The organism is Bradyrhizobium sp. Kon37 (assembly GCF_055807535.1).
On the sequence record NZ_JBVVOY010000003.1, the window covers coordinates 457413 to 514008 of the forward strand.

51 protein-coding genes and 1 tRNA gene (1 of these 52 running past the window's edge) are annotated in these 56596 nt (G+C 63.8%); 28 read left to right on the forward strand and 24 right to left on the reverse strand.

The features are described 5' to 3' along the window. The 4 genes in view from cyoD to AC0L3J_RS10030 are tightly spaced (each overlapping or abutting the next) and all read right to left on the reverse strand, a layout consistent with a single transcriptional unit that may run on beyond the window. A protein-coding gene (cyoD, locus tag AC0L3J_RS10015; protein ID WP_018457172.1) for a cytochrome o ubiquinol oxidase subunit IV crosses the window boundary here: on the reverse strand, nt 1-179 show its beginning. Its footprint begins 211 nt before the window's first position; the window shows 179 of its 390 coding nt (coding positions 1-179); its start codon is at nt 177-179; the stop codon falls past the left edge of the window. Continuing rightward, nucleotides 176-817, reverse strand: coding sequence for a cytochrome (ubi)quinol oxidase subunit III (locus AC0L3J_RS10020; RefSeq protein WP_456765434.1), 642 nt, complete (start codon nt 815-817; stop codon nt 176-178). The genes cyoD and AC0L3J_RS10020 overlap by 4 nt, the downstream gene beginning before the upstream one ends. Next, nucleotides 817-2817: a cytochrome o ubiquinol oxidase subunit I gene (gene cyoB, locus AC0L3J_RS10025; RefSeq protein WP_456769684.1), complete on the reverse strand. Its 2001-nt coding sequence runs from the start codon at nt 2815-2817 to the stop codon at nt 817-819. Before cyoB ends, AC0L3J_RS10020 begins: the two co-directional genes overlap by 1 nt. After that, nucleotides 2807-3640 (reverse strand): cytochrome ubiquinol oxidase subunit II family protein, encoded by an 834-nt coding sequence (locus tag AC0L3J_RS10030; protein ID WP_456765435.1) that lies wholly within the window; start codon nt 3638-3640, stop codon nt 2807-2809. The genes cyoB and AC0L3J_RS10030 overlap by 11 nt, the downstream gene beginning before the upstream one ends. Nucleotides 3641-3874: 234 nt before the next feature. On the opposite strand from AC0L3J_RS10030, the gene AC0L3J_RS10035 reads away from it, so the two are divergent. The 3 genes from AC0L3J_RS10035 to AC0L3J_RS10045 are packed head-to-tail and all read left to right on the forward strand — an operon-like array spanning nt 3875 to nt 6058. Then, a complete protein-coding gene (locus AC0L3J_RS10035) occupies nt 3875-4687 on the forward strand; it encodes an SDR family NAD(P)-dependent oxidoreductase (protein WP_456765436.1) in 813 nt (270 codons plus the stop codon). Nucleotides 4688-4701: 14 nt separating this feature from the next. Beyond that, nucleotides 4702-5256: a carboxymuconolactone decarboxylase family protein gene (locus AC0L3J_RS10040; protein WP_456765437.1), complete on the forward strand. Its 555-nt coding sequence runs from the start codon at nt 4702-4704 to the stop codon at nt 5254-5256. Nucleotide 5257: 1 nt separating this feature from the next. Then, a complete protein-coding gene (locus AC0L3J_RS10045) occupies nt 5258-6058 on the forward strand; it encodes an SDR family NAD(P)-dependent oxidoreductase (protein ID WP_456765438.1) in 801 nt (266 codons plus the stop codon). A 236-nt stretch (nt 6059-6294) separates the two neighbouring features. Here the strand turns inward: AC0L3J_RS10045 and AC0L3J_RS10050 are convergent, their stop codons facing one another. Continuing rightward, nucleotides 6295-7626 (reverse strand): PQQ-dependent sugar dehydrogenase, encoded by a 1332-nt coding sequence (locus AC0L3J_RS10050; RefSeq protein WP_456765439.1) that lies wholly within the window; start codon nt 7624-7626, stop codon nt 6295-6297. A 235-nt stretch (nt 7627-7861) separates the two neighbouring features. Between AC0L3J_RS10050 and AC0L3J_RS10055 the strand changes: the two genes are divergently transcribed. From AC0L3J_RS10055 to AC0L3J_RS10065, 3 genes are all read left to right on the forward strand, one after another. Then, nucleotides 7862-9052 carry a urate hydroxylase PuuD gene (locus AC0L3J_RS10055; RefSeq protein WP_456765440.1) on the forward strand — a complete coding sequence of 397 codons (1191 nt, stop codon included), beginning with the start codon at nt 7862-7864 and terminating at the stop codon, nt 9050-9052. Nucleotides 9053-9198: 146 nt separating this feature from the next. Beyond that, nucleotides 9199-10056 (forward strand): VOC family protein, encoded by an 858-nt coding sequence (locus AC0L3J_RS10060; RefSeq protein WP_456765441.1) that lies wholly within the window; start codon nt 9199-9201, stop codon nt 10054-10056. A gap of 79 nt (nt 10057-10135) precedes the next feature. Beyond that, nucleotides 10136-10411, forward strand: a complete 276-nt coding sequence (locus AC0L3J_RS10065; protein WP_027516602.1) for a hypothetical protein — start codon at nt 10136-10138, stop codon at nt 10409-10411. Here the strand turns inward: AC0L3J_RS10065 and AC0L3J_RS10070 are convergent. After that, the gene (locus tag AC0L3J_RS10070; protein WP_456765442.1) at nt 10408-11442 is read right to left on the reverse strand and encodes a L,D-transpeptidase family protein; all 1035 of its coding nucleotides are present in this window, start codon (nt 11440-11442) and stop codon (nt 10408-10410) included. The genes AC0L3J_RS10065 and AC0L3J_RS10070 overlap by 4 nt on opposite strands. A 182-nt stretch (nt 11443-11624) precedes the next feature. On the opposite strand from AC0L3J_RS10070, the gene AC0L3J_RS10075 reads away from it, so the two are divergent. Next, nucleotides 11625-12581, forward strand: a complete 957-nt coding sequence (locus AC0L3J_RS10075; protein ID WP_456765443.1) for a lytic transglycosylase domain-containing protein — start codon at nt 11625-11627, stop codon at nt 12579-12581. A 50-nt stretch (nt 12582-12631) separates the two neighbouring features. Here AC0L3J_RS10075 and AC0L3J_RS10080 read toward each other — a convergent pair whose 3' ends face one another. Beyond that, nucleotides 12632-13753 carry a DUF1236 domain-containing protein gene (locus AC0L3J_RS10080; RefSeq protein WP_456765444.1) on the reverse strand — a complete coding sequence of 374 codons (1122 nt, stop codon included), beginning with the start codon at nt 13751-13753 and terminating at the stop codon, nt 12632-12634. 101 nt (nt 13754-13854) lie between these two features. Between AC0L3J_RS10080 and AC0L3J_RS10085 the strand changes: the two genes are divergently transcribed. Continuing rightward, entirely contained in the window at nt 13855-14340 is a 486-nt protein-coding gene (locus tag AC0L3J_RS10085) for an NUDIX hydrolase (RefSeq protein WP_456765445.1), read from the forward strand. Here the strand turns inward: AC0L3J_RS10085 and AC0L3J_RS10090 are convergent. Continuing rightward, on the reverse strand, nt 14327-15301 hold the full coding sequence (locus AC0L3J_RS10090) for a Bug family tripartite tricarboxylate transporter substrate binding protein (RefSeq protein WP_456765446.1): 975 nt from the start codon (nt 15299-15301) through the stop codon (nt 14327-14329). The two genes, AC0L3J_RS10085 and AC0L3J_RS10090, sit on opposite strands and share 14 nt — an antisense overlap. A gap of 439 nt (nt 15302-15740) precedes the next feature. On the opposite strand from AC0L3J_RS10090, the gene AC0L3J_RS10095 reads away from it, so the two are divergent. The 3 genes from AC0L3J_RS10095 to AC0L3J_RS10105 all read left to right on the forward strand — a co-directional run bounded on the left by AC0L3J_RS10095 (nt 15741) and on the right by AC0L3J_RS10105 (nt 17445). Continuing rightward, a complete protein-coding gene (locus AC0L3J_RS10095; RefSeq protein ID WP_456765447.1) occupies nt 15741-16397 on the forward strand; it encodes a hypothetical protein in 657 nt (218 codons plus the stop codon). After that, entirely contained in the window at nt 16394-16675 is a 282-nt protein-coding gene (locus AC0L3J_RS10100) for an HGGxSTG domain-containing protein (protein ID WP_456765448.1), read from the forward strand. The genes AC0L3J_RS10095 and AC0L3J_RS10100 overlap by 4 nt, the downstream gene beginning before the upstream one ends. A gap of 419 nt (nt 16676-17094) precedes the next feature. Continuing rightward, the gene (locus AC0L3J_RS10105) at nt 17095-17445 is read left to right on the forward strand and encodes a hypothetical protein (RefSeq protein ID WP_456765449.1); all 351 of its coding nucleotides are present in this window, start codon (nt 17095-17097) and stop codon (nt 17443-17445) included. 252 nt (nt 17446-17697) lie between these two features. On the opposite strand, the gene AC0L3J_RS10110 is transcribed toward AC0L3J_RS10105, so the two are convergent. Continuing rightward, a complete protein-coding gene (locus AC0L3J_RS10110; RefSeq protein ID WP_473346837.1) occupies nt 17698-18921 on the reverse strand; it encodes a transglycosylase SLT domain-containing protein in 1224 nt (407 codons plus the stop codon). 252 nt (nt 18922-19173) lie between these two features. Between AC0L3J_RS10110 and AC0L3J_RS10115 the strand changes: the two genes are divergently transcribed. Both AC0L3J_RS10115 and AC0L3J_RS10120 read left to right on the forward strand, forming a co-directional pair. Beyond that, nucleotides 19174-20382 carry a L,D-transpeptidase gene (locus tag AC0L3J_RS10115; protein ID WP_473346838.1) on the forward strand — a complete coding sequence of 403 codons (1209 nt, stop codon included), beginning with the start codon at nt 19174-19176 and terminating at the stop codon, nt 20380-20382. A gap of 461 nt (nt 20383-20843) precedes the next feature. Continuing rightward, nucleotides 20844-21203 carry a DUF1330 domain-containing protein gene (locus AC0L3J_RS10120; protein ID WP_456765452.1) on the forward strand — a complete coding sequence of 120 codons (360 nt, stop codon included), beginning with the start codon at nt 20844-20846 and terminating at the stop codon, nt 21201-21203. Nucleotides 21204-21583: 380 nt separating this feature from the next. Here AC0L3J_RS10120 and AC0L3J_RS10125 read toward each other — a convergent pair whose 3' ends face one another. The 7 genes from AC0L3J_RS10125 to xylB all read right to left on the reverse strand — a co-directional run bounded on the left by AC0L3J_RS10125 (nt 21584) and on the right by xylB (nt 30692). Further along, complete coding sequence (locus AC0L3J_RS10125) at nt 21584-24427, reverse strand: ATP-binding protein (protein WP_456765453.1); 2844 nt, start codon at nt 24425-24427, stop codon at nt 21584-21586. Further along, nucleotides 24420-24677 carry a hypothetical protein gene (locus AC0L3J_RS10130; RefSeq protein WP_456769884.1) on the reverse strand — a complete coding sequence of 86 codons (258 nt, stop codon included), beginning with the start codon at nt 24675-24677 and terminating at the stop codon, nt 24420-24422. Before AC0L3J_RS10130 ends, AC0L3J_RS10125 begins: the two co-directional genes overlap by 8 nt. Continuing rightward, nucleotides 24595-25020, reverse strand: a complete 426-nt coding sequence (locus AC0L3J_RS10135) for an adenylate/guanylate cyclase domain-containing protein (protein ID WP_456769685.1) — start codon at nt 25018-25020, stop codon at nt 24595-24597. The genes AC0L3J_RS10130 and AC0L3J_RS10135 overlap by 83 nt, the downstream gene beginning before the upstream one ends. A 353-nt stretch (nt 25021-25373) precedes the next feature. Beyond that, a complete protein-coding gene (locus tag AC0L3J_RS10140) occupies nt 25374-26321 on the reverse strand; it encodes an ABC transporter substrate-binding protein (protein WP_456765454.1) in 948 nt (315 codons plus the stop codon). 152 nt (nt 26322-26473) lie between these two features. Next, complete coding sequence (locus tag AC0L3J_RS10145; protein WP_456765455.1) at nt 26474-27514, reverse strand: ABC transporter permease subunit; 1041 nt, start codon at nt 27512-27514, stop codon at nt 26474-26476. Continuing rightward, entirely contained in the window at nt 27507-29036 is a 1530-nt protein-coding gene (locus AC0L3J_RS10150; RefSeq protein WP_456765456.1) for a sugar ABC transporter ATP-binding protein, read from the reverse strand. Before AC0L3J_RS10150 ends, AC0L3J_RS10145 begins: the two co-directional genes overlap by 8 nt. A gap of 210 nt (nt 29037-29246) precedes the next feature. Further along, complete coding sequence (gene xylB / locus AC0L3J_RS10155; RefSeq protein ID WP_456765457.1) at nt 29247-30692, reverse strand: xylulokinase; 1446 nt, start codon at nt 30690-30692, stop codon at nt 29247-29249. A gap of 110 nt (nt 30693-30802) precedes the next feature. On the opposite strand from xylB, the gene AC0L3J_RS10160 reads away from it, so the two are divergent. From AC0L3J_RS10160 to AC0L3J_RS10190, 7 genes are all read left to right on the forward strand, one after another. Then, entirely contained in the window at nt 30803-32047 is a 1245-nt protein-coding gene (locus tag AC0L3J_RS10160) for an MFS transporter (RefSeq protein WP_456765458.1), read from the forward strand. A 94-nt stretch (nt 32048-32141) separates the two neighbouring features. Then, nucleotides 32142-32747 carry a nucleotidyltransferase domain-containing protein gene (locus tag AC0L3J_RS10165; protein WP_456650873.1) on the forward strand — a complete coding sequence of 202 codons (606 nt, stop codon included), beginning with the start codon at nt 32142-32144 and terminating at the stop codon, nt 32745-32747. Between the two features lie 75 nt (nt 32748-32822). Then, nucleotides 32823-33170: a hypothetical protein gene (locus tag AC0L3J_RS10170; RefSeq protein ID WP_456765459.1), complete on the forward strand. Its 348-nt coding sequence runs from the start codon at nt 32823-32825 to the stop codon at nt 33168-33170. Between the two features lie 37 nt (nt 33171-33207). Beyond that, nucleotides 33208-34413 (forward strand): M20/M25/M40 family metallo-hydrolase, encoded by a 1206-nt coding sequence (locus tag AC0L3J_RS10175; protein ID WP_456765460.1) that lies wholly within the window; start codon nt 33208-33210, stop codon nt 34411-34413. A 236-nt stretch (nt 34414-34649) separates the two neighbouring features. Then, nucleotides 34650-35657 carry an alpha/beta hydrolase gene (locus AC0L3J_RS10180; RefSeq protein WP_456769686.1) on the forward strand — a complete coding sequence of 336 codons (1008 nt, stop codon included), beginning with the start codon at nt 34650-34652 and terminating at the stop codon, nt 35655-35657. Nucleotides 35658-35759: 102 nt separating this feature from the next. Further along, nucleotides 35760-36848, forward strand: coding sequence for a mandelate racemase/muconate lactonizing enzyme family protein (locus AC0L3J_RS10185; protein WP_456765461.1), 1089 nt, complete (start codon nt 35760-35762; stop codon nt 36846-36848). A gap of 263 nt (nt 36849-37111) precedes the next feature. Further along, the gene (locus AC0L3J_RS10190; RefSeq protein ID WP_456765462.1) at nt 37112-38260 is read left to right on the forward strand and encodes an amidohydrolase; all 1149 of its coding nucleotides are present in this window, start codon (nt 37112-37114) and stop codon (nt 38258-38260) included. A gap of 7 nt (nt 38261-38267) precedes the next feature. Here the strand turns inward: AC0L3J_RS10190 and AC0L3J_RS10195 are convergent, their stop codons facing one another. Continuing rightward, nucleotides 38268-38483 (reverse strand): hypothetical protein, encoded by a 216-nt coding sequence (locus AC0L3J_RS10195; RefSeq protein WP_007607539.1) that lies wholly within the window; start codon nt 38481-38483, stop codon nt 38268-38270. Nucleotides 38484-38577: 94 nt separating this feature from the next. Between AC0L3J_RS10195 and AC0L3J_RS10200 the strand changes: the two genes are divergently transcribed. Next, complete coding sequence (locus tag AC0L3J_RS10200; RefSeq protein WP_456765463.1) at nt 38578-39300, forward strand: DUF72 domain-containing protein; 723 nt, start codon at nt 38578-38580, stop codon at nt 39298-39300. Between the two features lie 138 nt (nt 39301-39438). On the opposite strand, the gene AC0L3J_RS10205 is transcribed toward AC0L3J_RS10200, so the two are convergent. Continuing rightward, entirely contained in the window at nt 39439-40626 is a 1188-nt protein-coding gene (locus AC0L3J_RS10205) for a CaiB/BaiF CoA transferase family protein (protein WP_456765464.1), read from the reverse strand. A gap of 167 nt (nt 40627-40793) precedes the next feature. On the opposite strand from AC0L3J_RS10205, the gene AC0L3J_RS10210 reads away from it, so the two are divergent. Continuing rightward, nucleotides 40794-41681, forward strand: coding sequence for a VOC family protein (locus tag AC0L3J_RS10210; protein ID WP_456765465.1), 888 nt, complete (start codon nt 40794-40796; stop codon nt 41679-41681). A 150-nt stretch (nt 41682-41831) separates the two neighbouring features. Here AC0L3J_RS10210 and AC0L3J_RS10215 read toward each other — a convergent pair whose 3' ends face one another. From AC0L3J_RS10215 to AC0L3J_RS10230, 4 genes are all read right to left on the reverse strand, one after another. Further along, on the reverse strand, nt 41832-43181 hold the full coding sequence (locus AC0L3J_RS10215; protein ID WP_456765466.1) for a carbohydrate porin: 1350 nt from the start codon (nt 43179-43181) through the stop codon (nt 41832-41834). A gap of 136 nt (nt 43182-43317) precedes the next feature. Beyond that, on the reverse strand, nt 43318-44379 hold the full coding sequence (locus AC0L3J_RS10220) for an ABC transporter permease (protein ID WP_456765467.1): 1062 nt from the start codon (nt 44377-44379) through the stop codon (nt 43318-43320). Further along, entirely contained in the window at nt 44376-45902 is a 1527-nt protein-coding gene (locus tag AC0L3J_RS10225; RefSeq protein WP_456765468.1) for a sugar ABC transporter ATP-binding protein, read from the reverse strand. The genes AC0L3J_RS10220 and AC0L3J_RS10225 overlap by 4 nt, the downstream gene beginning before the upstream one ends. A 51-nt stretch (nt 45903-45953) precedes the next feature. After that, nucleotides 45954-46919 carry a sugar-binding protein gene (locus AC0L3J_RS10230; RefSeq protein ID WP_247430774.1) on the reverse strand — a complete coding sequence of 322 codons (966 nt, stop codon included), beginning with the start codon at nt 46917-46919 and terminating at the stop codon, nt 45954-45956. Between the two features lie 255 nt (nt 46920-47174). Here AC0L3J_RS10230 and AC0L3J_RS10235 point away from each other — a divergent pair, with 255 nt between their 5' ends. Continuing rightward, nucleotides 47175-48437, forward strand: coding sequence for an ROK family protein (locus AC0L3J_RS10235; protein ID WP_456765469.1), 1263 nt, complete (start codon nt 47175-47177; stop codon nt 48435-48437). Between the two features lie 18 nt (nt 48438-48455). On the opposite strand, the gene AC0L3J_RS10240 is transcribed toward AC0L3J_RS10235, so the two are convergent. Continuing rightward, nucleotides 48456-48530: transfer RNA gene (locus AC0L3J_RS10240), tRNA-Gln, on the reverse strand. A 254-nt stretch (nt 48531-48784) separates the two neighbouring features. On the opposite strand from AC0L3J_RS10240, the gene AC0L3J_RS10245 reads away from it, so the two are divergent. Then, nucleotides 48785-50563 (forward strand): acyl-CoA dehydrogenase, encoded by a 1779-nt coding sequence (locus AC0L3J_RS10245; protein ID WP_456765470.1) that lies wholly within the window; start codon nt 48785-48787, stop codon nt 50561-50563. A 91-nt stretch (nt 50564-50654) separates the two neighbouring features. Here AC0L3J_RS10245 and AC0L3J_RS10250 read toward each other — a convergent pair whose 3' ends face one another. Beyond that, nucleotides 50655-51896, reverse strand: a complete 1242-nt coding sequence (locus AC0L3J_RS10250) for an MFS transporter (RefSeq protein ID WP_456765471.1) — start codon at nt 51894-51896, stop codon at nt 50655-50657. A gap of 247 nt (nt 51897-52143) precedes the next feature. On the opposite strand from AC0L3J_RS10250, the gene AC0L3J_RS10255 reads away from it, so the two are divergent. The 4 genes from AC0L3J_RS10255 to AC0L3J_RS10270 all read left to right on the forward strand — a co-directional run bounded on the left by AC0L3J_RS10255 (nt 52144) and on the right by AC0L3J_RS10270 (nt 56032). Then, on the forward strand, nt 52144-52905 hold the full coding sequence (locus AC0L3J_RS10255; RefSeq protein WP_027516571.1) for an enoyl-CoA hydratase-related protein: 762 nt from the start codon (nt 52144-52146) through the stop codon (nt 52903-52905). A 79-nt stretch (nt 52906-52984) separates the two neighbouring features. After that, entirely contained in the window at nt 52985-54643 is a 1659-nt protein-coding gene (locus tag AC0L3J_RS10260) for a bifunctional metallophosphatase/5'-nucleotidase (RefSeq protein ID WP_456765472.1), read from the forward strand. 134 nt (nt 54644-54777) lie between these two features. After that, nucleotides 54778-55707 carry a histone deacetylase family protein gene (locus tag AC0L3J_RS10265; RefSeq protein WP_456765473.1) on the forward strand — a complete coding sequence of 310 codons (930 nt, stop codon included), beginning with the start codon at nt 54778-54780 and terminating at the stop codon, nt 55705-55707. Nucleotides 55708-55780: 73 nt separating this feature from the next. After that, a complete protein-coding gene (locus AC0L3J_RS10270; protein WP_027516568.1) occupies nt 55781-56032 on the forward strand; it encodes an exodeoxyribonuclease VII small subunit in 252 nt (83 codons plus the stop codon). Nucleotides 56033-56596 lie beyond the last annotated feature (564 nt).

Below are 56596 nucleotides of genomic sequence, written 5' to 3' on the forward strand. Positions count from 1 at the left end.
ACGGGAATCGAAGGCTGCCAGACCAGATCCGTGCCGGCGATAAAGAACGAGGTCGCTGTCAGCAGCAGCGCGAGGACAAGACCGACCACGTAGCCGAGGATGCGCGTCCCGACACTGTGTTGCTCCTCATCGCCCGGCGCAAGGTCATGACCGGCCGGCATATGCGTCTGATCGCTCATACGCCACTCCCAAGCAAATAGACGACCGAGAAGACTCCGACCCAGACGATGTCGAGCGCATGCCAGAACAACGCAAAGCACATCATCCGGCGCAGCACGTCGGCACGAAAACCCTTTGCGAAGACCTGGGCCATCATGGTGAGCAGCCACAATATGCCTGCCGAGACGTGGAGGCCGTGGCAGCCGACCAGCGAGAAGAACGAGGTCAGGAAAGCGCTGCGCGATGGGCCATAGCCGCGGGCAACGAGATCAGCGAATTCGCGAAACTCAATGACGAGAAAGATGAGGCCGAGCAAACACGTCACCGCCATCCCGAGATAGAACCAGAACCGGTTGCGCACATCGGCTGCGATGCTCGCCATGCCGCACGTGAAACTAGACAGCAGCAGGCAGACAGTCTCGATCGCGACGTTCCGCTGCTCGAATATCTCCGAACCCTTCGGGCCGCCGGCGGTCTGGTCGGCCAGCACCGCGTAGGCCGCAAAGAAGCAGGAGAACATCACGATGTCGGAGAGCAGGAAGATCCAGAAACCATAGGCGGTCACGATGCGCTTCGGCGCAGGGCCGGGATGCTCGATGACGAGCCCGATGTGGTGGGGATCGGCGTGCGCATGGCCGGCGGTCGCGGTCATTGACATCAGACTGTCCCCGCCATGCTGACAAGATCGCGCCGCTCCTCGAGATTAACGCGGTCGATCGCCGCGACCTCTGCGGCCGGAATGACGTATTCGTCATGGTCGCGCCAGGCGAACACGACGAACGTCGCGAACGCTCCGATACCACCCAAAATCACCATCCACCAGATGTGCCAGATCAGCGCAAAGCCCATGATGGTAGCGAAGAACGCGCAGACAAAGCCGGTCGGCGAATTCCTGGGCATCTCGATGTCCTGATATTCCGGTCGGCCGTGCTCGAGCGATTGCTGCTGGGCACGAGCCTTCACGTCCCAATAGGCATCTTCGCCGCGCACATCGGGATTGAAAGCGAAATTGAAAACCGGTGGCGGCGACGACGTCGCCCATTCCAGCGAGCGACCATCCCAGGGATCACCGGTACGGTCGCGCAGGGCCTCGCGGTTGCGGATGCTGACCACGAGCTGCACGATCTGACAGATCACGCCAATCGTCAGCACGGCCATGCCGACGGCTGCAACCAGCATCCAGGGCCGCCACGCCGCGACGTCGTAGTGCTGCATGCGCCGCGTCATGCCGAGCATGCCGGCGACGTAGAGCGGGATGAAGGTGACGTAGAAGCCGAGGAAAGTGAACCAGAACGCGAGCTTGCCCCAACGGTCGTCGAGGCGAAAGCCGAACGCCTTCGGGAACCAGTACTCAAAGCCGGCGAATGCGCCGAACAGCACGCCGCCGATGATGACGTTGTGGAAGTGCGCGACCAGAAACATGCTGTTGTGGAGGATGAAATCGGCCGGCGGCACCGCGACCAGCACGCCGGTCAATCCGCCGATGATGAAGGTGACCATGAAGCCTATCGACCACAGCATCGGCGTCTCGAAGCGGATGCGCCCGCCATACATCGTGAACAGCCAGTTGTAGATCTTCACCCCGGTCGGTATCGCGATGATCATGCTGGCGATGCCGAAGATGGCGTTGACGTCGGGGCCCGCCCCCATGGTGAAGAAGTGATGCAGCCAAACCATGAAGGAGATGACGCAGATCGCCATGGTCGCCAGCACCATCGAGCGATAGCCGAACAGTGCCTTGCCGGAGAAGGTCGACACCACCTCGGAGAAGATGCCGAAGGCCGGCAGCACCAGGATGTAGACCTCGGGATGCCCCCAGGCCCAGATCAGGTTCATGAACATCATGACATTGCCGCCGGCCTCATTGGTGAAGAAGTGGAAGCCGAGATAGCGGTCGAGCAGCAGCATCGCGAGGGTGGCGGTCAAAATCGGGAAAGCCGCGACGATCAGGAGATTCGAGGCCAGCGTGGTCCAGCAGAACATCGGCATGCGCAGATAGTTCATGCCCTTGGTGCGCAGCTTCAGCACCGTCGTTACGAGGTTGATGCCGGCCACCAGCGTGCCGACGCCGGAGATCTGCAGCGACCACGCGTAATAATCGACGCCGACGCCCGGCGAGTAGGACAGTTCCGACAGCGGCGGAAACGCGAGCCAGCCGGTCCGGGCGAACTCGCCGATGACAAGCGAGAGATTGACCAGCAGCGCACCGGTCGCGGTTAGCCAGAAGCCGACCGAATTGAGCGTCGGGAAAGCGACGTCTCGTACGCCAAGCTGGAGCGGCACGATGAGATTCATCAGTCCGATCACGAACGGCATCGCCACGAAGAAAATCATGATGGTGCCGTGCGCGGAGAATATCTGGTTGTAGTGCTCCGGCGGCAGATAGCCCTGCGACTGGTAGGCGACCGCCTGCTGAATCCGCATCATGATGGCGTCGCTGCCGCCGCGCAGCAGCATCACCGAGGCCAGCAGGATGTACATCACGCCGATCCGCTTGTGGTCAACACTGGTGATCCACTCGTGCCAGAGATAGGGCAGATGTCCCTTCACCACGACCCAGGCCAGCACGGCGAGAATCCCGACCAGCACCACGGCGCCCGCGATCAGCGGTATAGGCTGGTCGAACGGGATCGCCGACCAATCGAGCTTACCGAGCATCATGGCCTCCACTGTGCGACCGGCCTGCTTCGGATGCGAGCTCCGGCCCCGGTCCCGGCGGAATATGCTGGGTCGCGATCAGGTCGAACAGTCGGGGATCATCGAGCCTGTAGCTCGGCCTGCCCTTCTCGATGCCCTGCTGCATCAGCTTCTTGTAGCTGTCCTCATTGAGGACGGCATCGCTCTTCGCCGTGGTCGCCACCCAATCCGGAAAGGCGAGCGGCGAGACCACGTTGACGTCGAACATCATGTCCGGAAACCCGTCGCCGGAGAAATGTGCCGACAGTCCCTGCAGCTTGCCCTCGTTGTCGGCGCGCAGGTTCAGCTTCGTCACCATGCCGTTCATGGTGTAGATCATGCTGCCGAGCTGCGGGATGAAGAATACGTTCATCACGCTCGACGACGTCAGCTGGAAATTCAGTTCGGCGCCGGCCGGCACCGTCAGCGTGTTGATGGTGGCAATGCGCTGGTCCGGATAGATGAACAGCCATTTCCAGTCGAGCGAGACGGCCTGGATGCGGACCGGACTGCCGGTGCCGGGCACGGGCGCTGCGGGGTCGAGCTGATGCGAGCCGATCCAGGCGACACCCCCGAGCAGGATCACGGTGAGCGCGGGGATCGCCCACACCACCATCTCCACCCGACCGGAATAGACGAAGTCGGGTTGAAACTTTGCTTTCGGATTCGAGGCGCGAAACCAGAACGCAAACGCCAGGATGGCGATGATGGTCGGCACCACGATCGCGAGCATGATGAAGACGGAATCGACCAGGATGGTGCTGTTGGCCGCAGCCACAGGCCCTTGTGGATCGAGCAGATTCATCGGCAAGCCACTGGCGGTTGGGAAGCCCCGGGACAGAGCCTAACGCGGGAAAGGCTCCGGCAGCAAACGCGATCGCGCGAGGTCGGTTCCTAACGGCGCGGGTCGACCGTTCGCCCTTCTCGTGCGGCGGCATGCAATTCCATGCGATGTCAATGACATGAAAGCGGGAGCCCGGCCCTTCTCGCCGCTCCGCGCGATTGCTAGACTGCACGAAAATATTTGGGATGAAACGACATGCAGGGGCCCGAGGACGATCCCGGTCTCGCCGGCAAGGTGGCGCTGGTCAGCGGCGGCGGCGCTGCCGGCGACGGTATCGGCAACGGCCGCGCCGCCGCAATTCTACTGGCTCGCGCCGGCGCCAAAGTGCTGGTGGCAGATCGCGACCTCAAGCTCGCCGAACGCACCGTGGAGATGATCGCAGCCGAAGGCGGCACGGCCGCGGCTCATGGCGGTGACGTCACCAGCGATAGCGATTGCAGGACGCTGGTCGAAGCCGCGCTCGACCGCTGGGGCCGGATCGATTTCCTCGACAACAATGTCGGCATCGGCAGCCGCGGCAGCGTGGTCGATGAAGCCCCCGAGCAATATCGCCGCGTCATGCAGGTCAATGTCGAGAGCATGTTCCTGCTCTCCAAGCACGCGATCCCCGCAATGATCAAGACCGCCAAGGGCGGCGCGATCGTCAACATCTCCTCGATCTCGGCGCTGCGGCCGCGCGGCCTGACGACATATTCGACCTCGAAAGCCGCGATCATCGGCCTGACCCGCGCAATGGCGGTCGATCACGGCCGCGACAACATCCGCGTCAATTGCATCTGCCCCGGGCCGATGTACACGCCGATGGTCTATGGCCGCGGCATGAGCGAACAGGCGCGCGCCCAGCGGGCCAAGGCGTCTTTGCTGAAAATGGAAGGCACCGGCTGGGACGTTGGTCATGCCGTCAAATTCCTGCTCAGCAATTTTGCGCGCTACATCACCGGACAGGTGCTGGTGGTGGACGGCGGGGTGACGCTGCAAGCGCCCGAACGTGAATCACAAGAACACTGAAAGGAACATCAGGGATGGCCCGCCTGCCCTATCTCGAGGCCGACCAGGTCGCGCCCGAATATCGCGACATGCTCAAGCGCAACACCAATCTGCACAAGCTGCTGGTCAATTCGCCGGAGATGGCGCGCGCCTTCAACGGCATCGGCGGCTACATCCGCTTCAAGAGCAAGCTCGACCCGCGCCTGCGCGAGCTTGCGATCCTCCAGATCGGCTGGATGGAGAAATCGGAATACGAGTTCACTCATCACGTGAAGATCGGCAGGGAGTTCGGCGTCACCGATGATGACATCGCCGGCCTGATGGCTGAGACCGAGGGCAAGCCCTCGACGCTCGAGCCACAGGCCAAGGCGATCCTGAAAGGTGCCCGCGAGATGGTACGCGAACTCGCGATGTCGGATGCGACTTTTGCCGAGATCAAGCAGCATCTCTCGGACGAACACATGGTCGACCTCGTGCTGACCATCGCCTTCTATTGCGGCGTGGTGCGCGTGCTCGCCACCATGAAGATCGACAACGAGCCATATTACAAAGAGGTACTCCAGCAGTACCCGATCCCGGGAGTGAACTGACATGCGCTTGAAGGACAAGGTTGCGGTCGTCGTGGGCGCCGGGCAGAGCCCCGGCGAGGGCATGGGCAACGGCCGCGCCACTGCGCTGACCTTCGCGCGCGAGGGTGCCAGGGTGTTGTGCGTCGATCATCATCTGGAATCCGCGCAGGAAACCGCCGCCATGATCGCGGCGAAGCATGGCACCGCCGCGGCGTTCAGGGCCGACGTCACAAAGTCCGCCGACATCAAGGCGATGGTCGCGGAGGCGCAGGCGCGCTGGGGCCGGATCGACGTGCTGCACAACAATGTCGGGGTCAGCCTCTCCGGCGGCGACGCCGAGCTGCTGCAAATCACCGAGGAGGCGTTCGACCGCGTCGTCGCCATCAATCTGAAGAGCTGCATTTGGGCGGCGAAAGAGGTGATCCCGATCATGCGCGCGCAGAACAGCGGCGTGATCATCAACATCTCCTCGATGGCGGCGATCACCACCTACCCTTACGTCGCCTACAAGGCGACGAAGTCGGCGATGATCGCCTTCACCGAACAGCTCGCCTACCAGAACGCGGAATACGGCATCCGCGCCAACGTCATCCTGCCGGGCCTGATGAACACGCCGATGGCCGTCGACACCCGCGCCCGCGAATGGCACAAGACCCGCGCCGAAGTCGAAGCCGAGCGCGACAGCAAGGTGCCGCTGCGCAGGAAGATGGGCACGGGGTGGGACGTCGCGAATGCCGCGCTGTTCCTGGCGTCGGACGAGGCGAATTTCATCACGGGTGTGACGTTGCCGGTGGATGGCGGCGCGAGTGTGCGACGGGGGTGAGCGCCGCAAGCGCAGTGCGTCTTCCCTTCTCCCCTTGCGGGAGAAGGTGGCGTAGGCGGCCTTCGGCCGCCGTTCTTAAGAACGCCGAAGCAAAGCTTCGGCTATGGCGCCGGATGAGGGGTTTCTCTCCGCACACGCAGACGAGTTCGCCGATAGAACCCCTCACCCGTCTCGCCGCTATGCGGCGAGCCACCCTCTCCCACAAGGGGCGAGGGTGCACCTCCATCGTGGCGAGGCTAGCGGCTCACCCGCCAGATCGTGCCGTTGCCGTCCTCCGACACCAGCAGCGATCCATCTTTCGCCACGGCAACACCGACCGGCCGCCCCCATACCTCGGTATCGCTCACCACGAATCCCGTGACAAAATCCTCATACTCGCCGGTCGGCTTGCCATCCTTCATGCGGATTCGGATCACCTTGTAGCCGGTGCGCTTCGACCGGTTCCAGGAGCCGTGCTCGGCCGCGAAAGCATCGCCCTGGTATTCGGATGGAAACTGCGTGCCCTGATAAAAGGTCATGCCGAGCGAGGCCGAGTGCGGCTGCACCAGCACATCAGGCACCGTCACCTTGTCCTTGAGGTCCGGCCGCGCGCCGGCGTGGCGCGGGTCTTCGTTGCCGCCGATATAGAACCATGGCCAGCCATAGAACGCGCCATCCTTCACGCTGGTCACATAGTCAGGCACGAGATCGTCGCCGAGCCCGTCGCGCTCGTTGGTCGAGCACCAGGGCAGCCCGGTCTGCGGCTGAATCGCAAGACCGACGCAGTTGCGGATGCCGGTGGCGTAGATCTTCCGCTCCTTACCCTCGGGGGTAAAGGCGAGCACCGTGGCGCGCTCGGTCTCGCTCGCCCAGGCTGCGCCGAGCGGTTGCGCCTTCGACCAGGCTTCCACGCCACCCGGCGGCGTGCCCATGCCCTCGGCGACGTTGCTGAGCGAGCCGACCGACACCAGCATGCGCCTGTTGTCGGGCGTGAAGACGACGTCGCGGGTGGAATGACCGCCGTCATGCGGCAGGCTCGCGACAATCGTCTCCGCCTTGCCACGCGCCTTGAGATCGCCGGCCTGATAGGGAAAGCGGACGACGCTGTCGGTGTTGGCGACATAGACCCATTGCGGATTGTCGCCGTTCGGGAAGAAGGCGATGCCGAACGGCTGCCGCAGTCCGCTGGCGAACACCTCGTTGGTCGCGGCCTTGCCGCCGTCGCCGGCGCGCAACACGCGGATGGTGCCCGCGCGCGTCTCCGCGACGAAGACATCGCCGTTCGGCGCCACGCGCACGATGCGCGGGGCGCGCAGGCCCTCTGCGAACAGCTCGATCTTGAAGCCGGCCGGGACCTGAAGCGCCCCCTCCGGCGGGCGCGGCACCACGCGCGACGAACTCGCAACCGACCGGGTGGCGCCGGGCCTGACCAGATCCTGCGGCCGGATCAACCTGACTGTGCCGGGCTTGTCGGCTTGCCAATCGCCGTAGGCATCCTTGCCTTGCAGCACCGGCTCCGCCTGGGCGCAGCTCGCGACCGCGACCAGCCACCCCGCGGATATCGCCACGAACGAAATCCTGTTCCTCACGTCGTTTCCTCCCGGCCGTTACGTCTGGCGCATCAACGCCGATCGACGCGCAAACGTTCTGCTAAAGGTCAAATGCCTGCCGAATCCCACGTCAGCTCATGCCCGCACGATGTGCATCAGCCGCAGCCCATCGTACTGGAAAACGCGGCTGATCGGTGCGACACATTGTAAGGGCAGGACCGCCGGTCGCGGTCATCAAGGCTGCGGCATTGGGGCTGCATCTGTTGGGGTGATCATGTGGGGATCCATCATATCGGAATGGGCCAGCCTGCTGCTCCGCTGGCTGCACGTGGTCGCCGCGATCGCATGGATCGGCAGTTCCTTCTATTTCATCGCCCTCGACCTCAGCCTCAGGCCTGACAGCAAGCTGCCGGACGGCGTGCAGGGCGAGGCCTGGCAGGTCCATGGCGGCGGCTTCTACCGGATCATGAAATATCTGGTCGCGCCCGCCCAGATGCCGGACGAACTGACCTGGTTCAAATGGGAGGCCTACACCACCTGGTTGTCCGGCTTCGCGCTGATGGTGGTGGTGTATTATCTCGAGGCCGATCTGTTCCTGGTCGACAAGTCGATCCTCGACCTCACGCCATTCCAGGCCGGCCTGTTCAGCCTCTGCAGCCTCGCACTCGCCTGGCTGCTCTATGAAGCCGCCTGCCGCAGCGGGCTCGCGCAGCGCGAGCTGCCCTTCGCCATCGGCGGCTATCTTTTCCTGGTCGCCCTCACCTACGCTTTCACCCACGTGCTGAGCGGGCGCGGCGCCTTCAACCAGATCGGGGCGATCATCGGCACCATCATGGTCGCCAACGTCTTCACGCTGATCATCCCGAACCAGAAGAAGATCGCAGCCAGCCTGATCGCCGGACAGGCGCCCGATCCAAAGCTCGGCAAGGCCAGCAAGGAGCGCTCGGTCCACAACAACTATCTGACGCTGCCTGTCGTCGTGCTGATGATCAGCAACCATTATCCCCTGCTCTACGCCACGCGCTTCAACTGGATCATTGTCGCCATCATCCTGGCGCTCGGCCCCGTGATCCGGCACTTCTTCAACGAGGGTCATGCCGGACGCAAATCGCCGTGGTGGGTGTGGGGCGTCGCAGCGGTCGGCGTGATCGCAATCCTGTTCCTCTCGGCGGCCGGTCCGCGCGAGGTCAAGACAAGCGCGCTGTCGGCGCAGCCGACGCTTGCCAATGTCGAGGAGATCGTGATGTCCCGTTGCAGCATGTGCCATGCGGCCGAGCCGGTCTGGGCCGGCATCGTGACCGCGCCGAAGGGCATCTTGCTCGACGCGCCCGAGCACATCCATCGCAACATCCGCCTGATCGGCCGCGTCGCCGCCTGGTCCAATGCGATGCCGCCGGGCAACATCACCGAAATGACCAGCGAGGAGCGCGCCATCCTCGCCGCCTATATCGAGCAGGCACGCTGACGCCATCGCGGGTCGGTATTGCGTTTCGCGGAATGAATTTTCCGCATGTCCTGCCGATTTGAAAATGACTTGACCGCCTATCCGGCGTAGACAGGACTTGCGGCCGCCAGCGGCGGTCCAGTCAGTTTGCATGCGGGGAAAGAACAGTGGCACTCAAGAACGTTATCGGTATCGACCACGCCGTGGTCATGGTTCAGGACCTCGACAAAGCCGCCGATAATTACCGGCAGCTCGGCTTCACCATCTCGCCGCGCGGCACGCACAGCGCGCATATGGGCACCGGCAACTACACCATCATGTTCGACCCGGATTATATGGAGCTCCTCGGCGTGCTCGCCGCGACCGAGCACAACGCGCCGGCGCGTGCGTTCCTCGACAAGCGCGGCGAAGGCATCGAGCGCATCGCCTTCACCGCGGTCGATTCCACCGCCGGCGCGGAGGAAATCCGCGCACGCGGCCTGGAGCCGATCGGCCCGACCGATTTCGAAAGGCCCGTGACGCTGCCTGATGGCACGATCTCGGCGGCGAAATTCCGCACCTTCATGTGGCCGACCGCGGAAGCGCCCGGCGGCGTGCGCATTTTCGCCTGCCAGCACAAGACGCGCGACACCGTGTGGATTCCCGAGCTGATGAAGCATGCTAATGCGGCCAGGCGGATCAAGCAGACATTGATCGCGACGCCCGAGCCCGCGAAGGACGCCGCGCATCTGGGGCGGCTGATCGACCGCGAGCCGAAGAGTGAAACCGATGGCGCGGTGACCGTGGCCTCCGGTGGCGATCGTGCCGATTTCGTTTACTTGACGCTGGAGCAGCTTGGCAAACGCTATCCCGGCGTGCCGCTCGCGGGCCTGTCCGAACGCGGTGGCGCTGCCCTGGTGCTCGTGAGCGGCGATCTCGCGGCCACCGAGAAGGCGCTTGGTTCGGCAGCGGTGCGCAGCGGGCCTGCGATCTGCGTGCCGCCGGGCAAGGCCAACGGCACCCTGCTCGCCTTTGTTGCCGGCTGATTTGAGCTAATTCTTTAACAAGCGTTTTACCGGGCCGCCCTAGGCTTCTGGGCTACCCGCGCCTTCAGGGGCCAAGCGCATGTTCAAAGAGAAATCGCCGATCGCCTATGACGCGCCGGCCGAACTGAAAAAGTGGCCGTCGCTGAAAGGCGAGAGGCAGAAGGATCGCGGTCCGCCCTATCTCGTCTACAACGGCACGCTCGCCGACTGCGTCCGCGAGCTCATGGGCAAGCCGATCAAAGGCATCTCGCTTTACGATATCATGACGAGGCCGCAAGCAGCGTTCGACCAGACCGTGCTATCGCCCGGCGATGCCGCCGAGATCGCGATGCGCAAGGACTTTCCCAAAGATTAGTTCGAGGCGCGCCTGCCGCCGGACTTCACCTGCTGCGAGGACGAGGAGTCCGTCGGCGCATCCAGGAAGACCACCGGTGTGCCGCGCTTGACGTGCTCGCCGAGCGCGCGCACGTCCCAATTGGTCAGCCTGACGCAGCCATGCGACGCCGACTTGCTGACCCTGTCAGGCTCCGCCGTTCCGTGGATGCCGTAACCCTGGGCGGACAAGCCGATCCAGTATGCTCCGACCGGATTGTTCGGGCCCGGCTGAACATCGAACGGCTTTTTCGATTTGACGCTTCTGAACTTGTAGTCGGGGTTGTAGTGATAGACCGGATTCTCGCGGGTGCTGGTGACCTTGAGCGTACCGCTCGGGGTCGGACGATCCGGACTTCCGATTGACGCGGGATAGAATGCGATCAGGGTGCCGCCCCCGTCGAATGCTTTCAGCGTGCCGTTCTTCTTGTCGATCTCGAGCCGCGCAACGGCTGGCAGCTCGCTTCGTGCAGAGACATTCGCAACAATAATCGTCTCTCCAGCCTTGTCGAAGGACTTGCCGGGATTGAGCGTCCGAAGCAGGTCTCCGCTCATGTGGAACTTCTCGGCAAGCCCTTCGAGCGGACTGGTGTAGCTCAGCGCCTTCAGCTGCTTCATGTCATCAAGCTTGCCGGGCAGCTCCTTCAGAAACGGGCCCTTCACATCCGCGTCCGTGATCTTGTATTCGACGAGGACAGGGCCCTCGTTCGCTGCATTCAACTTATCCCAAAGCTCCGGTGCGATCGCTTTGTCGGATGCAACGCCGTTCTGCTCCGCGAATGCCTTCAGCGCCTTCTGCGCGTTCTCGCCGAGCTTGCCGTCGATCTCCCCGGGCGAGAACCGCGCACGCTCGAGCAAGATCTGAAGCTTCACGATCGATGCGTTGAGCTTATCGGCAGCAATTTTCTTTGCGGGACGCGCAGCGTCGTTTACCGCTGCTGCATCGAGATTGCCGGCAAGCGCCGGAGAGATCATCGACAGCGAAATCATCGCACCAAGCATCCACCGCATCATCTCGCTCGTCCCAATTCGCCATGCCCGCAAAATCGCGGAGAAGAGAGTTTCCCGGCGGGAACACCGTAGTAACACCGGCGGAACCGACGAGACCGCAGCTTTGCCGCAATCGTTCGGTTAATAACTCCTTATCGCCGGCGCACCGCTGGCCGTTCACCCACAGTTCGAGGTTGCTCCAGCAAATGCGATTTGTCGTCGCGGCTTGCGCCGCGTTCATGATTCTGATGTGCGACTTCGATCCGTCGGCGTCACGCCAAACATCAGCTTTCGATCACACCGTTCTTCAAAACACCCAGGCCTCACCACTTGTTCCGGTGGTGGAGCTGTTCCTTGCAAGCGTGCAGGCCCTCGAGCTTGCCAATGCGCGTGCGGCCTATGAGGGGACACCCGAGCCGCCGGATGCGGTCGAAGCCGTCGCGCAGGCGCCGGTTTCGCCGACGGAGCGCTTCTGCCACGCGCTTCGTGGCGCTGCCGAAGCCAGCGGCATTCCCGTGCCGTTCTTCGCGCGTTTGATCTGGCAGGAGAGCCGCTTCAAGTCCAACGAGGTCAGCCAGGCCGGCGCGCAAGGCGTCGCACAGTTCATGCCGGAAACGGCAGCCGAGGTCGGGCTGGATGATCCGTTCGATGCGATGAAGGCGCTGCCGGCATCGGCCAAATTCCTGCGCAAGCTGCGTGACGATTTCGGCAATCTCGGACTTGCTGCAGCCGCCTACAACGCAGGCCCCGGCCGGATCCAGAAATGGCTTGCCAAAGAGAGCGAGCTGCCGCGTGAGACACGCGACTATGTCCGCATCATCACCGGCACCAAGGCCGAGGACTGGACCGAACGTGCGGAAGCCCTCGCGATCCGGATAGACCTGCCGCGCGAGGCGCCATGCGAGGGCATCGGCAGCCTGTCCAAGACGAGAGATGTCGCCTGGGTTCCGGTGAACCTGACGCCCTCGGTCACGACCATCATTCGCAAGGCAGAACAACTGGCGGCGCGATTGACCGCCAGCCGCGCACGCAAGCGGCTCGCGTCCCTGATTCGGAACAGCACCCACGGCAAGGCACGCAGCATGATCGCCGCGCGCGCGGCGGGAAAGAGCGCGAAGGCCCGCGCCATCCGTTTTGCGGCGCGCGAACGATCTTCAGGCTGATGCGCAAATCCGGAAGCCGCTCGATGGAGCGGCTTCCGACGGTCCGTGGACTAGTCGATCTCCTCGATGATGCGGCGTTCGCGGGGCTCGACGACATAGGTCCGCGTATCGCGGTGAATGTAGCGGTACTCGCGCAGGTCGGGCGCGTCCCGGTAGACGGTGCTCGGGAATTCCTCCACCTCGACACTCTCGGGAACGCGGTCACCAACGTGAATCTCGGACCGCGCGGTGCTGCCGGTGGTCTGTCGTTCGCTCCGTCCCTCCGTGCGGGTCTTCGCATGCTTGCGGATCACTTCGCGATCGCGATCTGAAAACTTGCTGGCGCTGCGCTCACGCGTGGTCGTTGTCGCGGTGGATTGTCCCGAGTACGGCAGCACGGTTACGATCTTGTATGTCGCCGGATCGACCACGACGATCTCATCCTTCACCAGCGCAAAGCTGTAGCCGCGATATTGCGGCACGATCTCGACCACATCGGGGGGCAGCGTCGACAGCTGGACGTCGCGCGGCACCACCGTGCCGACGTTGAGCGAGAAATTGACGCTGGTCAGCGGCCGCACGTTGAGATGGGAGATGGACGCGCTGATCCTGGTCTCCTGCTGCTTGTTGAGGTTGACGTCCGTGCGGGCCGCGGCCTGTGAATTGGCGCCGGTCCGTTGGTCCTGCGCCTGATTGCTGCTCGGCGCGTTCGGCGATTGCTGGGCCTGGTTGGTGCCAGACGCACCAGGCGCCTGCTGCGCTTGATTGGTGTTGTTCGACGTAGGATTGGTGCGATCCTGCGCCTGGTTCGAGTTTGCCGCCGGCGGATTGGCGCTCTGCTGCGAGGCGGGCTGGTTGCCGGCCGTGTTGGAGTTGGCCGTACCGCTCGGCGGCCGGGAGGACGTGTCCGCGCTGTTGGTGGCGTTGGTCCCGGAGCCGGAATTGGCGGACCCGGAAGACGGGGTGGTCGTCTGGGTATTCTGTGTCGATGCTCCCGGCGTTGATGATTGCTGCGGCTGCGATGGCGACTGCTGCGTTTGTGCCGCGCCAGACGGCGACGTGTTGGACGGAGCTGTGGAATTCGACTGGGATTGCGGCGTCTGCTCGGACTTGGTGTTGGTGTTTGGCGATTGCGCAAAGGCGGCGTTCGCCAGCACCAGCCCCAAGGCGGTCGTTGCCAACAGGCGGATCATGGGTCACTCCCTTGTTCGGTTAAAGCGTTGGCTATTAACCTGCGCTAAAACCGTCTGTTCCACTTTTTCCCGAGCGAATGCGCCCCTGCACGGAACCTGCGATGCCATCGAAAAGCGCCGGGATCATTGCCTATCGGAGGCGCGGGGAGATCGAGGTCCTGCTCGTTCATCCCGGAGGGCCGTTCTGGCGCAACAAGGACCTCGGCGCCTGGTCGATCCCGAAGGGCGAGTACGCGGACGGAGAAGACGCAGACATCGCCGCGCGACGGGAGTTTGCCGAGGAGCTTGGATTTGAGCTGTCCGTGCCGCTGACTTCGCTTGGTCAGGTCAAGCAGCGCGGGGGCAAGGTCGTCACCGCCTTCGCGGCCGAGTTCGACCTCGACCTACGCAGCATTCGCAGCAACACTTTTGAGATGGAATGGCCGCCGCGCAGCGGCAAGCGCCAGACCTTCCCGGAGGTCGATCGTGCGGAATGGTTCACGCTCGCAGAAGCGCACGAGAAGATCAACGCGGGACAGCGCCCTCTGCTCGAGCGGCTGGCTCAGGTGGTCGGCAGCACGGCAAGCAGACGCCCTACTCCGCCTTGATGTTCGCGGCCGCCACGACTTCGGCGAGCTCCTTGGTCTCCTTGGCGATCTTTGCAGCATACTCGGCCGGACTGAGCACGCTGACGACGCCCTGCGTCTCCAGCCGCTCTTTCAACATCGGATCAGCCGCCGCCGCGATGATCTCCCGGTGCAGCATCTCGAGCGTCGGCGCGGGCGTTGCCTTCGGCATGAAGAAGCCGACCCAGAACGAGATGTCGAAGCCGGGATAGCCGGCTTCCGCGACGGTCGGCACATCAGGCAGCGCTGGCAGCCGCTCGGCCGAGGACACCGCGAGCGCGCGCAGCTTGCCGGCCTTCACGAGCGGCACGGCGGACAACGGATCGAACACCGCCAGCACCTCCTGCGCGAGGATGCCGACCTCGGACGCAGCACCACCGCGATAGGGCACGTGGATCATCTTGACGCCGGCCTTCTGGCTGAGCAGCTCCATGGCGAGATGGGCGAGGTTGCCGTTGCCGCCCGAGCCGTAGGCAAGCGCGCCGGGCGCAGCCTTTGCGGCGGCGACGAGATCGGCGACGGTGTTGATGTTCGCCGTCTTGGGATTCTCCGGGTTGACCACGAGCACGAGCGGCGCCGACACGACGGTGGTGAGCGGCGCGAAGTCTTTTTCCGGGTCGTAGCGGATATCTTTGAACAGCGTCTTGTTGAGCGTGATGGTGGAGGAGTTGCAGGCCAGCATCGTGTAGCCGTCGCCTTCCGCATGCGCGACGCCTTCGGCGGCGATCATGCCGTTGGCGCCGGCGCGGTTCTCGACCACGAAGGCTTGTCCGAGCTTGTTGCTCAGCCGATCGGCGACGATGCGCGCGACGACGTCGACCGGGCCGCCCGCGCTGAAGCCGACCATGATCTTGACCGGCCGCACCGGATATTTTTGCGCGAAGGCCTCCGTCGTCACGCACAATCCGGCGAGGATCGCCAGCAAGCGAAGCGTTCGTTGCATTCGTTTTCTCCCCAGACGAATCGCGCCGCTTTGTCATGACGCGGCCCATTCGCAGATCATGATGAGCGGGCGCGCCGGATTTCGCAATCGCGTTTGCGCGCCGGCATTCCGTCGCGCGGCAGGTCAGGGCCGCTCCGAAACAAAAATGCGAAAACAACCCCATGCACAGTAGCCGGCGCTTGCGAGATCAAGCACTTGCACGAACGCGGATTGGCACGAACGAGGATTGCGCGCTTCGTAATGCCGTTTGACTCGTCGGGCAAAACACTGGCAGAATGCCATCATCGCAACAATCGCCAGCGTCCACGCCACCCGACCACGGGGGGCTCGCGGTGATTGCGCGTAAGCCCTTCATCGACATCTCAAAAATCCCACAGGCGCGCGAGCCGAGCGATTGATTTCGCGCGCAATGAGCCCGCGCGGGCAAAGGACACAGCACATGACAACATCGGCCAAACGCCACAACACGCTGCCGGTTGCGGCAAACGATCGCAGCGGCCCCGCCGCGAGCCCGCGGATCAAGCTCTACAAGCGGGGGATTGCGATCCTCCATGCCGACCCGCAAGCCGGCGAACGGTTGCTGGCTGAGGCGCTCGGCGCCGCTGACCGCGACGCGCTGCATGGTCTTCTCAAGCAATTGGTGAAGGCCAGCATGACCGGACGCAAGCCCGATGAAGCCAATCTCGCCTTCATGATCTCGCTGGTGAAGAGCATCGCGCCGAAGGATTCGATCGAGGCCATGCTCGCGGTGCAGATGGTGTCCGTTCAAGCGGCGGCGATGCGCGCTGCCTGCCGCCTCGCCCTCACCGATGACATTCCGCAGCAGGAGAGCCTCACACGCGCGCTGACCCGGCTGGCCCGCACCTTCGCAAGCCAGATCGAGGCACTGAGCCGCCACCGCAACAACGGGGAGCGTGCGATCACGGTCCGGAATTTGTCGGTGCAGGATGGCGGCAGGGCAATCGTGGGCAACGTCACGCAACACGCAAGCTTGATCGTGTCGGAGCCGAACGTTGCGACAGCCGCTGGAACGGTCCCGCCGCGCGAGACCGGCGAATGCGAACAGGCCGAATCGAGGCAAGGCGCCAGCGCATGAGCGGCGATCACATCCGCAACACGCATGCGATGTGGACGACCCCGCGCTGTGGCGCCGAGACGCGAAGCGGCACGACCTGCCGCGCGCCGGCGCTGCACGGCAAGACGCGCTGCCGCATGCACGGCGGCGCACGGAGATCGGGCGCGCCGAAAGGAAATCAGAATGCGCGAACGCATGGCGCTTTCACGCGTGATGCGGTCGCTGAACGAACGCAGGACCAGGCCGTGCTGGATGATGCCTTGAAGCTCCTTGCGGAGCTGTCGCGAGTTGCCGAATAGACGTTGCGGCGACCAGCGTAGATCGCAATTGTTGTTGACGATACTGTTGCTGAGACCCGCAACAGATGCTCTGCAGACTTGCATCGCGGGTCATTTCCATAAGTCTGTGATGGCTTTGGTCGGCTGCGCCGCCTTGGTCGGACAAGCTCGGCGCCAGCCTGGAGGTCGGCCAAGGGGCAAGCTAGGCAAAGAAGCAGCTGCACTGACCTTTAGTTGAAGCGTTGTCGTGTTTGAACCTTCGCTCGAATTGCCGGACTCACGTCAGTGGGCGATGGGAATGAACTGCCCCATCACAGCATCGAGCGATTGTAGCTATCGTCACTCGTCAGCGGCAGTTGCAACGGACTCGGTTTCCGGGTTGCCAGCCTAAGCCGCACCAAGCCAGCGGATCGGCCGGCGAATATCGCGGAGGCAAACAGATGTTTCCAGCGAAACTTGCGGCATCGTTGCTGGGTTCAGCGTTGCTACTGACGCCGGTCCTTGCACGCGACGATGGCCGATACGACCACTCTCCGCTGAAGTCGTGGTTTGAAAGCTTGCAGAGCGAATTTGGAAAGTGCTGTACCGATGCCGACGGATACATCGTGTCCGATGCCGATTGGGAGTCCAGTCGGGGCCGTTACCGCGTCCTCATCGACGGCGAATGGGTGCTCGTACCTGACGCTGCGGTTGTCACAGAACCAAACCTCTTCGGCCGTACAATGGTCTGGAGGCATTACATAGACGGCCATCCGCGCGTCCGATGCTTCATGCCTGGCATCATGACTTGACTTCACTTTCAATGTGCTCGGCTTCGGATCATTCGCGTCGATTTGCCGCGTATTCTCGATGTCCGCTATGGCCCTAGCTGGCGGCGTGCCGGACACTTCGCCTTCAGGCCACAAGCAGACATCGGCACCTGATCGATCGCCTCGCTAGCAGCAGGAACGACCCGAGCGCGTCGTTGACGATGTAAAGTGCATCCGCGCGACCAGCGACGGAAACCCCGCTCGCCCGCGAGTGCGGCAACTCCTGCTAACCACTCAACGGACATTCACTGGTGCCGGCGCCCGCTCGGCGTCGGCGGTCGCGGTGCCCATGTATTTCGATTGGAAATGAGCAACCCGCTCGCGCCACATGCCGACGAACGCCTCCGACGTCAGCTTCTCCACGGATTTCCACGCCTCTTTGACGGCCGGAAGCGTATTGCCCCAGATCGCGCGCCTGCACCATTTTTCGCCCTTCTCCCTGCCTTCGCCGGTGGCGCACATCGATTTCCAGGCGATGCGATTGGGTTGGCTGAGGTGCTCCGCGGCGCCTTCCCAGCCCTGCTGATGGATCAGGTAAAGATCGTTCAAGTCCGGCTTCCTGCGCGTCACCCACTGGAATAGAATGCCTTCCGTGATGACCTTGTAGGCTGCCGCAACGGCATTATCGCGGGGATTAAGAATGTCTCCGGAGCCGAATTTTCTGAATTCGTATTTGCTCAGCTGGAACAGCCCGATATACGACCCGGTGCGCTGCTTGGGGTCGAAACCGGACTCGACCTTGGCCACGGCCTTCATGAAAGTGGAATCCAGACCGAAAGCGTCGGACGCGCGCTGGATCTCTTCCACCGGCGTTCCGACCGGGATGTCCTTGAACGAACGCAAGACGATCGCCGCCGGCTTCTCGGCAGGCGGCAGTTCGGACCAGACATAACAAATGAGGTACCGGAAATCCTGCGGCCCCGTGCTGGAGGCACCGCCGGATGCACCGCACGTGGTCGGCGCCGGCTGGGCGGCATCATGGTGGCCCAAGTCCACCGAGCCTTGCACAGGCGGTAAGTCCTGCACAGGCGGTAAATCGGCCGATAGCGTTTGCGACGGATCGGGCAACGCGGCCACGACGATCGATTCCGATTTATCCGAGGCCGCCGTCGTGTCGGTGGCTGTCACCGCCGCGGGCTCAGCGGCCGTCGCCACTTCGGCGCTAGCGACAGCGGCGTTCGCGGGTCCGGTGTTGCCCATTGCGATTGCCTGCGGTTCATCCGGGAGCCTCGCGGTGGCGGCGAGAGATGCTGCGCGGTCCTGGATGGTCACTGCGCGGGCGTTCTCGGTGCCGGCCGGACCCAAGCCGGCCAGCCAGCCAACAATCCACCCCGCGAGAACGACCGTTCCGCAAAACGTCGGGGCCACTATCGTAAGTCGCCGCGGGTTCATGATGCCGTCGCCCCCATAGGCTCCACCGGAGCCGTGTAGAAAAGCCAAGCATGCGAAGAGGCTCATTCTTGGAATCAATGTGGGCCGCGCAATGGCGCGAACGGCCGCTCGTCAATTTTTCTAAACGTGTTGCCCCATTGCAACGCGTCGATCACAAGCATCGCGCCCGTCTCCAGCGGCAACTCCCATGCTAATTGTCAGTACGGTCCAATTTTCGACCCACTGCGACCAGATTTGGAGGAGAGGCTTGGTGCGCTGTCAGGATGACGCATCAGGCTTCGGCTTCGCGCATCGTCTCGAAACGATGGAACCGCGCCTATGGGACCGGGCGATGTTCTTAAGGAATTGCCAGCAATGCAGCGCGCGATAACAACCGCTGTATTCGCCATTTTCATGCTCCCTGCGGGGATCGCACACGCTCAATTTCTGCTTGGACCCCAACACACGTTCTGGCGAAGCCAATATGCTCCGTACAAAGACAAGCACCACCACCGGCAGACAAGCTCTGAAAGGGCGAAGAGCGTTCGGCCCGAGCCCGTTCCGAAGGGCCCGCTCCAGATCATCATCTCGATAGCAGACCAACGGGTCTCGCTTTTTGACAACGGGGCCCTGATTGCACGCTCTTCGGTGTCCACAGGAATGGCGGGGCATCCGACGCCCCTCGGCGTGTTCAGCGTCATCAGCAAACAACGATGGCACCGTTCAAATATTTATAGCGCCGCCCCCATGCCCTACATGCAACGCATCACCTGGTCAGGGATCGCGTTGCACGCCGGTGTCGTGCCCGAGCATCCAGCGTCACACGGCTGCATCCGTTTAAAAAATGATTTTGCCGTTCGACTCTGGCATCTCACGAAGCGCGGCACGCGCGTGATCATTGCGCATGGTGATGTCCAGCCGGTCGAGATAACCAATCCGCATCTTTTTCAACCGAAAGCCGCGTCCGGTTCGTCCGAATTCCAGAGTGCCACCGTCGCAACCAAGAGCATCGGGGCAGCCGCGGCAACGCAGCGATCACTGGTGTCAAACGCCGAACCTCCAGAAGCCGCCAGTCTCCAGGAGCCGGGCTCGGCTCCCGCTGCAAGCGGGCCTAAAAAGATCATCCCGATCTCCATCTTCGTCAGTCGCAAGTTGAGCAAGCTGTTCGTGCGTCAGGGCTTCACGCCGTTGTTTGATGTCCCGGTCAAGATCGAAAATCCGGAGGAGCCGCTGGGAACGCACGTGTTTACCGCAATGGAATTCCAGAACGAGGGAACGGCTATTCGCTGGAGCGTCGTGTCGATTCCAGAGGAATTGCCCCGTATGTCCGAAGCTGCCACGAAACGGCGAGAAGCGCCCGCGAAGCAAACCGCGCCGGGACCGTTACCCGACAACGCCAACGCTGCGCTCGACCGTATCGAAATGCCCCAGGATACGGTTGAGAAGATCTCTGAACTCCTGACGCCGGCTTCTTCGTTGATTGTTTCCGACAACGGAATTAGCCAGGAGACGGGAAAAGACACGGATTTCATCGTGGTAACGCATTGACGCGGCGGCGCAACCCACCAACACACGATGCCGCTGCGCAATCCGGTGGAATTGTCCGACCGCAATTCTGGTGCAACTTGATGTCCGCACCTGAGCCAAAGCGGCGCGAGGTCCGCTAAGGGTCGCAAGCAGTCATGGATCGCTGCGCGGGGCAGGTCAGCTATGGGCCACGAGCGGACATTTAATTACAGTGTCCAAGTCCAGATCCTCAGCCCTTGATTGTTTTGATGCTCTGAGGCCCTTGTCGTCGCTTTTCAGCTCGGCATAGCACGGCGTGCGTTTAAGCAATACGAATGCAGACCGAGAAAGACTGGTTAACGAGCGACCATTACCCGTAAGACAATGCTTGATGATGATCCTCGACGATCTGGCGGCCGCCGATCGCAGCGGATGATCCGTGAAGATCGAGCTTTTGTAGGCTCTCACTTGCTCAGGACACCACTAGACAAAGGGCGTCATTCATGAAGACCTATCTGATCAATCATCTGCGCATTCCCGGCGATATCCCGAACGACGAAGGTCTGACATACTTGGAGCGGGTCGAGGCGACGGTCGCCCCCTACGGAGGGAAGTGGCTTGCACAAGGCCCCCCGGACAAGATCGTGGAAGGCGCTTGGCCGGGTTCCGTCGTGCTGATGGTGTTTCCCGACCGGGCAGCGGTGACTGCTTGGTACAACTCCGCCGAATATCAGGCAATCCGTCCGCTACGTACGATGAACGTGATATCGGATCTAATCCTGATCGACCATTTGCCTGAAGGCTTCACGGTGAAAGCCCTCGCGTTGAATATACGTGATGCGCAACGTAAAGCCAGACCTTGACCATCATCGAGCGGCGGGTAAGGCTCAATCAAGAGCAAGATTGCATTGATTACCGGTCGCAATAGTGCGGTTGGCTTGGCAGCGGCGACACCTTCGTCGCCGAGGGCGGCAAAGTCACGTTTCGCGGCAGCAACCTTTCCTTCGGGGGCTATCGGAGCCCCAAGTCGCTCAAGCCAATCCCGCAGGGCCGACGCGACTTACGCGCTTGGAAAAACTAATCTGAATCCTACACGCCGGACCCAGAGCGCCGCAATCACACGGTGTCTTCCTCTTAGGAAGAAACAGGAGACCTACGATTTTTGTCGACAATCACAAAAAACTGTAAATTACTTCATCCGACCGGCCGACATCATCTCGTGATCGGCGCGAACGCTAAATGGCTATCGCAGTTCTTCAAGCAGCGCGCGCGCTAGCTTGAGATCTGCGGTTTCGAATCCTTCCATGAAGCGGTCGTAGACGAGGGCCAGGGTATGCCTGGCCCGGTCGCGCTGTCCATCTTCGGAGAGCATGCGGGCTAAAACCATCGTCGACCTCAGCTCCCAAGCGAGCGCAGATTGCGCCCGTGCAACGGTGAGCGCTTCGGCGAGGCAGTCAAAAGCTGATTCACGGTCTTGTCGTGCCAGAAGAACCTGCGATTTGATCCGGAGCAGATCAGGTAGCATTCCGCTCACTCCACGATTCTTCGCGACAGCGATTGCTTCGTTGATCGTGGGAAGCGCCTCATCGAATTGCCCGACCTTGTGCAGGCCTTCGGCCAAAGCTCCCATGAAGTTCGGCAGCAGGATATTGTACTGCTGAGCGCGTAGAGTCTCCAGTGCGCTACGTAGGGAGTCGAGGCCGGCTTCGGAAGCGATGGCAAATTCGCCTTTCAGGGCGATCCCATGGGCGCGATACGGTGCAAGCGAGTATCGTTCGGCGTGTACGACCAGTTGCTCGATCAGTTCTCCGGCTCTTCCGGAGTCACCGGTTAACAGGAACAGCGTCGAGGCAAAAATCAGCGAGATACAGATCGGAACGGGGTGATCCCGACTTGCTGCTTCAATGATAGCTCTTTGGACCGTACTAAGCGCTTGATCGGGGAAGCCTCGCAGCCAAAAAGTGCGAGCAAGGGCGCCGAGCGCAGTAATTCGCTGGGCAAGACCACCGAAGGAGTTGACGCTGAGTGTATCAAGTTCGACAGCGAGTGCTAAGCCCCGCTCAAGATGGAGTTGTGCCGCGGCTAGGTTACCCAGAAAGTGGTGAGCGTTGCCCGCCGAACACTCCGCCCAGACGATACCAACCGAGTGTTTGGCAGCGAGCGCAATAACGCCGCCCTGTTCCGCGACCGCCAATGCGCTTGGGATGTCACCAAGTCGAAGGAGAAAGAGATGCAAACCGGCGAGAAGGCGTAATTGGCGTGCACTGTCCTCGAAAGTCTCGGCAAGCGAAAGTCCCCGATCCATTGCGATACGAACCTGATCGCTTTGTCCGCGGGTGTATAACGAGGACAGCGCTAAGGCTTCCTGAAGGATCATTTCCTGGCGCGTACCAGGGGCGGAGGCGGGCGCAGCCAGCGCCCGTTCACACCAATCCCTGCATTCCGCGAGTAACGACAGTCCGATGAACAGGGGCGCCGCCCAAGCAGCGAGGTCAATCCCGACCATGGCATCGCCACGACCCGACAGCGCCCATCGGAGCGCCACCCGCACGTTGCCAATATGCGGAGCGTATCCCGAAAGATCACGCTCGCCGGACAATGGGATGATCTCACCGTTTTCGAGGAATTTGGAATAATAGATCGCATGGCATCGGGCGATGCGCTCGGTTTCGTTACGCTCTGCAAGTTTAGCCGAGGCGTAGGCGCGCGTAGTGTCGAGCAAGCGGTAGTAGGTCGATTCGTTGATGACGGTCGTGAATATCAGGGATTTTGCAACGAGGCTCGCCACTGCGTCGATAACGTCTCCCTCCTTGTTTATCTCAATCGCTGACGCAACCGAGCCGGCGGCCTGAAGCGTGAAGTGTCCGACGAAGACAGCTAGCCGGCACAGGACCAATTTCTCGCGCTCCGAAAGCAGGCGGTAACTCCAATCGAGCATCGCGTTCAACGTTTCATGACGAGGCTGCGCGGCGCGACGGCCGTGCCGGAGCGAGCTGAAGCGATGGTCGAGCAATTCCGCAGTTCCTCGAATGCCATGCGTGCCGACGCGGCTGGCCGCGAGCACGATGGCAAGTGCGATTCCGTCGAGCCGATGGCACATCCAAGAAAGGATCGGCGCATCGATATCGCTCAGTTCCGCGTCAAGACCGCTCGCGGCCGCGCGATCCATGAAAAGCCGGGCGGCAGGATACCGGAGCGCTTCCACAGCGGTCAGAACGGCATCCTCTGGGGGACAATCAAGTGAGTACAACAAGTGGATATGCTCGCCTTCCACATTGAGCGCTTCGCGGCTGGTCGCTAGGACGTGCGCCTGCGGTGCCCGGCTGATAATGTGCTCGGCCAGCATTGCAGTCACGTCGACCACGTGCTCGCAATTGTCGAGCACGAGTAGTATCCTTCTGTCGCCAATAAATGCCAGCAGACTCGGAAGCGGGTCATTGGTCTCCACCGAGAGTCCGAACGCGGAGGCGACCGCTGTCGATACGAGTTGGGGATCGGTCAGCATGGCCAGGTCGATGAAGAAGACCCCGTCATCAAATTCATCAGTCAGCGTATGGGCAACAGAGATTGCCACAGTGGTTTTTCCCACCCCGCCAGGGCCGACGATGCTGACAAAACGCGATATCTGAAGTTGCCGCATCAACACTCGAACGGTGTCTTCGCGGCCGACCATTCCCATCAGTCGCGGCGGCAGCTTTTGACGGCGTCCCGTGTTGGCACTGCCGGCAACCGAAATCGGTGCCCCCATCGAGCGTGTGACCGGCACCACTAAACAATAGCCGCGGCCGGAGACATTGGATATGTAACGCGCGCCGTTTCGCCCGTCGCCGAGCGCCTTGCGAAGAGCAGAGACGTGAACGCGGAGATTGGCTGCCTCCACATTGATACCAGGCCAAACGCTCGCTAGTAGCTCCTGATGAGTAACCACTTGCCCAGCCCGCTCCACGAGTTGGATCAGGATGTCGAACGCTCGGCCGCCAAGCGGTATCGCTTTGCCAGCTTTCTCAATTCGTCTTTCGGACACAAACAGATTGAACGGGCCAAAAGAAGGAAAACCCTTAGATCGTAAGTTGTCGCGATCATTCATATTCTTTGTCCGTCCTAGGCCAGAAAATCACCCTCCACGCACTCATATTCTGGAACGGCAGCGCTGCCATCGAAGGCTTGTCTGGCAGGGTCAGCGCCTGCGTCCCGACCGCGGCCGGCCCCTCCTTGGCAGCATTTTGGCCTGCGAAACGCCAGACACGCATCAGCTCAGCAATATTTTTTAGCACCTGTAGCCCAAGGTCGTCGAAAGCAATGTCGACCTCGCCTCGGACCTGCCGATAAGCGTTCATCAGACATGCAAACTGCGCCGGGCTCGGCAAGACCCTCCAGTCTTGCAGCTAAGTTAACTCCGTCGCCGAAGATGCCGGCGCCATCCACTATGATGTCTCCGACGTGGATACCGATCCGAAATTCGATCCGGACGTCCGGCGCGACGTCAGCATTCAACGCTGCTGTGCCTTTCCGGATATCGAACGCGTTGCCGGCCGCGTCTACCGCGCTTGCAAACTCGACCAGCATGCCGTCGCCGGTGGCCTTAACGATGCGACCGCGGTGAGTGGCGATGGTAGGGTCAATGACGGTCTTCCTGACCGCCTTAAGGTTGGTCAGCGTTCTTTCCTCATCGAGACCCATGAGACGGCTGTACCCAGCGACGTCAGCCGCCAATACAGCCGCCAGCTTCCGTTCCACCCTCTCGCCTGTCAACGAACGACCCCTAACGTCATCGAACTGACCGCGAAGATCAAAGCATAGAGGGTTGCTTTAGGGCTAGGGAAATGTCCGCTTCGGGTCACAAGCTGAACTGGTGCATTGAAAGCCAGGGGCCCGCTTCATGTCGAAAAGCGGACGTCGGGTGGTCGAGTCTGCGGGTATGATTAGGGACAGGATTTGAACCTACGACCTCAAGATCATGAGCCTAACGAGAGCGCGGCCGACCTAGTGGCGGTCGACCGCTGCGTGCCCAGCTAACACCGCCACGCAAGCCGCTACTGCGAGCGGTCCGAGGTCCAGCCCTTGTAGTCTTTGACATTGTCGCGCGTCACGAGTTTCGACGGCAGCAACTCGACGGTGGACGCCGGCTTCTGGCCGTTGAGAATGTTGACGCCGACCTGCACGGCGCGGCGGGCCATGAAGAACGGGTCCTGCGAGGCGGAGGCCTGGATCTGCGCCGCCTGCGGATCCTTGAGGGCGGCTTCGATGTCGGGCGCGCCGTCGACCGCGGTAATGATAATGCCGGTGCGCTGCTGCTGGCGCGCCGCGAGGTCGGTGCCGATCGCCTGCGGATCGTTGATGGCGAAGATGGCGTCGATCTTGGCGAAGCGGGTCAGATAGCCTTGCGCCACCGTGAGGCCGCCTTCGCGCGAGCCCTTGCCGTCCTGGTCGTTGGACAGGACTTTGATGCCGGGGTTCTTGCCGAGCACGTTCTTGCAGCCGACGACGCGATCGATCACCGCGGAGACCTGCGGGCCATTCTCGATGATGACGTCGCCTTTGCCTCCCAGCTTGTCGACGATGTACTGGCAGGAGATCTCGCCGGCCTGGACGTTGTTGGTGGTCACCGTGGCGTCGGCGCCTTCGGCCGCGGTGTCGACGGCAACGACGACGATGCCGGCGGCCTGCGCCTTCTTGATCGCCGGGCCGACCGCCTTGGGATCGCCGGGATTGAGCAGGATCAGGTCGACGCCGGCCGCGATGAAATTGTCGATCTGGGTGACCTGCTTGCCCAGATCATATTCGAAGCCGACGGTGGTGATCTTGACGTTGGGGTTGGTCTTCTTGGCCTCGAACTCGGCGCCCTTCGACAACGCGACGAAGAACGGATTGCCGAGCGAGCCCAGCGAAACGCCGATCGACTTGAGCTCCTTGGCGCAGGACGGCGCGGAGCTCAGGACGAGCGCCATCGCGGCGCCGGCAAACGAGATCGACTTCAACATTGGCTTCCTCCCTGGTCTGTTTGAAGCTCCGGCACGGCGACCAGTTGCCGTGACGGAATGAACATGACGGCGCAGCACCCGCTGCATTTCTTGCTCCTTGTTTGAGCATGATCTTTTCGAAAAACCGCTTCGCACTTTTTCGGATCATGCTCTCAAGTCCGCGCCGAGCCCTGCAGCCGATAGCGGTCCAGCGCCACGGCGCCGATGATCACCAGACCCTTGATCACATATTGCCAGACGTCGGACACGCCGATCAGGATCAGGCCGTTCGACAACACGGCAATGATCAGCGCGCCGACCAGCGTCCCCCAGATCGAGCCGATGCCGCCGACAAAGGAGGTGCCCCCCAGGATCACGGCGGTGATGGCGTCGAGCTCGTAAGACTGGCCAAGCTGCAGGCCATTGGCGGCATAGAGCCGCGCCGCCTGCATTGCGCCGCCGAGGCCCGCGAGCAGGCCGGACACGCCGTAGACGAAGATCAGCACGGCCCAGACCTTGATGCCGGCGAGCCGCGCCGCGCTTTCGTTGCCGCCGACCGCGTAGATGTGCACCCCGAGCACGGTGCGCTTGAGCACCAGCCACGACACCAGGATGACCAGCAACGCGATCACCCAGAGCCAGGGAATCGACAATACGCCGGGGATGAGGGTCAAGGCGCCGTTGCCGATGAAGGCATAGGGGATCGACGGATTGAACACCGTGGTGTCGGCGCCGAGCAGGCGCGCGGCGCCGCGCACGGCGGTCAACGATCCCAGCGTGACGATGAAGGGCGGCAGGCGCAAGAGCGCGATCAAGCCGCCATTGAGAATGCCGAAGACGGCGCCGGTGAGCACCGCGGCCGGCAACCACAGCACCCCGAGATCTGGGAATTTGGAGATGATCAGCCCGGCCATCGCCGACGCCGCCAGGATGGAGCCGACCGACAGGTCGATGCCGCCGGTGAGGATGACGAAGGTCATGCCCGCGGCCAGCACGGTATTGACTGCGGATTGCTGCACCACGATGCCGATGTTCTGGCCGGTGAAGAAGCGGCCGTCCGACAGCACGTGAAAGCCGATGCACAAGAGCAGCAGCACCGGCAGCATGCCAACCGCGCGAATGATCATCCGCGTCCGCTGCCGCTTGGTCTCCTGCGCGGCGGCAAGACCGGGCGCCACGGGGGCCGCTTTCGCGGGAGCGCCGTTCTCAGGCATCGAGCTGCTCCGTTCCGGTGGCGAGGGCCATGATCTCCTCCTGACTGAGCGGCGATGTCGCGTTGCGCCGGATCTGCCCGGCGATATGTCCCGCGCGCATCACGATGACCCGGTCGCAGATGCCGATGATCTCGGGCAGGTCGGACGAGATGACGAGAACCGCGGTGCCCGATTTCGCGAGATTGTCGATGATCGAATAAATCTCGGACTTGGCGCCGACGTCGACGCCGCGGGTCGGCTCGTCGAGGATCAGGATTTTGGGGCCGATCGCGAGCAGCCGCGACAGCAGTACTTTCTGCTGGTTGCCGCCGGAGAGCCCGCCGGCGGGAACACCGACATTCGCAGCGCGGATGCCGAGCCCCGCGAACGCGCGCTTGGCGCGGTCGCGGGCCTTGTCGCGGTCGAGGATGCCGCCGAATTTCGCATCGCGGCCGAGCACCGCGAGATTGATGTTGTCGAGGCAGGACATGTCGAGGAACAGGCCGAGCGCCTTCCTGTCCTCGGTGAGATAGGCAATGCCAGCATCCAGCGCCTCGCCCGGCGTGCGGATCGAGACCGCGCGCCCCTCGATCTCGACATGGCCGGAGACCATGGGCGCGGCGCCGATGATGAGGTGCGCAAGTTCGGTGCGGCCGGCGCCGACCAGGCCGGCAAGGCCGACGACCTCGCCCGCATGCACCGTCAGCGAACATCCCTTGACGCGCCTGCCGTCGGCGATGTCGACGGCCGCAAGCACGGGAGCGCCCGACCGCGCCTCATTCCTGGGATCATGCTCCTTCTTGTAGAAGGACGAGACGTCGCGTCCCACCATCATCCGGACGATGTTGTCGGCGCGGATGTCGCCCTTGTCGAGCGAACCTACCAGCGTGCCGTCGCGGAGCACCGTGACGCGATCGCCGAGCGCATAGACCTCGTCCATGCGATGCGAGATATAGATGATGGCGAGACCTTCGGCACGCAGCTGGCGGATCAGCGCGAACAGCCTTTCGCTCTCACCGGCCGACAGCGCGGTGGTCGGCTCGTCCATGATCAGGATTCTGGAGCGGGCGTGCAGCGCGCGCGCGATCTCGACCAATTGGCGCTGGCCCATCGAGAGATTGGCGACCTGCGTCTGCGGCGTGAAATCCGCGCCGAGCCGCGCCAGGATCGGACCGACGCCGGCCTGCATCGCCTCGCGCGCCAGCAAGCCGCCGCGGGAGACCTCGCGACCGAGATAAATGTTCTCCGCAACGCTCAGATTGGGGGCGAGCGAGAGTTCCTGATAGATGATCGCGATGCCGGCAGCACGGCCGCCGAGCGGGCCGCTGATCTGCACGGGCTGGCCGTCGATGCGGATTTCGCTGCCCGGATCCGGCCGGTAGGCGCCCGACAGGATCTTCATCAGGGTGGATTTGCCGGCGCCGTTCTCGCCCATCAAGGCGTGGATCTCGCCCGCGTAGACGGTGAGGTCGACGTCGCGCAGCGCCTTGATGCTGAAGAACGATTTAGAGACCCGGCGCATCTCGAGGATGGGCTCGCTCATCACACCTCCCCGATGCGCCGACGGCGGCATCGCAATCTCACCCGCGTCTCGTTGGTCCCTGGCGCGGGTGCAAGCATTAAACAAAAGGTTGTGGCGCAGGGCAATACCTCCGGCATGCCGACCAACGGTCCGGCGCTGCTTTTATCTTTTGCAGACGGAACCGATCTCGCGCGTGATGCCTTTTCTTCGCCACATCATCGCGTATCGCGATCAGCGCGGCGGCCGGTACAGGCGGCGCCATTGCGGAAGCCGCTCGGCATAGGCCTGCGCAAGCGCGCGCTCGGGCTCGAAGGTCTCGACGCGCCGTGGCGCGGTGCAGACGGCGTCGATCGCCTCACCCGTCACGGCGAGGCGGCCGAGCCGCGCCGCACCAAACGCCGCGCCGGTCTCGCCGTCGGCAAAGCGATGCACCGGCACGTTCAGGACATTGGCCAGCACCGCAAGCCAGAACCGCGACCGCGAACCGCCGCCGATGACATCGGCCTCCGCGATCGCCAGCCCGGTCTCGGCAAGCACGTCCCGGCAATCCGCAAGCGCGAAGGCCACGCCTTCGAGCACGGCTTGCACGATCGCGTCACGATCGGTGGCGTGACTGAGGCCATCGAGCATGCCGCGTACATCGGGATCGTCGTGCGGCGTGCGTTCGCCGGAGAGATACGGCAGGAAGCTGACCGGCGACGGCGCCTTCGGGCGCAACCTGAGCGGCGCCAGCAGGTCGGCCTCGGAGCTCCCCAACAGCCGCGCGATCCACGACAGGCACGAGGCCGCCGAGAGGATCGCGCCGGCTTGAATCCATCTATCCGGGACGGCGTGACAGAAAATGTGCACGACCCGCTCCGGGTTGGCCGCGATCGTCTCGGTCGGCACCAGCAATGCACCGGAGGTTCCGAGCGAGATGAAGGCTGCGCCGGGATTGACGGCGCCGATGCCGACGGCTCCCGCCGGATTGTCGCCGGCCCCGCCGGCTAGCATCGGCCGCCCGGTCATGCCCCAGCGCTGCGCCAACTCGCTCCGCAGCCGTGCCGCCGGCGCGCAGCCCTCGACCAGGCGCGGCATCTGCCGGCGCGACAGAGTGGTCGCAGCGAGCCCCTCATCCGACCAATCGCGGCTGACAACATCGAGCCACAGCGAACCCGAGGCGTCCGAGACATCCTCGATCGCCTCGCCCGTCAGCACCAGGCGCAGATAGGCCTTTGGTTGCAGCACGAGTTTTGTCGCCGCGAAGATCTCCGGCTCGTGCCTGGCGACCCACAGCAGTTTGGGCGCGGTGAATCCCGGCATCGCCTTGTTGCCTGTCGTCGTCCGCAAGGCGGGCCAGCGCAGCTCCAGCTCGGCGCATTCCGCAAAGGACCGCCCGTCATTCCAGAGAATGCAGGGCCGCAACGGCACGAGACCGGCGTCGAGCAGCGTCGCGCCGTGCATCTGGCCGGACAGGCCGATGCCCTCGACCTCGGCCAGCTCGCGCGCGTGGTCCGCCTTCAGCGCATCCAGCGTCGCGAACGTCGCTTCGATCCACTGTGCCGGGTCCTGCTCGCAATGGCCGGGACGCGGCGAGAAGACCGTCAGCGACCGGCTGCGGCTTGCCACCACGCGCTGCGCGTCGTCGACCAGAACGGTTTTGACGGCAGAGGTGCCGAGATCGATGCCGAGATACATGATGCGACTGCCTTGTGCATCCACGACATTGCGGCCATGGCGGTCCCGATGTTGGCATGCACCCGTCAATCATGTAACCCCACCCGAAACCTTGCCGGGACGCAACGCCCATGACCACCGCCGCCACCCACGACGCGGGAGCCACCCGCGCGCTGATCCTTGCGTTGCTCGCACTGGCCTGCGGGCACATGCTCTCGACCTTGCTGCGCACCATTCCGGCGGTCAGCCTCGACCTGATGGCGGCGGATTTCGGCATCGAACCCCAGGCGCTGGCGAGCCTCACCTCGGTCTATCCGTTCGCGTTTGCGGCCGCGCAGATCCCGGTCGGTGCGGCGATGGACCGCTTTGGCGTTCGGCCGGTGTCGCTGAGCCTGCTCGCGGGAACCGTGGTCGGCGCCATCGCGTCGGGGTTCGCGACGGGACCCGAAAGCTTCGCCGTCGGTCAGGTGCTGCTGGGCGTCGCCACCTCCGGCATGCTGATGTGCCCGATGACACTGGCGGCCAAGCAATTGTCGGCCGCGCGCTTCGGGCTGTGGTCGGGCGCGATCCTCTCGATTGGCAATATCGGCATGCTGCTATCGTCGAGCCCGCTCGCCTTCGTGGTCGACACTTACGGCTGGCGCGCCGGGTTCTGGATCTCGGCGCTCGGCGGCGTTGCCGTGGCGCTCGCGGTGTTCCTGCTGGTGCCGAGCCAGCCCGCCGAGCACAAGGACGAGTCCTCGCCGCTGTCGCAGATGATCGAAGTGCTCAGGCTCGGACTTTCGCGGCCCTTGCGCGGCCTGATCGCGCTGGCGCTGGTGTCGCTTGCGACCTCGCTGGTGCTGCGCGGCCTGTGGGGCGGGCCGTGGCTGATGCAGGTCAAGGGATTGTCGCGGGTCGAGGCCGGCAATCAGCTCGGCGCGTTCACGCTGGCGATGATCGCAGGTCCGCTTCTCGTCGGCATGATCGACCGCAGGATCGGACGCCGCCGCGCGCTGGTGGCGGGAACGCACCTGGCCGGCGCATTGCTGCTGGCGCTGATGGCGTTAGGGGCGCCGCACTATGCTGTCTCCATGCTGCTCGGCTTTCCCGTGATGCCGCCGCAATACGACCTGGTGCTGTTCGTGCTCATTGGCTTGGCGACCTCGGCGCAGCCGCTGCTGTTCGGCATGTCGCGGCAGCTGGTCGACGCCCAGGTCGCGGGCAAGGCGCTCGCGGCGATCAACCTCGCCTTCTTCCTCGGCGCGGCGCTGATGCAGTCGATCACCGGCGCGGTGGCGGCGTTCGCGGGGCTGCCGGCGGTGCTGCTTTTCATGGCTGCCATGCTTGGCATCGGCGCGCTGATCTTTTTGACTTATACCTCGTCGCGTTCGTAGAGGGGACCGCCGCGTCGGGAAACTCTTCGAACGAGCTCCACCACTATCAGCAGTGTCGCTTGATATTCCCAATTTGGGTAGTATAATCCCCAATATGGGTACGAATGCAGAAACCATAAACCTGTCAAATGCACTATTCTCCAAGGTGCAGCAGCGCGTGCTTGGTCTCATTTTCGCGCATCCCGACCGCAGCTTCTACACGTCGGAGATCATCCGGACCGTTGCCTCCGGCACGGGGGCGGTCGAACGCGAGCTATCGCGCCTGCGGCGTAGTGGCCTTGTCTCGGTCGAGCACATCGGCAATCAAAAGCACTATCGCGCCAACCGGCATTCGCCGATTTTCGAAGAGCTGCAGGGCCTCGTCCTCAAGACCGTGGCGCTGAGCGAGTTCTTGAAGAAAGCTCTTGAACCCTTCGCGAGTAAGATAAAGACTGCTTTCATCTTTGGCTCGGTCGCCAAGGGAACGGACACCGCGCAAAGCGATATCGACGTCATGGTGATCGGAGACGACTTGGACTACTCGGACCTCTACACCGCCTTTCAACACGCCGAGGATCGCCTGCTTCGCAAGATCAGCCCGGCTTTTCTCACATCGGAAGAATGGCGGCAGCGGTCTTCGCGGGCCGGCTCCTTCGCCAGGAAGCTAGCTCTCGGCCCGAAGACGTTCATTCTTGGCACTCAACGCGATTTGCGCGCATGAGCAAGACCGAGCTCGACAATCTCGTGAGGATCAAGCGGCTCAAGATCGAGCCGCCCACACGCAGCGAGTATCTTGGTGGTTGCGGCCGCGGGCAGCCGGTTGAAAGATGCTCAGAATGAAGACCTGGATCCCGATAGCCGTTTTGACCTGGCCTATGGCGCAGCACACCGGCTTGCGCTGGCTGCACTCCGGCGCGAGGGCTATCGTTCGGAAGACCGTATCACGGTATTTCAGACGCTGGTGCATACGATCGGAACGAGTGCACCGGAGATACAGGTCTTCCTCAAGGCCCACAACGAACGAAATCTTGCCGAATATCAGGGCCGGATGGAGATCGACGAAAAGCTTCTCGCCGACCTGGTTCGGTGCACGAAGACAATCGAAGCGGCGGTCGCCAAGCTTGATCCGCCAGCGAAGCACTAGCCCCCAGCATCGCTGGCGATGACGTAAGGAATAGTCCATGCCTGTCGACACCAAAGCCGCCACCGACCGCCTCATGCGCTTTCTCGCCGTCGAGGGCGTCACGGGACAGGAGGCTGCGATCGGGCGTGAGCTCACGGCTGCGCTGAAGGAGAGCGGCGTGCCGGCGAAGGCGATCCGGCTTGACGATGCCAATACCCGCATTCCGGTGCCGACCGAGACCGGCAATCTCATCGTCGACTTGCCCGGCCGCGGCGCGCTGCACAACCAGCCGCGCATCATGTTCATGACCCACATGGACACCGTGCCGCTATGCGCCGGCGCCAAGCCGAAGAAGTCGGGTCGCAAGATCGTCAATGATGCGAAGACCGCGCTCGGCGGCGACAATCGCTGCGGCTGCGGCGTGCTGGTGACGCTGGCGGCCGAGCTCGAAAAGCAGCAGCTCGATCATCCGCCGATCACGCTTTTATTCTGCGTGCGCGAGGAGAGCGGGCTCTACGGCGCGCGCCACGTCAAGCTCGACGAGCTCGGCGCGCCGGTGATGGCGTTCAACTATGACGGCGGCTCGGCCTCCAACGTCGTCATCGGCGCCGTCGGTGCCGACCGCTGGACCGTCGAGATCTTCGGCCGCGCCTCGCATGCCGGCGTCGCGCCCGAGCGCGGCATCTCCTCGACCATGATCATGTCGCTGGCGCTTGCCGACGTGAAGGCCGGCGGCTGGTTCGGCAAGGTGGTGAAGGGCAAGGGCGCAAGCGCGCGGCAGGGCACCAGCAATGTCGGCCCCGTCACCGGCGGCGAGGGACGGCCTGCGGGCGACGCCACCAATGTCGTCACCGACTACGTGCATGTGCGCGGCGAAAGCCGCAGCCACGACGGAAAGTTCTTCAAGGAGATCACCAAGGCCTACAAGGCCGCGTTCGAGAAGGCGGCCAGGAAAGTCACCAACGCGCAAGGCAAGTCCGGCAAGGTCAAGTTCAAGGCCGAGACCGATTATTTCCCGTTCCGCATGAAGGACAACCTTCCCGTCGTCAAACGCGCGGTGGAGGCGGTGTCCGCGGTCGGCGGAACCCCGAACGTGCGCACCGCCAATGGCGGCCTCGATGCCAACTGGATGGTCCGCCACGGCGTTCCGACCGTGACCTTCGGCGCCGGCCAGAACGAGGTGCACACCGTCGACGAGTGGATCAATCTGGACGAATACGATCGCGCCTGCGCGCTGGCCGTGCAGCTCGCAACGATGCGGTGAGGCGCGCCGGCAAAATCGAGGCGGCCCCGGCCCGCTGCGCTTGATCTAAATCAAGTGACACAGAGGTGGAAGGTCCAGCAGTGGCCGGAGGTCGCGAAAGATCGGGGCACGGACCCATTGCCATTCCTCCTAGCAGCATGAGCTCCCAGGCCACCTCCCGCAGTTGCTGGCGCGTGACGGGCGTCTTGATCCTGTCTCTTGCTTGCGCATCCTGCGCAGGACGCCCCTTGCAGGGCGTGCTCGTTCCGGTCGAGGCCGCGGAGAGCACGTCGCGTGTTCCGGTGCTTGTTGCGACGACCCGCGAGCGCGCCGCCGTCGACACTGGCGACATGTTCAGCCGCGAACGTGCCGCCGCGATGTCCTATGCGATGGTCTCTGTCTCAATTCCGCCTGACGAGGCCCGCGTCGTCGGTGCGATCCAGTGGCCGGTGGTGCCGCCCGGCGATCCGCGCCGCGAGTTCGTCACCGTGTCGGCCGACTACCTCGACAGATCCGCCTTCAATACTGCCATCAACAGTGTCGCCAAGAAGACCCGCCGCAGCAAGGCGATGATCTTCGTCCACGGCTTCAACAACCGCTTCGACGATGCGGTCTATCGCTTCGCGCAAATCGTCCAGGACTCGAGAGCCCCGGTGATTCCGATCCTGTTCTCCTGGCCCTCGCAAGGCCTGGTCGGATTGCGCGCCTATGAGCGCGACGGCGAGGTCGCCCGTGAATCCGTCGGATCGCTCGACGGGCTGATCGAGCAGGTGGCGATCAACCCCGCAATCCGCGAGGTCACCGTGCTCTGCCATTCCATGGGCTGCCTGATCACGCTGAATGCCCTTCAGGCCAGGGCACGCCGGACTGGGAAGATCGGCGGCAAGATCAGGAACGTGGCCATGGTGGCCCCCGATGTCGACTTCGCGGCGTTTCGCGAACAGATGCAGGAAATGGGATCGTCGCGGCCGCGCTTCGCGCTGTTCCTGTCGCAGGATGACGGTGCGCTGAAGCTGTCGAAGTCGATCGCGGGCGGCCTCACCCGGCTGGGCGATGTCAACGCGGAGGAAGAGCCTTACAAGGACGAGCTGGCGCGGGCCAATATTCTGGTGTTCGACATCACCCGCTTACAGGGACAAGCGCATTCGCGGGCCTTCGAAGACGTGACCACCGTGATGGGCATGATCGAGCGTAGGCTCGCTCAAGGTCAGCAGCTTGCCGAGGACGTTTCACGGCGACCGGCCGCCGGCGCGCCGGCGCAATAGCTCAACGCGATCTTGCCCAGGATGCGCCGCGATGTCGCAACGACCGCATTGCCGTGGCGCGAACGTCGGGCTAGCCTGCAAAGAAAACGCAGGAAGAAAATCATGCCGCGCATTGCAAACATCGAGACCGGATTCTACCGGATCCCCCTCCCCGTCATGCTCTCCGACTCGACCCACGGCGACATCGCAGCGTTCGAGCTGATCACCTGCCGCATCCGCGATGCCGATGGCGCCGAAGGCGTCGGCTACACCTACACGGTCGGGCGCAATGGCGGCGCCGTCGCCGACATCCTCAAGCGCGAAATCCCGCCGCTGGTCGAGGGCCGCGAGGCCGATGATACCGAAGCGATCTGGCATCACGTCTGGTGGGGCCTGCATTATGGCGGCCGCGGCGGGCCGGCGGTGCTGGCGCTCTCGGCGCTCGACATCGCGCTGTGGGATTTGAAGGCGCGGCGGGCGAACCTGCCGTTGTATCGATTGCTCGGCGGGTTCGATGCGCGCGTGCCCTGCTATGCCGGCGGCATCGACCTCGATCTCTCGGTCGAGGCGCTGCTGGAGCAGACCGACGGCAATCTCGCCAAGGGCTTTCGCGCCATCAAGATGAAGGTCGGCCGGCCCGATCTCAAAACCGACGTAGCGAAGGTCTCCGCGATGCGACAGCATCTCGGCGACGGCTTTCCGCTGATGGTGGATGCCAACATGAAATGGACGGTCGAGGAGGCGATCCGCGCCGCCCGGGCGTTCCAACCCTACGACCTCACCTGGCTCGAGGAGCCGATCATTCCCGACGACGTCGCGGGCCATGTCCGCATCATGCAGGCCGGCGGCGTGCCGATCGCAGCGGGCGAGAATTTGCGCTCGCTGTGGGAGTTCAAGAACTACATCGTCGCGGGCGCGGTGTCCTATCCCGAGCCTGACGTCACCAATTGCGGCGGCGTCTCCGCCTTCATAAAGGTCGCGCGGCTGGCGGAAGCGTTCAACCTGCCCGTCACCAGCCACGGCGCGCACGACATCACCGTGCATCTGCTCGCGGCCTGCCCGAACCGGTCGTATCTGGAGGCGCACGGTTTTGGGCTCGACAAATATATCGAGCATCCGCTGGTGCTGCAGGACGGGCTTGCGCTCGCGCCGGACCGTATCGGCCACGGCATCAGCTTCGACTGGGACGGGCTGGCGAAGCTGTCGGGGTAGCGCGGATCCGCAGCCGCCGGTGCGCCCCCTCTCCCGCTTGCGGGAGAGGGTTGGGGAGAGGGTGTCTCCGCAGTGAGATCCCCAATGACGATCGAGCCCTCTCCCGCAAGCCGGAGAGGTGAAGTGGAGCGCGCGGCGCGGTCGGTTTGCACCAGCAAGCATCAACGCGTTGCTGCACCCGAGGCATTCGCTGGCGCTTGATGCAAGCTGCGGTTATTCGGCTATGGTGTCGATGGCGACACACAATCCGAGAGATTCCCGCCTTGACCCCCGAGCTGCACCAGAAACTGACCGCGTGGCGCCGGCATTTGCATGCGCATCCCGAACTGTCCCTCCAGGAGAAAGCCACCGCCGCCTTTGTGCAGGACAAGCTCACCGAGCTCGGCATTTCCTTCGAGTCAGGCGTTGGCGGCCACGGCATCGTCGCGACCTTGACGCGCGGGCACGCCCAGGGCCGCGTCGGCCTGCGCGCCGACATGGATGCGCTGCCGATCACCGAAGATACGGGGCTAGCCTACGCTTCGCAAAATCCCGGTGTGATGCATGCCTGCGGCCATGACGGGCATACCGCTTCGCTGCTCGGCGCCGCCGCGCTGCTCGCCGCCGACACCGACTGGAGCGGGACGGTCGTTTTCATCTTCCAGCCGGCCGAGGAAGGTTTTGGCGGCTCGCGCGCGATGGTCGCGGCCGGGCTGTTCGAGCGCTTTCCGATGGATCGGGTGTTCGGCTTTCACAACTGGCCGGGACTCGCCGCCGGCACCATCGCGGTCCATGACGGCGTCGTCATGGCCTCCGGCGGGCGCATCACCATCACCATCGACGGCCATGCCGGTCACGCCGGCATGCCGCATCTGACGCGCGATCCCGTGATGGCGGCCGGCCATTTGATCGTGGCGCTGCAATCGATCGTGTCGCGCAGTGTCGATCCGCTCGACACCGCCGTGCTCTCGCTCTGCACGCTCGAAGGCGGCACGGCACGCAACCAAATCGCCGGACGCGTCTCGATCGGCGGCACGCTGCGCTACCATCGCGATGCGGTGAAGGACACCGTCGTGGCGCGGATCGAACAGATCTGCGCCGGGATTGCCACGAGCTTCGGCGTCAAGGTGACGCCGGAGATCGTCATTGGCGTCGGCGTCGTCATCAACACGCCGGCCGAGGCGGATCTCGCGCGCCTCGCCGCAGACAAGGTGCGGGCCGAGCTGCGGCGCGACCTCGCGCCCAGCATGGCCGGTGAGGATTTCGCCCATTTTCTCTCGCGGCGCCCCGGCGCCTTCGTCTGGATCGGCAACGGCGAATTGCGGGACGGCGCCGAGCTGCACGGCCCGCGCTATGATTTCAACGACGCGATCCTGCCGGTGGCATCGAGCTGGATGGCGGAAGTCGCCAAGGCGGCGCTGGCCTCGAACTAGGCCCCGCTCAAGAGATCTCGCGCGGCAGCTTCCAGCCGGGCTTCGGCTCGAACGTTTCCTCGACCTGCGCGACGTGATAGCCGGCGGGCAGAAGGCGGCCGCCCTCCTCGTCCGCGACCGGCACGTCGGTCACCAGCCCCTCGATCAAGGCGGCTTCCCACACCTCCTTCTCGGAGGGAAAGGGATCGCCGATCTGCTTGTTGCCTTCGAACAGCGCGTACATCGGTTCCGGTCCTGCGTTGATCAAGCTCACGAGCAACGTATCGGCCGCACGGACGTTCCCATCCGGCAAATCGCAACGGATGGACACCTCAAACATGGCGCGCGTTCTGATCGGAACTTCCGGCTGGCACTACGCCTCCTGGCGAGGCCCGTTCTTTCCCGAGGGCGTGACGCTGAAGCAGCAGCTGAGCTATTACGCCGGACAGTTCGACACCACCGAGCTGAACGGAGTGTTCTACCGCACCCCGACGCCGGAGGCCGTCAAGGGGTGGCGAGAGCAGACCGGCCGCGATTTCGTCTTCGCGTGGAAAGCGTCGAAATTCATCACGCATTGGAAGCGCCTGTCCGACCGCTCGGTGAACAGCCTCGAGCTGCTCGAGGATCGCATCTCACGGCTCGGCGGCAAGGCCGGCCCGATCCTGTTCCAGCTGCCGCCGCAATTCGAGGCCGACGCGGACCGTCTCGCCGGCTTCTTCAAGCTGCTGTCGCGGAAGCGGCGTTACAGTTTCGAATTCCGCCATCCGAGCTGGTATCAGCCGCGCATCTTGCGGATGCTGGCCGACGAGAACATTTCGCTGTGCCTGTCCGACCATCACGACGCGCCGGCGCCGTGGAAGCGCACGGCGGATTTCGTCTATGTGCGCGGACACGGACCAAGCGGGCGCTATCACGGGCACTATACGAAACCCACGCTGGCGCAATGGGCGCGGCGCATCAAGTCCTGGAAGCGGCAGGGCTGCGACGTCTACGTCTATTTCGACAACGACCAGAAGAGCGCGGCGCCGGCCGATGCACAGGCGTTGAAGCAATTGCTGTAGCGCCCACAAGCGCAGGACATTGCCTATGGCGTGCACGATGCGGCAATCTCGCCTGCGGCCATCCTTCGAGACGCCCGCCTGCGGCGGGCCCTCAGGATGAGGTCGTGTTTCGCGGCAAAGATACCGTGCCCTTCCTCGCTAGACGATGCCGCCTTGCCGGAGCGCCGCGATCGCGGCCTTGTCGTAGCCGAGCTCGGTCAGGATAAGATCGGTATGCTCGCCGAGCGTGGGCGGGCGCGTCGCGATTTCGCCGGGCGTTTCCGACAGGCGGACGGCGGCGCGTGCCACCGGTGCGGGCTTCGGCAGGCCGGGATAGTCGACGTCCTGCATGAAGCCGGCGGCGCGGATGTGCGGATGATCCAGCGCCTGCTGCGGGCTCAGCACGGGGCCGGTCGGAATCATGGCCTTGCCCAGGGTGTCGACGGCCTCCTGCGTGGTGCGCTCGGCGCACCAGCGCGCCATCCGCTCGCTGATCACAGGGCCGTTGTTGCCGCGGCTGATGTCGTCGGCAAAGCGCGGATCGTTCAGCCAGACCTCCTCTTCGCCCATGAGCCTGGCCCAGCGCTTGAACAGCGGATGCCCCGTGACCTGGCACAGCACCCAGCCGTCCCTGGTGCGGTAGATGTCGGCGGGCGCCGCGGTCTGGCCGAGATTGCCTGTCGGCACCCGATTGACGTTGATGACGGCCTGCTCGATCAGCGTGGCATTGGTGAAGGACAAGGCGGTTGCGAGCAATGCGCCCTCGACGATCTGCCCACGCCCGGATTTGCCGCGCTCGATCAGCGCGGCGAGCGTGCCGAACGCGCAATGCAGCGCCGTCCCGAAATCGACCCAGTTGACCGCGGCCCGGTAGGGCGGATCGCCGGCGCCGGTCATGTACACCGAGCCTGACATGACCTGGCCGACGCCGTCGAAGCCGACGCGGTCGGACCATGGCCCCGGCCCGCCGAACGCGGTGGCCGTCGTCAGGATGATGTCCGGCTTGATCGCCTTGAGCGAATCGTAGTCGAGCTTCATCGCGCGCAAGGTCTGCGGCGGCAAATTGGCGACGACCACGTCCGCGGTCGCAATCAGCCGGCGCATCACCTCCTGCCCTTCCGGCTTCATCGGATCGAGCGTGAGGCACTTCTTGTTGCGGTTGACCTGAAGAAACAGCGCGCCTTCGCCATTTTCGCCCACCGGCGCCACGAAGCGGTCCTCGCTGCCGTCGCGCTTCTCCACGCGAATGACCTCGGCGCCGTATTCGGCCAGCAAGGTCGCGCAATAGGGCCCCGCGATATAGCGCCCGAAATCGAGAACCCGGACGCCGTCCAGAACCCCTCCCATCGATCTCTTTCCTTCGTGCTTTTTGTCAGCTTACAGGGATTGGCATTGGCGGCAAGGTGGCAACGGACGCCATGCCGCTACCCTCGAGATGTGATCCGCGAATCATTTCGACTGGCGGAAATTGTGCTCTAGTATGGACCTGTCCCTCCCCCATCAGAGCCCCGTCCATGCCGCAACAATTCGATCGATCCAAAGAAGATCTCGGCAACGCGATCCATTTCGAGCACGTCAATATCCAGGTCCCGGACCAGCGCCTCGCCACGCTGTTCTATGTCGCAGGCCTCGGGCTCACCCGCGATCCCTTTCTGATGGTGTCCGACACCAATATGTGGATCAACGCCGGACGGAGCCAGTTTCATTTGCCGAGCGGCCGGCCGCAGGTGCTGCGCGGTCATGTCGGGCTGGTCATCGCGGGCCGCGAGGCGCTGCTGGCGCGATTGGCGTCGGTCGCCAAAAAGCTCGAGGGTACCGCGTTCGCCTTCGCCGAGCACAACGACCATGTCGAAGCGATTTGTCCGTGGGGCAACCGCTTGCGCTGCTACGAGCCCGACGCGGCGCGCTTCGGCCGCGTCGCGCTCGGCATCCCCTATGTCGAGTTCGACGTACCGGTGGGATCCGCCGCGCGCATCTGTGCCTTCTACCCCGAGATCATGGGCATGCCATCCGAGTTGCGGAACGGCGACGGCGCGGTTGCCGCCGTGAAGACGGGCCGCGACCAGCATCTGTTGTTTCGCGAGACCGATCGGCCGCAAGGTGACTATGACGGCCACCATGTGCAGATGTACATCACCGACTTTTCCGGCCCGTATCGCAAGCTGCTGGCGCGCGATCTGATCTCGCGCGAGGACAATCAATATCAGTACCGCTTCTGCGACATCGTCGATCTCGACAGCGGTAAACCGCTGTTCACGGTCGAGCACGAGGTGCGCAGCGCCACCCATCCGATGTTCATGCGGCCGATGGTCAATCGCAATCCGGCGCTGAACAATCGCAACTACGCATCCGGCCACGATCAATCGCTTTGGGCGATGGGGCCGGACCAGTATGAGGGATAGGCGATAACCAAGTCCCGGCCTGGCCGCAGCAACGTCGGAATGACCGAAGTCGCGGCCGGGCGGCTCCGCTGAGTGGAGCCGCCACATGTTGCGTGCGCTCCGGTGGGACGGGCATGCCCCACCTTTCGCATCAGACGGGTGAGCGTCCCGTCAGAAGTGGACCTCGGTGCGCATGCCAAGAACCACGGCGTTGTCGGTCTTCACGCCCACGGCGTTATAGCCGCGCCCGCCGGGATTGATGACATACTGGGCGTCGAACTTGAGGTTCAGCCAGCCGGTCGCCTGCCATCCGTACCAGACTTCGAGCGGCACTTCGTTGCCGCCGGCGTTGGGACTGAGGGCAGCCGTGTTCACGTGGGTCGTGCCGACCGCGAAGCCGACTTCGTCCTGGGGGCGCCAGGAGAACGTTCCAGTATGCCTGAAGCCGAGGGCGATCTGGTAATCCTGATACGACGTCCGGTGATCGGCGACGGTGGTGTTGAGGAAGGTATACCAACCCTGCGCGCCCGGACCCTCGACGGTCAACCGCTGCAGGATCGACTCGTAAACACCGAAGCGGCCGCGTTGATCGCTGATATTTTGATCCGGGACGCCACCGACGCCCGGGATGGTGCTGATGACACCGGGAAGACCGCCATCAATGGAGGAGGCGCTGTCGTACCAGCCGCCAAGTCTCCAGGTCCCGGTCAAGGGCCCCTTCGGCGCCCAGACCAGCTCCACCGGCACCATCACGCCGCTGGCGCGATTCGAGGCGGGAATGCCGGGCAGGAAGTAGACGCCCGGGTCCGACGTCGTCAGGTAACCCGGATTGGCATCGTAGACACCGACCGACACCGTGAATTCCGGCGCGATCTTGTAATGCACGACACCGGCCCACTGGCTCACCGGCCAGTTGTAGATGTAGCCACCCTGGATGTTGCCGGGCTGACCGCCGCAGAAGGTCAGGTTGATGAACTCGCAGAGACCGAAGAAGAAATCGGAGCCGACCGGAAGACGGCCGCCCTTGAGTTCAAGGCGGTCATCGAAAAGCTTCTGCGAATAATAGAGCTGCGTCAGGCGCAGAATATTGCCGCGGCCGAACACTTCGTTGGTCAGCTGCAGGGCGGGAATGTCCGCTTCGGTATTCAGGTTCTTGCCGAAGCGGTCGACCAGCGTGAGACCGACGGTGCCGCCGGGGATGCCGGCGAGTTTTCCCATATCCAGCTTCGCGCCGAACCACAATTGACCGGCGTTGGCTGCGGTGTTCCTGCTTCCACCCGAGAGGTTGCCGACGGATTCGTTGCCGAGCGTCAGGCCCAGCTCGATGCCCTGTTCCTTCAGCCTGGTCCTGCCGAGATCGCCGAACAGATACGGCCGCGTCCAGAAATCGTCAGCCGTACCATACGGAACAGGTGCAGCTTTCGTCGAAAAATCGGCCGCATATACTCCACCGCAAAACAGCGATGAGAAAGCAATCCCCACACCGCACACCCCTGCGGTGTTTATAAACCTGCGCAACATTTTACTCGTCCTCCCGCCGTCTCAGGCTTTGCTTGTTTCGCCTCACGTCCCTGCCCAAAGCCCTCGAGCCTGGAACGCACTCCCTCCCCAGCGGCCGCCGACTAGGCAGCCTTGTGTTAACTGGAGCCTGGATCCGTCATGGCCGATCACCCGCTCTCGCCGGCAATGCATCCGTGGCGCGCGGTGACGCGCCTTGGACTTGCTCCGCCAATGTCGATTTCGGCGTGGCGCGAGCGACGCCGGCCAGCGCCAGCTTGCGCCGCCGTCGCGCCTGCAATTGCTGATCCGCCAACACGCCGATCAGAATGACCGTGCCCATCACCGCGAAGTTCAGCGAGTTGGGAATGCCCAGGATGTTCACCAAGTTCTGCAACACCTGCAGCAGCGCCGTGCCCAGCACGATACCGAGAATGGATCCCTCGCCGCCGCGCAGGCTGCACCCGCCCAGGACGGCGGCCGCGATCGCGTAGAGCTCGTAGAAATTGCCGAAGGAGCTCGGCGAGACCGAGTTCGTGTAGAACACGAACAAGACCGTCGAAACTCCGGCGAGCCCGCCGCTGATGATATAGGCGGTTGCGATCACGAAGTTTGTGTTGATGCCCGAGAAGCGCGCGGCTTCCTCGTTTTTGCCGACGGCATAAAGCCAGCGCCCGTAGACCGAGCGGTGCAGCAGCACGCCGAGGATCAGCGCAAGCATGATCAGGAGGATGAAGGTGTTCGGGATTCCCGCCACATTGCCCGAAGCGATGTTGCTCAGTGTCGCCGCCTCGTCGCCGTAACCGAAGCCGCGGGTCGAATCGCTCGTGTAGTAGCGGGCGGCGCCGCGATAGATCAGCAAGCCACACAGCGTCACGATGAAGGGCTGCATCTTCAGCCGGGTGATCAGGAACCCCTGGATGCCGCCAAGCACCAGCCCGCCCAGCAGCACGGCCGCGAGCGCCAGGGGCCACGGCACCTCGTAGGTCGTCAGAAGGTCGACGAACACGACGCCGAGCAGCGCAAACATCGAGCCGAGCGACAGGTCGATGCCGCCGGTGATGATCACGAGCCCCTCGCCGAGCGCGAACACACCGAACAGGCCGATCAGATTGGCCATGTTCAAGAGGTTCACCAGCGACAGGAAGGCGGGATTGATCGCGCCCGTGATGGCGGCGATCACCACCAGCAGCAATCCCAGACCGAGCTCTTTCCTGATCATGGCGCGGCCGCTTCCGCGGTTTCGAGCGCCTGGCCCATGGCCAGTCGCAATACGTTGTATTCGCTGAACTGCTCCCGCTCGAGCACGCCGCTGACGCCGCCTTCATGCATGACCGCCACGCGGTCGGAGACGCCGATGACTTCCTCCATGTCCGAGGAGATCATCACGATCGCGACGCCCTGGTCGGCAAGCTCGCGCATCAACGCGTAGATCTCGCCCTTGGCGCCGACGTCGATGCCGCGGGTCGGCTCGTCGAAGAACATCACGCGCGGCTGCATGGACAGCCATTTGCCGAGCACGACCTTCTGCTGGTTGCCGCCGGAGAGCGTCACCACCTCCATGTCGATGCTCGGCGCCTTGATGGAGAGACGCCTGACCTGCTCTTTCGCGACCTTGCGCTCGGCTGCGCCGCTGACCAGCCACATCCGCGCATGATCCAACAGGCTCGCCAGCGTCATGTTCTCGCGGATCGGCAATTCCAGCACGAGCCCGGATTTCTTGCGGTCCTCCGGCACCAGATAGATGCCTTGGCTGATCGCGTCGCGCGGCGATGCGACAGCGACCGGTGCGTTGTCGATCCTGATCTCGCCGCCCAGCAGCGGGTCAATGCCAAACGCTGCGCGGGCGAGAGAAGTGCGGCCGGCGCCCACGAGCCCCGCCAGGCCCAGGATCTCGCCATGCCGTACGGAAAGATCAACCTGCCGGTCGGGGAAGGCTGATGTCACGACGCCGACGATATCGCAACCGCCCGGCTGCGGCGCGTGTTTCGGCGGGGTATGCAGCGCTTTCAGGTCGCGGCCGATCATCAGCCGGATCATTGCGGCGTGGCTCAGCTGGTCCCGCGCCAACTCGCCAACAGTGCGCCCGTCGCGCAGCACGACGACGCGGTCAGCGCAGGTCATGATCTCGCCGAGCCGGTGAGAGATGTAGATCACCGAAATGCCGTGCGCCTTCAGATCGACAATCACTTCCAGCAGCCGTTCCGTCTCCGAAATCGTCAGGCTGGAGGTCGGCTCGTCCATGATAATCACGCGGGCGTCGATCGAGAGTGCCTTGGCGATCTCCACCATTTGACGCTCGGCGATGGAGAGGTCTTCGACCAGCGTGTCCGGGGTGAAATCGGCGCCGAGCCGCTCCAGCAGCGGCGTCACGCGATCACGCATCTCGGCATTGTCCACCAGCTTCAGCGGCCCGCCCATCAGCTTCTCGCGGCCGATGAACACGTTGGCTGCGACGTCGAGATTTTCGAACAGGTTCAGTTCCTGGTGCACGAAGGCGATGCCGGCCTGCGTCGCCTCGGTCACCGTCACACGTGCGTGGTCGGTGCCGCCGATGCGGATCACGCCCTCGCTCGGCGCGATCACGCCGCCGAGCACGCGCATCAGCGTCGACTTGCCGGCGCCGTTCTCGCCGATCAGGCCCACGACCTCGCCGCGATCCACGCGCAAACTGACGTCATCGAGCGCCATGACCCCGGGATAGGATTTGCTGATCCCGGCGAGTTCGAACAGGATTTCCGCCATTCATTTCCTCCCGCACGACGCCCGGCGGACATGCCGCCGGGCGCCTGAAACTCACTTCTTGAGGAGGTTCTTCATGTCTGCGGTGAACGCCGCGACGTTGGCCTTGCTGATCACCTTGGTCGGCACGATCAGCTTGCCGCCCGCCGGGATCCAGGACTTGTCGCCGTTCAGCGTCTTGATGATGTTGGTGGCGGAGAGATAGCCGAACTCGTAGGGCTGCTGCACCACGGTCGATTCGATCGTGCCGTCGGAAACACCCCGCAGCGTGCGCTGGTCCTCGTCGAAACCGACGATCTTCACCTTGCCGGCCTTGCCCGCCGCCTTGACCGCGTCATAGATCAGCGGTGTCTCGTAGCTCCAAAGCCCGGACAACAGTGCGATGTCGGGATATTTGACCAGCACGTTCTCCATGTTCGCCTTGGCCTTGGCGAAGTCCACCTGGTCGGTGAACACGTCGACCAGCTCGACCTTGGTGCCGGCGATCGCGTCCTTGATGCCCTGCACCCGCTCGCGGGCATTGTCCGCGTCCATCGTGCCGACGAACAGCGCGATCTTGCCGCCGTTCGGCAGCGCCTTCTTGATCTCCTCGCCCGCTTGCCGTCCGGCCGCGACGTTGTCGGTGCCGATATAAGCGAGCCGATTGCTCTGCGGCGCGTCGCTGTCCGTCGTGATCAGCACGGTCTTGGCCGCAACCTTGTTGAGCTCTTCGGTCGCGTGCGGCGCATCGTCGACCGAGATCGAGATACCGGCGACGCCGCGCACCAGCAGGTCGTCCAGCTCGCGCCGCTGGCCCGCCGCGGTCGCCTCGTTCGTGACGATCAACTGGATGTCGTATTCCGGGTGCTCCTTCTGAGCCTTCTCGAGCCCGCGGCCGGCGATGGTCCAGAAATCGGCCGCGGCATTGGTCACCAGCGCGATGGTCTTTTTCTGCTGGGCCTGCGCCGCCCCCGTAGCGACCGCGAGCGCAGCTGCGGTCGCAAACAGCGACACCATGAGTTTCTTCATCGATCCGTTCATGTACACCTCCCTTGGTCACCCCCGTTCGGGGGTTTCACAGCGCTTATGCGCCATCTTTTATTTACGTCGCGAACAAATGCCGCAGGGCAAAACAGCCGGATCAGGATGTACTTGCCCCTTCTTCAAGTCTAAATAGTACAGATGGTACGATAATAGTAAATATGGCTGCTGAAAACCGAATCCGATTGTGCTTTTCCGGTTACACCGGCATCTCGTCCCCTCCATTAAATTTACCTGATGAATTAAATAGGCAGCATGGTTGACCAAATTGAGCCGTCCAGACGCATGTCGAACACGGCCCGCGAATCCAACCGCGGCCGGCTCGTCGACGTCTTGCGACGCCAGGGGCCGCTGCCACGCGTCGCGCTCGCCCGCAGTACAGGCCTGAGCTTCCCGGCCGTTTCCGGCCTGACGTCGCGGCTGATCGCGGAAGAGCTGCTGTGCGAGACCGAGACGGCGGCAACGCCGTGGTCCGAGGATGGCGAGGAAGAGGATGCGGACGGGCCGAATGGCCGTCGCCGCGGCCGGCCGGCCGTGCTGCTGACCCTGAACCCGGAGTTCGGGCGCATCGTCGCGATCTCGGTCCGCATGAACCTGATCGAGACGCTGATCGCGGATTTCCGCGGCTCCGGCGTGGCGCAGTCGCGACTTGCACTGTCGACGCGCGCGCTCGATGCAGCCGCGCTGCGCGATCTCGTGATCGCGCAGATCAATGCGCTGCTCGATGCGACGGCGACGCCGCGCCATCGGCTGTTGGGAATCGGGATTGCGCTGCAAGGCATCGTGAACGTCGACACCGGCACGACATTGTGGAGCCCCGCGCTGTCGATCACCGAAGTCGATCTGGCGACGCCGATACGTCAGGCGTTCGGCGTCGATGTCGTGATGGCGAACGACGCTGTCGCGGTCGCGCTCGCCCTCACGGCCGCCGAACCGGCATTGGCGCAAGGCCTCTCGGCCACGATCATGGTCGGTCACGGCATCGGGATGGGCGTCGTTGCAGACGGTGAAGCACGTTGGGGCGCCGGCAGCGAGATCGGCCATGTCAAGCTGGCGCCGGACGGCCCGCAATGCCGCTGCGGCCAGCGCGGCTGTATCGAGGCTTATCTCGCCGATTATGCGCTCTATCGCGACGCCCGCACTTTTCTCGATCTGCCGCCGGCGGACTCGCAGCAGCCGTCCGAGGGGCAGATGGCCCTGTTGCGCGAGCGCGCGCTGGGCGGCGATCCACGTCTCGAGCACCTATTCCTGCAGGCGGGTCGCGCGCTGGCGGAGGCGGTCGCCGCAACGATATCGGTGCTGCGGCCGCACCATGTCATCCTGGCGGGTCCAGGCCTGATGGCATTCGACATGATGCGCCACGCCTATGAAGAGCGGCTCGAGCAGTCGGTGTTGCCATGGCTGCTCAGGTCCACGGCGATCCATCTGCGTCCAAGCGAGTCGACGGTCATTGTCGAGGGCATGGTGCGACGGACGCTGCGGGTCGTGGACCAAAACCACATGGAAGCGACCGAGTAAGCGCCGCGAGCTAAGCGCTGGCTGGGGCGGGAGGGATCGAACCTCCGAATGGCGGAATCAAAATCCGCTGCCTTACCACTTGGCTACGCCCCATCAGGCCCTGGGGAACGGCGGCGACAGGAGCGTCCGCGGATTCCCTCGAGTGGTGCCGGTCTATAGGGAGAGGCGCGGCATTTCAACCGCCCGGAGGGGCAAAATACCACAGGCGCCGGTGGCGCGGCGCCATGCCTGATATGGGCGCTACGCCCCCCGCTCCCGACAGCAGCTCCGCCACCCCTCCTGACAGTTGAGACCTCCGCCGTTTCATGGGAATACGACGCCAAGACCTGTCTCTCCGGGAGTGAGCCATGACCTACCGCGCGCCGATCTCTGACATGCTGCTGTCGCTCAACCACGGCGCCGGCCTGAAGGCTGCCATGGAGGCCGGCCATTACGGCGATTTCGACGGCGATATCGTGAGCGCCGTGCTGGAGGAAGCCGGCAAGTTCGCAACCGACGTGCTGGCGCCGCTGAACAAGGTCGGCGACGAGCACGGCATCAAGCTCAGCGACGGCAAGGTCACGACCGCGCCGGGCTGGCCGGATGCCTACAAGCGCTGGACCGAGGGCGGCTGGAACGCGGTCTCCGGCCCTGAGGATTTCGGCGGCCAGGGCCTACCGCTCGCGATCAACGCCGCCTGCACCGAGATCTGGAGTGCCGCCAACGTCGCCTTCGGCCTCTGCCCGCTGCTGACCGCGTCGGCGATGGAGGCGCTGGACGCGCACGGCAGCGACGCATTGAAGAAGATCTATCTCGAGAAGCTCGTCTCCGGCGAATGGACCGGCACGATGCAGCTGACCGAGCCGCAGGCCGGCTCCGATGTCGGCGCGCTGCGCACCCGCGCCGAGAAGCAGGCCGACGGCACCTATCGCATCAAGGGGACGAAGATCTTCATCACCTATGGCGAGCACGACATGACCGACAACATCGTGCATTTCGTGCTGGCGCGCCTGCCGGACGCGCCCGCCGGCACCAAGGGGATATCGCTGTTCCTCGTTCCCAAATTCATGGTGAACGAAGACGGCTCGCTCGGTGCGCGCAACGACATTTTTGCCTCTGGCGTCGAGCACAAGCTCGGCATGCATGCCTCCCCCACCTGCACCATGACCATGGGCGATCATGGCGGCGCGATCGGCTTCCTGGTCGGCGAAGAGAACCAGGGCATGCGCTGCATGTTCACGATGATGAACCAGGCCCGCCTCGGCGTCGGCCTCGAAGGCGTCGGTGTCGCCGATCGCGCCTATCAGCAGGCATTATCGTACGCACAAGAGCGCAAGCAGGGCCGCGCCCTCGGCAACAAGGGTGACGGCTCCGATCCGATCTTCGTGCATCCCGACGTCAAGCGCATGCTGATGCGGATGCGGGCACAGACCGCGGCGGCGCGCACCATCTGCTATGCGACCGCGGTCGCGATCGACGTCTCGACACGCGCCAGGGATCCGAAGGTCCGCGCCGACGCTGCCGCGCGCGCGGCGCTGCTGACGCCGATGGCCAAGGGCTATTCCACCGATATCGGCAACGAGGTCGCCTATCTCGGCGTGCAGGTGCATGGTGGGATGGGCTTCATCGAGGAGACCGGCGCGGCGCAGCACTATCGCGATGCCCGCATCACCGCGATCTACGAGGGCACCAACGGCATCCAGGCCATCGACCTCGTCACGCGAAAACTCGCGGCCAATGGCGGCGCGGCGGTGTGGGCGCTGCTCGACGAGCTCTCGGCCATCGTGAAGCAGGTCGAAGCCTCCAACGATCCCGCCTTCGGCACCACGGGCGTGAAATTGCGCGAGGCACTGGAGGCGCTGACGCGCACCAGCAAATGGCTGCTGGAGCGGGTTGCGTCCGCGCCGAACGAGGCGCTGGCCGGCGCGACGCCGTATCTGCAGCAGTTCGGCGCCACGCTGGGCGGCTGCATGCTGGCGTCCGAAGCGCTCGCCGCGAAATCCGATGGCATCACGGACGCCGCGCGCTACGTCTCGCTGGCGCGCTTCTTCGCCGAGAACATCGCCGTGCAGGCCGGCGCGCTCGAGCGCACCGTGACGGAGAGCGCGGAGTCGGTCGCGGCGGCGGATGCGGTGCTGTTGGGGTAGCTGGGACGCGTAGCCTGGATGGAGCGCAGCGCAGTCCGGAGCCGTCATTGCTGGTGACACGAATCCCGGATTGCGCTGCGCTCCATCCGGGCTACGAAGCCGCGAGCTTCGTACGTCTCCCCGGCCGCCACAGCACAACGGCCGCCGCCACCAGATCTAGCACCACGCACATCGCAAACGCGCTCGTGTAATCGCCGGTTACGCTGCGCACGAGACCGACGATCCCGGGGCCGAAGGCGCTGACGATGCCGCTGATCGAGGTGCCCAGTCCCATCGCGGCGGCGAAGGCGCTGGCGCCGATCTCGCGCTGGATGATCAAAGGCGGGAACGTGATCATGTTGCCGATCGAGAAACCGTAGACGGCGCAGCACACGAGCAGCACGGTCGGGTTCGTGCTTTGCAGAAGCACGAACAGAGCCGCCGCCTGGCTCGTCATCGATGCCGCGCAGGCGAGCCGCGGATCGAGCCGATCCACGAACAGGCCGAGCGACAGGCGCCCGACCACCGCCATCGCCGCCATGATGGTGACGGCAAGGCCCGCACTGGCGCGGCCGATCAGCGGTTCGAGGAACGTCACCTGGTGGATGATGAATCCCATCTGCGCCAGCAGCGCGATCGCGATCGGCAGCACCATGGTCCAGAACGCCGCGTTGGCGAGCAGCGTCTTGCGCGAGTGAACCGCAGGCAAGGCGGTGCCGCCATCGAATGAATCCCCGCCCGGCGTCGGCGGCATTTCGGTGCGCCAACCGGTGAAGATGACCACCACCGGCAGCACCAGCACCACCATCGCCAGGGTGGCCGCCAGCATCGCGGAACGGAAGCCGATGCTGCCGCTCAGCGTCAGCAGCAGCGGCACGAGCACGATGCCGCCGCAGGTCGCGCCGTTGTAGGCGAGGCTGAGCGCGAGCCCGCGGCGCCGTTCGAACCAGGAATTCAGCACGGTCGCGATCACCACCGTGCCCATGCCGGTCCAGCCGACCGACATCAGGGCATAGGCGAGATAGAGCTGCCAGGGCGTCTGCAACAGCGCCAGCAGCACCGTCGAAGCGCCGAGCGCCGACAGGCCGCACAGGATCAACGACCGCAGCCCGATGCGGGCGAGCAGATCGTCGGTGAAGATGACGAGCACGGCAGTCAGGAGAAAGGAGAAGGTGCTGGCCGCGGAGACCAGCGTGCCCGGCCAGCCATGGGCGCGCTGCAGTTCGGCGAGATAGACGCCCTGGCCGTACAGGCCGAAGCCGAACATGAAGAAAGCCATCAGGAAGCAGGCCAGCACGACGCGCCAGCCGCGGTAGTGCAGCGAAGATTCGTCAACACGCGTGGCGGCAATCATCAATCGGGCAATCGGCCAAATGGAGCGGCGCGAGGCGATCGTGCACCACAACCAGGGGTTTTTCAAATGAAAAAGGTAGCTGATTGTTGCAACGCGCAGCACGGCGAGGAGCGTGATGCGCCCGTCTCACGCGAATTCGGTCTCCAAAAGGTCGAGCCAGCGCATTGGCACGCCTGCAAGATGATGTAGGCTGACGTTTCGCGAGTCTAGCCAATGTCAGTGTCGCGGCGACCGCAGGGGCCCCTTCATGCCGAATGGCAACATCATCGTCACCGAAGAGCGCGGAACGCGCGTGATCACCCTGCGTCGCCCGAGCAAGAAGAACGCGATCACGCAGGACATGTATCGGGAGATGAGCCGCGCGATCGACACCGCGCAGAACAATCCCGACATCCGCTGCATGATCATCACCGGCGGCTCCGGCGTGTTCACCGCCGGCGACGACATCGACGATTTCATGCACGCCGACACGTCGCGCCCCGAGACGCTGTCCGACGGCGCGAAGTTTCTCTATTCGCTCGCACTCAACGCCAAGCCGGTGATCGCGGCCGTGGACGGCGCGTCGATCGGCATGGGCACCGTGATGCTGTTCCATTGCGACTATGTGCTGGCCTCGAACGCGGCGACCTTCTCCGCGCCCTACATCCATCTCGGATTGGTGCCGGTCGGCGCGTCCAGTCTCTTGATGCCGAACACGATGGGCTACCAGCGCGCCTTCGCCATGCTGGTGATGGGACGGACTTTTACGGCCGCCGAAGCGCATGCCGCCGGCTTCGTCAACACCGTGGTCTCGCCGGGGCATACCGAGGTCGAGGCGCGCAAGGTGGCGCGCGATATCTGCCGGCTCCCCGCCGAAGCGGTCGCGACCTCGCGCAAACTGCTGCGCGTGGCGTCCGAGGAGCTCACCCGCCGCATCGATCAGGAGGCCCATTTGTTCGGTGAGCGGCTGAAGTCGGAAGAAGCCACCGCCGCCTTCAACGCGTTTGCGAACAGGAAGAAGAAAAAATAGGGTGCCGTCCGGCGCATCGCCGCGGAATGACGGCGAGAACTTTCGTGAAATCTTCTTGCGGAACGACTAGTCTGGTTCCATGCGACATGTTCTCCGCCTGACGATCCTCTCTCTCGCGCTCGCCACCCTGCCCGCGTCCGCCCAAACCGCCGCGCCGGTCGAGCTGCGCATCCTCGCGATCAACGATTTCCACGGCAATCTACGCCCGCCGCCGGGCGGCATCCGGATCAGCGATCCCGAGGACAAGTCCAGGAAGGTGATGGTGGCGGCGGGCGGCGCCGAATACATGGCGACGCTGGTGAAGCAGCTGCGCGAGGGCCACAAGAACACGATCTTCGTCGCCGCCGGCGACCTGATCGGCGCGAGCCCGTTCCTGTCGGCGATGTTCCACGACGAACCTTCGATCGAGTCGCTCTCGATGATGGGGCTCGCGATCAGTTCGGTCGGCAATCACGAATTCGACGAGGGCAAGACCGAGCTCCTGCGGATGCAGAACGGGGGCTGTCATCCGGTCGACGGCTGTCAGGGGCCGCATCCCTTCACGGGCGCCAAATTCCACTACCTCGCGGCATCTACCATCGAGACCGCGACCGGCAGGAGCGTGCTGCCGCCTTACGAGATCAGGGAATTCGAGGGCATTCCCATCGCCTTCATCGGGCTGACCTTGAAGGAGACCGCGGGCATCGTCTCGCCATCAGGCATCACGGGGCTCGAATTCCGCGACGAAGCCGAGACGGTGAACGCGCTGGTGCCGCAGCTGAAGGCGCGCGGGGTCGAGGCGATCGTGGTGCTGATCCACCAGGGCGGCGAGCCGGCCGGTGACTACAATGAATGCCCCGCCATCACCGGGCCGATCGTCGACATCGTGAAAAAATTCGATCGCGCCGTCGACGTCGTGGTCAGTGGCCACACTCATCGTGCTTATGTTTGCCAAATCGACGGGCGGCTCGTCACCAGCGGCGACAAATACGGTACGCTGGTCACCGCGATCGATCTCAAGCTCGATCCGGCAACCCGCGACGTCGTCAGCGCCAAGGCCGAGAACGTCCTCGTCGCCAATGCCTCGCTGCCCAGGGATCCCGAGCAGACCGCACTGATCGAGGGCTACGACAGACTTTCGGCGCCGATCGCCAACCGCCCGGCTGGATCGGTGACGCAGACGCTGTCACGCGTGCCGAACGAGGCCGGCGAAAGCGCGCTCGGCGACGTCATTGCGGACGCGCAGCTCGCCGCGACCCGGGACGCCAAGGACGGCGGTGCCGTTATCGCGCTCACCAATCCCGGCGGCATCCGCACCGACATCGTTCCAAAGGAGAACGGCGCGATCACCTTCGGCGACGTTTTCGCCAGCCAGCCTTTCCGCAACCGGCTCGTCACCATGACGCTCACGGGCAGCCAGCTCAAGGACATGCTGGAGCAGCAATGGCTCGATCCGAAGCGGCCGCGGATTCTCCAGGTCTCCAACGGGTTCAGTTACGCCTGGGATGCGGCGAAGCCGTACGGCGAGCGCGTGATCAACGAGAAGATCACGCTCAACGGCAGACCGATCGAAGCCGGAAGCGGCTACCGCGTCACCCTCAACGATTACCTCGCAGTCGGTGGCGACGGCTTCACGGTCGTCAAACAGGGCACGGGGCTGCAATATGGCGGCTACGACGCCGACGCGCTGTTCGCGTTCTTCAGGGCGCACGGACCGATCGGGCCGCTACCGCTCAGCCGCATCCTGCGCATGAATTGATCCGGATCAAACGGACCGGTCCGGGACCACCCTTTGCCATTCCCGGGGGAACGCATAGATTGGGTTTTGCATTTGCGTTTTGGCGCCGGATGCGCCAAGCGACGTCGAGAGCCCGCATCCCATGAGGCCGACTGATGAGTACGCTTCTCCTCTCCCACAAGGCCTGCCTCGACCACGTCACGCCGCCGGGACACCCTGAAAGGCCGGACCGCCTGCGCGCGGTGGAGGAGGCGCTGTCGCATGAGCGCTTCCAGTTCCTGGTGCGCGACCAGGCGCCGGAGGGCGATCTCGATCTCGTCACGCTCTGCCACAACGAGCACTACGTGACGGAGCTGCGCCACATCGCGCCGACCAGCGGACTGGTCTATATCGATGGCGACACGTCGATGTCGCCAGGCACGTGGGAAGCGGTGATGCGCGGCGTCGGTGGCGCGGTCGCGGCGACCGAAGCGGTGATGGCGGGCGAGCATCGCAACGCCTTCGTCGCGGTGCGCCCGCCCGGCCATCACGCCGAGATCGGCAAGCCGATGGGCTTCTGCTTCTTCGACAACGTCGCCATCGCCGCGCGCCACGCGCAGCGCAAATACGGCATCACGCGCGCGGCCATCGTCGATTTCGACGTGCATCACGGTAACGGCACGCAGGACATCTTCTGGTCGGACCCGACCGTGATGTACTGCTCGACGCACCAGATGCCGCTGTTTCCGGGCACCGGTGCCAAGAGCGAGCGCGGCGACCACGACACCATCGTCAACGCGCCGCTCGCCTCCGAGGACGGCGGGCCGGAATTCCGCATCGCGTTCGAGAATTTGATCCTGCCGCAGCTCGAAAAATTCAGCCCGGAGCTGCTCGTCATCTCTGCCGGCTTCGACGCGCATTATCGCGATCCGCTGGCGTCGCTGAATTTGCGCGCGGAGGATTATGCCTGGGTCACGCGCAAGCTGATGGACCTCGCCGACAAGACCGCAGGGGGGCGCGTTGTTTCTGTGCTCGAAGGCGGCTACGACCTGCAAGGACTGAAAGAATCTGTTACGGCGCATGTCGGCGCCCTGATGGGCGCCTGACGCACCCGCCACATTGCGCCCGCAAAACTTTGCTTTCTCCGACGTGAAGCGAATCGGGCAATCGGAAACTTATATGGCCGAAAATACCCAAATCGACGTCTCCAGGCTGACCTTCGAACGCGCCATCGAGGAGCTCGAAACAATCGTGAAGCGGCTCGAGGACGGCAAGGTGCCGCTCGAGGAATCCGTGACGATCTACGAGCGCGGCGAGGCCCTGAAGCGCCGCTGCGAGGAGCTGCTGCGCCAGGCTGAGGCGCGCGTCGACAAGATCACCACCGATGCCAGCGGCCAGGCCACCGGCACCGCGCCGCTCGACGTCCAGTAAGGGCCGCCTTCAAAGCCGCCCATCCCACGCATCGGCCACCCGCAATTTTCATGATCGCACGCCCTCTTGGGGCCGCTGCTGCTGCTTTGATTCAGGGAACCGGGTCGCGGGGAGATCATGGAACTCCCTCACGAGGGCCCATCTCTCCTAAAATCCCGTCTAAAGCAGCTTCTCACACCCCAAAAACTGCCGAGGAACCGAGCCAGCTTGGAACTCTTAAGCTGGCGCTGGGATTAACCACTCTGGCCCGGGGGTTGCAAGTGCATGCCCGTAATCGGCCCAGCGGGTTGGCTTTGGCCCAAGCTTTGGTGTAAAGCTGCGCGGAGTGTGGCTTTTTGTAAGCCTTGCGTAGGCACTGATTACCGACGACAAGCGCTTCAAACTGCTGATGAATTGGCTGGGATGGACGAAGCCGATCTAAGTGACAGGGATCACAGAGACTGAACCGGAGAGCACTTAAGCTCACCTAAGCTTGAAGACGGGGCTTTGCCCCATGCAGGTGGCTCCGACGGTTTAAGGACTCGCGCTGCGCCGATATTGAGCAAACCCATCGCGCACCGGAAC

Coding starts and splice junctions, on each gene's coding strand:
- AC0L3J_RS10080 (WP_456765444.1), bottom strand. CDS start 13,753: ATGATCCGCCTGTTGGCAACGACCGCCTTGGGGCTGGTGCTGGCGAAC.
- AC0L3J_RS10125 (WP_456765453.1), bottom strand. CDS start 24,427: ATGAATGATCGCGACAACTTACGATCTAAGGGTTTTCCTTCTTTTGGC.
- AC0L3J_RS10150 (WP_456765456.1), bottom strand. CDS start 29,036: ATGAGCGAGCCCATCCTCGAGATGCGCCGGGTCTCTAAATCGTTCTTC.
- AC0L3J_RS10065 (WP_027516602.1), top strand. CDS start 10,136: ATGTTCAAAGAGAAATCGCCGATCGCCTATGACGCGCCGGCCGAACTG.
- AC0L3J_RS10035 (WP_456765436.1), top strand. CDS start 3,875: ATGCAGGGGCCCGAGGACGATCCCGGTCTCGCCGGCAAGGTGGCGCTG.
- AC0L3J_RS10110 (WP_473346837.1), bottom strand. CDS start 18,921: ATGAGCCTCTTCGCATGCTTGGCTTTTCTACACGGCTCCGGTGGAGCC.
- AC0L3J_RS10100 (WP_456765448.1), top strand. CDS start 16,394: ATGAGCGGCGATCACATCCGCAACACGCATGCGATGTGGACGACCCCG.
- AC0L3J_RS10070 (WP_456765442.1), bottom strand. CDS start 11,442: ATGATGCGGTGGATGCTTGGTGCGATGATTTCGCTGTCGATGATCTCT.
- AC0L3J_RS10200 (WP_456765463.1), top strand. CDS start 38,578: ATGGCGCGCGTTCTGATCGGAACTTCCGGCTGGCACTACGCCTCCTGG.
- AC0L3J_RS10160 (WP_456765458.1), top strand. CDS start 30,803: ATGACCACCGCCGCCACCCACGACGCGGGAGCCACCCGCGCGCTGATC.
- AC0L3J_RS10085 (WP_456765445.1), top strand. CDS start 13,855: ATGCCATCGAAAAGCGCCGGGATCATTGCCTATCGGAGGCGCGGGGAG.
- AC0L3J_RS10040 (WP_456765437.1), top strand. CDS start 4,702: ATGGCCCGCCTGCCCTATCTCGAGGCCGACCAGGTCGCGCCCGAATAT.
- AC0L3J_RS10195 (WP_007607539.1), bottom strand. CDS start 38,483: ATGTACGCGCTGTTCGAAGGCAACAAGCAGATCGGCGATCCCTTTCCC.
- AC0L3J_RS10115 (WP_473346838.1), top strand. CDS start 19,174: ATGGGACCGGGCGATGTTCTTAAGGAATTGCCAGCAATGCAGCGCGCG.
- AC0L3J_RS10255 (WP_027516571.1), top strand. CDS start 52,144: ATGCCGAATGGCAACATCATCGTCACCGAAGAGCGCGGAACGCGCGTG.
- AC0L3J_RS10270 (WP_027516568.1), top strand. CDS start 55,781: ATGGCCGAAAATACCCAAATCGACGTCTCCAGGCTGACCTTCGAACGC.
- AC0L3J_RS10130 (WP_456769884.1), bottom strand. CDS start 24,677: ATGAACGCTTATCGGCAGGTCCGAGGCGAGGTCGACATTGCTTTCGAC.
- AC0L3J_RS10120 (WP_456765452.1), top strand. CDS start 20,844: ATGAAGACCTATCTGATCAATCATCTGCGCATTCCCGGCGATATCCCG.
- AC0L3J_RS10135 (WP_456769685.1), bottom strand. CDS start 25,020: ATGGGTCTCGATGAGGAAAGAACGCTGACCAACCTTAAGGCGGTCAGG.
- AC0L3J_RS10205 (WP_456765464.1), bottom strand. CDS start 40,626: ATGGGAGGGGTTCTGGACGGCGTCCGGGTTCTCGATTTCGGGCGCTAT.
- AC0L3J_RS10145 (WP_456765455.1), bottom strand. CDS start 27,514: ATGCCTGAGAACGGCGCTCCCGCGAAAGCGGCCCCCGTGGCGCCCGGT.
- AC0L3J_RS10030 (WP_456765435.1), bottom strand. CDS start 3,640: ATGAATCTGCTCGATCCACAAGGGCCTGTGGCTGCGGCCAACAGCACC.
- cyoB (WP_456769684.1), bottom strand. CDS start 2,817: ATGCTCGGTAAGCTCGATTGGTCGGCGATCCCGTTCGACCAGCCTATA.
- AC0L3J_RS10230 (WP_247430774.1), bottom strand. CDS start 46,919: ATGAACGGATCGATGAAGAAACTCATGGTGTCGCTGTTTGCGACCGCA.
- AC0L3J_RS10055 (WP_456765440.1), top strand. CDS start 7,862: ATGTGGGGATCCATCATATCGGAATGGGCCAGCCTGCTGCTCCGCTGG.
- xylB (WP_456765457.1), bottom strand. CDS start 30,692: ATGTATCTCGGCATCGATCTCGGCACCTCTGCCGTCAAAACCGTTCTG.
- AC0L3J_RS10260 (WP_456765472.1), top strand. CDS start 52,985: ATGCGACATGTTCTCCGCCTGACGATCCTCTCTCTCGCGCTCGCCACC.
- AC0L3J_RS10185 (WP_456765461.1), top strand. CDS start 35,760: ATGCCGCGCATTGCAAACATCGAGACCGGATTCTACCGGATCCCCCTC.
- AC0L3J_RS10245 (WP_456765470.1), top strand. CDS start 48,785: ATGACCTACCGCGCGCCGATCTCTGACATGCTGCTGTCGCTCAACCAC.
- AC0L3J_RS10175 (WP_456765460.1), top strand. CDS start 33,208: ATGCCTGTCGACACCAAAGCCGCCACCGACCGCCTCATGCGCTTTCTC.
- AC0L3J_RS10250 (WP_456765471.1), bottom strand. CDS start 51,896: ATGATTGCCGCCACGCGTGTTGACGAATCTTCGCTGCACTACCGCGGC.
- AC0L3J_RS10235 (WP_456765469.1), top strand. CDS start 47,175: ATGGTTGACCAAATTGAGCCGTCCAGACGCATGTCGAACACGGCCCGC.
- AC0L3J_RS10220 (WP_456765467.1), bottom strand. CDS start 44,379: ATGATCAGGAAAGAGCTCGGTCTGGGATTGCTGCTGGTGGTGATCGCC.
- AC0L3J_RS10265 (WP_456765473.1), top strand. CDS start 54,778: ATGAGTACGCTTCTCCTCTCCCACAAGGCCTGCCTCGACCACGTCACG.
- AC0L3J_RS10215 (WP_456765466.1), bottom strand. CDS start 43,181: ATGTTGCGCAGGTTTATAAACACCGCAGGGGTGTGCGGTGTGGGGATT.
- AC0L3J_RS10165 (WP_456650873.1), top strand. CDS start 32,142: ATGGGTACGAATGCAGAAACCATAAACCTGTCAAATGCACTATTCTCC.
- AC0L3J_RS10045 (WP_456765438.1), top strand. CDS start 5,258: ATGCGCTTGAAGGACAAGGTTGCGGTCGTCGTGGGCGCCGGGCAGAGC.
- AC0L3J_RS10020 (WP_456765434.1), bottom strand. CDS start 817: ATGTCAATGACCGCGACCGCCGGCCATGCGCACGCCGATCCCCACCAC.
- AC0L3J_RS10210 (WP_456765465.1), top strand. CDS start 40,794: ATGCCGCAACAATTCGATCGATCCAAAGAAGATCTCGGCAACGCGATC.
- AC0L3J_RS10225 (WP_456765468.1), bottom strand. CDS start 45,902: ATGGCGGAAATCCTGTTCGAACTCGCCGGGATCAGCAAATCCTATCCC.
- AC0L3J_RS10105 (WP_456765449.1), top strand. CDS start 17,095: ATGTTTCCAGCGAAACTTGCGGCATCGTTGCTGGGTTCAGCGTTGCTA.
- AC0L3J_RS10095 (WP_456765447.1), top strand. CDS start 15,741: ATGACAACATCGGCCAAACGCCACAACACGCTGCCGGTTGCGGCAAAC.
- AC0L3J_RS10140 (WP_456765454.1), bottom strand. CDS start 26,321: ATGTTGAAGTCGATCTCGTTTGCCGGCGCCGCGATGGCGCTCGTCCTG.
- AC0L3J_RS10075 (WP_456765443.1), top strand. CDS start 11,625: ATGCGATTTGTCGTCGCGGCTTGCGCCGCGTTCATGATTCTGATGTGC.
- AC0L3J_RS10090 (WP_456765446.1), bottom strand. CDS start 15,301: ATGCAACGAACGCTTCGCTTGCTGGCGATCCTCGCCGGATTGTGCGTG.